This is a genomic window from Streptomyces actinomycinicus, from assembly GCF_016741775.1.
In the GTDB taxonomy this organism is placed as follows: domain Bacteria; phylum Actinomycetota; class Actinomycetes; order Streptomycetales; family Streptomycetaceae; genus Streptomyces; species Streptomyces actinomycinicus.
In genome coordinates, this window is record NZ_JAERRK010000002.1 from 455,207 (window position 1) to 511,987 (window position 56,781).

General features: G+C 71.5%; 51 protein-coding genes, 1 tRNA gene and 1 riboswitch (2 of these 53 only partly in view). Of the genes, 23 read left to right on the forward strand and 29 right to left on the reverse strand.

The genetic code is table 11. The features are described 5' to 3' along the window. From JK359_RS06115 to JK359_RS06130, 4 genes are all read right to left on the reverse strand, one after another. Window positions 1–66, reverse strand: the beginning of a protein-coding gene (locus JK359_RS06115) for a glycoside hydrolase family 3 N-terminal domain-containing protein (protein WP_236677409.1). 1,095 nt of this gene lie to the left of the window's left edge; 66 of the gene's 1,161 nt are visible here — the first part of the coding sequence; it begins with the start codon at window positions 64–66; its stop codon lies beyond the left edge, outside the window. 550 nt (window positions 67–616) lie between these two features. Beyond that, window positions 617–1,714, reverse strand: a complete 1,098-nt coding sequence (locus JK359_RS06120) for a PP2C family protein-serine/threonine phosphatase (protein WP_236677323.1) — start codon at window positions 1,712–1,714, stop codon at window positions 617–619. A 323-nt stretch (window positions 1,715–2,037) separates the two neighbouring features. Continuing rightward, a complete protein-coding gene (locus tag JK359_RS06125; RefSeq protein ID WP_201832368.1) occupies window positions 2,038–2,607 on the reverse strand; it encodes a DUF4232 domain-containing protein in 570 nt (189 codons plus the stop codon). A 344-nt stretch (window positions 2,608–2,951) separates the two neighbouring features. After that, window positions 2,952–3,033 (reverse strand) — tRNA-Tyr (locus tag JK359_RS06130). A 228-nt stretch (window positions 3,034–3,261) separates the two neighbouring features. Here JK359_RS06130 and JK359_RS06135 point away from each other — a divergent pair. Then, window positions 3,262–3,750, forward strand: coding sequence for a YajQ family cyclic di-GMP-binding protein (locus JK359_RS06135; protein WP_024883143.1), 489 nt, complete (start codon window positions 3,262–3,264; stop codon window positions 3,748–3,750). 301 nt (window positions 3,751–4,051) lie between these two features. Here the strand turns inward: JK359_RS06135 and JK359_RS06140 are convergent, their stop codons facing one another. Beyond that, window positions 4,052–4,318, reverse strand: a complete 267-nt coding sequence (locus JK359_RS06140) for a GlsB/YeaQ/YmgE family stress response membrane protein (RefSeq protein WP_201832369.1) — start codon at window positions 4,316–4,318, stop codon at window positions 4,052–4,054. Between the two features lie 155 nt (window positions 4,319–4,473). On the opposite strand from JK359_RS06140, the gene JK359_RS06145 reads away from it, so the two are divergent. Beyond that, window positions 4,474–5,730: an APC family permease gene (locus JK359_RS06145; RefSeq protein ID WP_201832370.1), complete on the forward strand. Its 1,257-nt coding sequence runs from the start codon at window positions 4,474–4,476 to the stop codon at window positions 5,728–5,730. A gap of 151 nt (window positions 5,731–5,881) precedes the next feature. Further along, complete coding sequence (locus tag JK359_RS06150; RefSeq protein ID WP_201832371.1) at window positions 5,882–6,283, forward strand: YccF domain-containing protein; 402 nt, start codon at window positions 5,882–5,884, stop codon at window positions 6,281–6,283. A 180-nt stretch (window positions 6,284–6,463) separates the two neighbouring features. Here the strand turns inward: JK359_RS06150 and htpX are convergent, their stop codons facing one another. From htpX to JK359_RS06205, 11 genes are all read right to left on the reverse strand, one after another. Further along, window positions 6,464–7,324: a zinc metalloprotease HtpX gene (gene htpX / locus JK359_RS06155; RefSeq protein WP_201832372.1), complete on the reverse strand. Its 861-nt coding sequence runs from the start codon at window positions 7,322–7,324 to the stop codon at window positions 6,464–6,466. Between the two features lie 191 nt (window positions 7,325–7,515). Further along, window positions 7,516–9,039, reverse strand: coding sequence for an NADH-quinone oxidoreductase subunit N (locus JK359_RS06160; protein ID WP_201832374.1), 1,524 nt, complete (start codon window positions 9,037–9,039; stop codon window positions 7,516–7,518). Beyond that, window positions 9,036–10,610, reverse strand: a complete 1,575-nt coding sequence (locus JK359_RS06165) for an NADH-quinone oxidoreductase subunit M (protein ID WP_201832375.1) — start codon at window positions 10,608–10,610, stop codon at window positions 9,036–9,038. Before JK359_RS06165 ends, JK359_RS06160 begins: the two co-directional genes overlap by 4 nt. A 6-nt stretch (window positions 10,611–10,616) precedes the next feature. Beyond that, window positions 10,617–12,611: an NADH-quinone oxidoreductase subunit 5 family protein gene (locus JK359_RS06170; protein WP_201832376.1), complete on the reverse strand. Its 1,995-nt coding sequence runs from the start codon at window positions 12,609–12,611 to the stop codon at window positions 10,617–10,619. Beyond that, window positions 12,608–12,997: an NADH-quinone oxidoreductase subunit NuoK gene (nuoK, locus tag JK359_RS06175; protein WP_201832377.1), complete on the reverse strand. Its 390-nt coding sequence runs from the start codon at window positions 12,995–12,997 to the stop codon at window positions 12,608–12,610. Before nuoK ends, JK359_RS06170 begins: the two co-directional genes overlap by 4 nt. Continuing rightward, window positions 12,997–13,635: an NADH-quinone oxidoreductase subunit J family protein gene (locus tag JK359_RS06180; RefSeq protein WP_201832378.1), complete on the reverse strand. Its 639-nt coding sequence runs from the start codon at window positions 13,633–13,635 to the stop codon at window positions 12,997–12,999. Before JK359_RS06180 ends, nuoK begins: the two co-directional genes overlap by 1 nt. Beyond that, window positions 13,632–14,162, reverse strand: coding sequence for a 4Fe-4S binding protein (locus JK359_RS06185; RefSeq protein WP_201832805.1), 531 nt, complete (start codon window positions 14,160–14,162; stop codon window positions 13,632–13,634). Before JK359_RS06185 ends, JK359_RS06180 begins: the two co-directional genes overlap by 4 nt. A 113-nt stretch (window positions 14,163–14,275) precedes the next feature. Beyond that, a complete protein-coding gene (locus JK359_RS06190; RefSeq protein ID WP_201832379.1) occupies window positions 14,276–15,244 on the reverse strand; it encodes a complex I subunit 1/NuoH family protein in 969 nt (322 codons plus the stop codon). Next, complete coding sequence (locus JK359_RS06195; RefSeq protein ID WP_201832380.1) at window positions 15,241–16,761, reverse strand: NADH-quinone oxidoreductase subunit C; 1,521 nt, start codon at window positions 16,759–16,761, stop codon at window positions 15,241–15,243. The genes JK359_RS06190 and JK359_RS06195 overlap by 4 nt, the downstream gene beginning before the upstream one ends. Continuing rightward, the gene (locus JK359_RS06200; protein WP_201832382.1) at window positions 16,758–17,384 is read right to left on the reverse strand and encodes an NADH-quinone oxidoreductase subunit B; all 627 of its coding nucleotides are present in this window, start codon (window positions 17,382–17,384) and stop codon (window positions 16,758–16,760) included. Before JK359_RS06200 ends, JK359_RS06195 begins: the two co-directional genes overlap by 4 nt. Beyond that, entirely contained in the window at window positions 17,375–17,794 is a 420-nt protein-coding gene (locus tag JK359_RS06205; RefSeq protein WP_201832385.1) for an NADH-quinone oxidoreductase subunit A, read from the reverse strand. Before JK359_RS06205 ends, JK359_RS06200 begins: the two co-directional genes overlap by 10 nt. 222 nt (window positions 17,795–18,016) lie before the next feature. On the opposite strand from JK359_RS06205, the gene JK359_RS06210 reads away from it, so the two are divergent. From JK359_RS06210 to JK359_RS06230, 6 genes are all read left to right on the forward strand, one after another. Continuing rightward, window positions 18,017–19,378 (forward strand): sensor histidine kinase, encoded by a 1,362-nt coding sequence (locus JK359_RS06210; RefSeq protein ID WP_236677324.1) that lies wholly within the window; start codon window positions 18,017–18,019, stop codon window positions 19,376–19,378. Window positions 19,379–19,403: 25 nt separating this feature from the next. After that, on the forward strand, window positions 19,404–19,538 hold the full coding sequence (locus JK359_RS39780) for a hypothetical protein (RefSeq protein WP_269138962.1): 135 nt from the start codon (window positions 19,404–19,406) through the stop codon (window positions 19,536–19,538). Window positions 19,539–19,747: 209 nt separating this feature from the next. Continuing rightward, window positions 19,748–21,067, forward strand: coding sequence for a sensor histidine kinase (locus tag JK359_RS06215; protein ID WP_201832387.1), 1,320 nt, complete (start codon window positions 19,748–19,750; stop codon window positions 21,065–21,067). Between the two features lie 358 nt (window positions 21,068–21,425). Next, a complete protein-coding gene (locus JK359_RS06220; RefSeq protein ID WP_504739949.1) occupies window positions 21,426–22,085 on the forward strand; it encodes a LuxR C-terminal-related transcriptional regulator in 660 nt (219 codons plus the stop codon). A gap of 348 nt (window positions 22,086–22,433) precedes the next feature. After that, window positions 22,434–24,362 carry a 2-oxoacid:acceptor oxidoreductase subunit alpha gene (locus JK359_RS06225; RefSeq protein WP_201832391.1) on the forward strand — a complete coding sequence of 643 codons (1,929 nt, stop codon included), beginning with the start codon at window positions 22,434–22,436 and terminating at the stop codon, window positions 24,360–24,362. Then, complete coding sequence (locus JK359_RS06230) at window positions 24,355–25,416, forward strand: 2-oxoacid:ferredoxin oxidoreductase subunit beta (RefSeq protein WP_201832393.1); 1,062 nt, start codon at window positions 24,355–24,357, stop codon at window positions 25,414–25,416. Before JK359_RS06225 ends, JK359_RS06230 begins: the two co-directional genes overlap by 8 nt. 33 nt (window positions 25,417–25,449) lie before the next feature. On the opposite strand, the gene JK359_RS06235 is transcribed toward JK359_RS06230, so the two are convergent. Beyond that, window positions 25,450–25,857, reverse strand: a complete 408-nt coding sequence (locus JK359_RS06235; RefSeq protein WP_201832395.1) for a winged helix-turn-helix transcriptional regulator — start codon at window positions 25,855–25,857, stop codon at window positions 25,450–25,452. A 91-nt stretch (window positions 25,858–25,948) separates the two neighbouring features. Between JK359_RS06235 and JK359_RS06240 the strand changes: the two genes are divergently transcribed. The 3 genes from JK359_RS06240 to JK359_RS06250 all read left to right on the forward strand — a co-directional run bounded on the left by JK359_RS06240 (window position 25,949) and on the right by JK359_RS06250 (window position 28,448). After that, window positions 25,949–26,803 carry an SDR family oxidoreductase gene (locus tag JK359_RS06240; RefSeq protein ID WP_201832397.1) on the forward strand — a complete coding sequence of 285 codons (855 nt, stop codon included), beginning with the start codon at window positions 25,949–25,951 and terminating at the stop codon, window positions 26,801–26,803. 124 nt (window positions 26,804–26,927) lie between these two features. After that, window positions 26,928–27,929 (forward strand): EamA family transporter RarD, encoded by a 1,002-nt coding sequence (gene rarD, locus JK359_RS06245; RefSeq protein ID WP_201832405.1) that lies wholly within the window; start codon window positions 26,928–26,930, stop codon window positions 27,927–27,929. Window positions 27,930–27,980: 51 nt separating this feature from the next. Further along, window positions 27,981–28,448, forward strand: coding sequence for a VOC family protein (locus JK359_RS06250; protein WP_201832407.1), 468 nt, complete (start codon window positions 27,981–27,983; stop codon window positions 28,446–28,448). 109 nt (window positions 28,449–28,557) lie between these two features. Here JK359_RS06250 and JK359_RS06255 read toward each other — a convergent pair whose 3' ends face one another. Next, window positions 28,558–29,712 (reverse strand): hypothetical protein, encoded by a 1,155-nt coding sequence (locus tag JK359_RS06255; RefSeq protein ID WP_201832408.1) that lies wholly within the window; start codon window positions 29,710–29,712, stop codon window positions 28,558–28,560. Window positions 29,713–29,906: 194 nt separating this feature from the next. Here JK359_RS06255 and JK359_RS06260 point away from each other — a divergent pair, with 194 nt between their 5' ends. Beyond that, window positions 29,907–30,503, forward strand: a complete 597-nt coding sequence (locus tag JK359_RS06260) for a flavodoxin family protein (protein WP_201832411.1) — start codon at window positions 29,907–29,909, stop codon at window positions 30,501–30,503. Between the two features lie 3 nt (window positions 30,504–30,506). On the opposite strand, the gene JK359_RS06265 is transcribed toward JK359_RS06260, so the two are convergent. The 4 genes from JK359_RS06265 to JK359_RS06280 form a co-directional block, all read right to left on the reverse strand. Then, window positions 30,507–31,391 carry an ABC transporter permease gene (locus JK359_RS06265; RefSeq protein ID WP_201832413.1) on the reverse strand — a complete coding sequence of 295 codons (885 nt, stop codon included), beginning with the start codon at window positions 31,389–31,391 and terminating at the stop codon, window positions 30,507–30,509. Beyond that, window positions 31,378–32,343 carry an ABC transporter ATP-binding protein gene (locus tag JK359_RS06270; RefSeq protein ID WP_201832414.1) on the reverse strand — a complete coding sequence of 322 codons (966 nt, stop codon included), beginning with the start codon at window positions 32,341–32,343 and terminating at the stop codon, window positions 31,378–31,380. The genes JK359_RS06265 and JK359_RS06270 overlap by 14 nt, the downstream gene beginning before the upstream one ends. 55 nt (window positions 32,344–32,398) lie before the next feature. After that, window positions 32,399–33,595 (reverse strand): LolA family protein, encoded by a 1,197-nt coding sequence (locus JK359_RS06275; protein WP_201832416.1) that lies wholly within the window; start codon window positions 33,593–33,595, stop codon window positions 32,399–32,401. A gap of 246 nt (window positions 33,596–33,841) precedes the next feature. Then, on the reverse strand, window positions 33,842–34,852 hold the full coding sequence (locus JK359_RS06280) for a polyprenyl synthetase family protein (protein WP_201832418.1): 1,011 nt from the start codon (window positions 34,850–34,852) through the stop codon (window positions 33,842–33,844). A 586-nt stretch (window positions 34,853–35,438) separates the two neighbouring features. Further along, a riboswitch (cyclic di-AMP (ydaO/yuaA leader) is annotated at window positions 35,439–35,617 on the forward strand. 4 nt (window positions 35,618–35,621) lie between these two features. Between JK359_RS06280 and JK359_RS06285 the strand changes: the two genes are divergently transcribed. Continuing rightward, complete coding sequence (locus tag JK359_RS06285; RefSeq protein ID WP_201832421.1) at window positions 35,622–36,101, forward strand: transglycosylase SLT domain-containing protein; 480 nt, start codon at window positions 35,622–35,624, stop codon at window positions 36,099–36,101. A 33-nt stretch (window positions 36,102–36,134) separates the two neighbouring features. On the opposite strand, the gene JK359_RS06290 is transcribed toward JK359_RS06285, so the two are convergent. The 3 genes from JK359_RS06290 to JK359_RS06300 form a co-directional block, all read right to left on the reverse strand. Continuing rightward, window positions 36,135–36,947: an HAD family hydrolase gene (locus JK359_RS06290; RefSeq protein ID WP_201832424.1), complete on the reverse strand. Its 813-nt coding sequence runs from the start codon at window positions 36,945–36,947 to the stop codon at window positions 36,135–36,137. 192 nt (window positions 36,948–37,139) lie between these two features. Next, window positions 37,140–38,342 carry an FAD-dependent oxidoreductase gene (locus JK359_RS06295; RefSeq protein ID WP_201832425.1) on the reverse strand — a complete coding sequence of 401 codons (1,203 nt, stop codon included), beginning with the start codon at window positions 38,340–38,342 and terminating at the stop codon, window positions 37,140–37,142. Window positions 38,343–38,386: 44 nt separating this feature from the next. After that, on the reverse strand, window positions 38,387–39,631 hold the full coding sequence (locus JK359_RS06300) for a carboxylate--amine ligase (RefSeq protein ID WP_201832427.1): 1,245 nt from the start codon (window positions 39,629–39,631) through the stop codon (window positions 38,387–38,389). Between the two features lie 269 nt (window positions 39,632–39,900). Between JK359_RS06300 and fahA the strand changes: the two genes are divergently transcribed. The 8 genes from fahA (at window position 39,901) to JK359_RS06340 (ending at window position 49,558) form a co-directional block, all read left to right on the forward strand. Continuing rightward, on the forward strand, window positions 39,901–41,118 hold the full coding sequence (gene fahA, locus JK359_RS06305; protein WP_201832428.1) for a fumarylacetoacetase: 1,218 nt from the start codon (window positions 39,901–39,903) through the stop codon (window positions 41,116–41,118). A 490-nt stretch (window positions 41,119–41,608) separates the two neighbouring features. Further along, window positions 41,609–42,547: a M56 family metallopeptidase gene (locus JK359_RS06310; RefSeq protein WP_201832430.1), complete on the forward strand. Its 939-nt coding sequence runs from the start codon at window positions 41,609–41,611 to the stop codon at window positions 42,545–42,547. 133 nt (window positions 42,548–42,680) lie between these two features. Further along, complete coding sequence (locus tag JK359_RS06315) at window positions 42,681–43,469, forward strand: GntR family transcriptional regulator (RefSeq protein ID WP_201832431.1); 789 nt, start codon at window positions 42,681–42,683, stop codon at window positions 43,467–43,469. A gap of 47 nt (window positions 43,470–43,516) precedes the next feature. Continuing rightward, complete coding sequence (locus JK359_RS06320) at window positions 43,517–43,744, forward strand: 4Fe-4S dicluster domain-containing protein (protein WP_030347217.1); 228 nt, start codon at window positions 43,517–43,519, stop codon at window positions 43,742–43,744. 10 nt (window positions 43,745–43,754) lie between these two features. After that, window positions 43,755–45,098 (forward strand): ABC transporter substrate-binding protein, encoded by a 1,344-nt coding sequence (locus tag JK359_RS06325; protein ID WP_201832437.1) that lies wholly within the window; start codon window positions 43,755–43,757, stop codon window positions 45,096–45,098. After that, on the forward strand, window positions 45,095–46,009 hold the full coding sequence (locus tag JK359_RS06330; RefSeq protein WP_236677325.1) for an ABC transporter permease: 915 nt from the start codon (window positions 45,095–45,097) through the stop codon (window positions 46,007–46,009). The genes JK359_RS06325 and JK359_RS06330 overlap by 4 nt, the downstream gene beginning before the upstream one ends. Continuing rightward, the gene (locus JK359_RS06335; protein ID WP_201832439.1) at window positions 45,993–46,781 is read left to right on the forward strand and encodes an ABC transporter ATP-binding protein; all 789 of its coding nucleotides are present in this window, start codon (window positions 45,993–45,995) and stop codon (window positions 46,779–46,781) included. The genes JK359_RS06330 and JK359_RS06335 overlap by 17 nt, the downstream gene beginning before the upstream one ends. Window positions 46,782–46,792: 11 nt before the next feature. Then, window positions 46,793–49,558, forward strand: coding sequence for a fumarate reductase/succinate dehydrogenase flavoprotein subunit (locus tag JK359_RS06340; RefSeq protein WP_201832441.1), 2,766 nt, complete (start codon window positions 46,793–46,795; stop codon window positions 49,556–49,558). A 43-nt stretch (window positions 49,559–49,601) separates the two neighbouring features. On the opposite strand, the gene recQ is transcribed toward JK359_RS06340, so the two are convergent. After that, window positions 49,602–51,617: a DNA helicase RecQ gene (gene recQ / locus JK359_RS06345; protein WP_201832443.1), complete on the reverse strand. Its 2,016-nt coding sequence runs from the start codon at window positions 51,615–51,617 to the stop codon at window positions 49,602–49,604. Between the two features lie 84 nt (window positions 51,618–51,701). Between recQ and JK359_RS06350 the strand changes: the two genes are divergently transcribed. Continuing rightward, a complete protein-coding gene (locus JK359_RS06350) occupies window positions 51,702–52,004 on the forward strand; it encodes a hypothetical protein (RefSeq protein ID WP_201832809.1) in 303 nt (100 codons plus the stop codon). A 74-nt stretch (window positions 52,005–52,078) separates the two neighbouring features. On the opposite strand, the gene nuoN is transcribed toward JK359_RS06350, so the two are convergent. The 3 genes in view from nuoN to nuoL are tightly spaced (at most 5 nt apart) and all read right to left on the reverse strand, a layout consistent with a single transcriptional unit that may run on beyond the window. After that, entirely contained in the window at window positions 52,079–53,728 is a 1,650-nt protein-coding gene (nuoN, locus tag JK359_RS06355; protein WP_201832445.1) for an NADH-quinone oxidoreductase subunit NuoN, read from the reverse strand. After that, a complete protein-coding gene (locus JK359_RS06360; protein WP_201832447.1) occupies window positions 53,725–55,296 on the reverse strand; it encodes an NADH-quinone oxidoreductase subunit M in 1,572 nt (523 codons plus the stop codon). Before JK359_RS06360 ends, nuoN begins: the two co-directional genes overlap by 4 nt. Before the next feature lie 5 nt (window positions 55,297–55,301). Beyond that, window positions 55,302–56,781, reverse strand: partial view of an NADH-quinone oxidoreductase subunit L gene (nuoL, locus tag JK359_RS06365; RefSeq protein ID WP_201832449.1) — the 3' portion only. Its footprint extends 467 nt past the window's final position; 1,480 of the gene's 1,947 nt are visible here — the last part of the coding sequence; the start codon falls outside the window, past its right edge — the gene reads right to left on this strand; its stop codon occupies window positions 55,302–55,304.

Genomic DNA, 56,781 nt, shown 5'->3' on the forward strand with positions numbered 1-56,781 from the left:
GGGCACGGTGGAGCCGCCGGTCCCGGGTGTCGCCCCGGTACCCGTGGCGCAGCCCGCCAGAAGCATCGCCGCCACGGCGGCACCGGCGCCCAGTCGCCGTGCGGTCGCGCGATGCTCGACGGCGCGAGGTGCGGTCGCGGCCGTGTGGTGTGTGCCCGGTCGGTGCGCGGCCGCGGTCGTGTGGTGTGTGCCCGATCGGTGCGCGGTCGTCGCGGCCGTGTGGTGTGTGCCCGATCGGTGCGCGGTCGCGCTTCCGCGGTGACGGTACGACGGGAGATTCATCGCCTGGTCTCCTTCGGGACGTCGCGACGTGCCCGTCGCGCTGAGAGCCGTAGAAGCCCGGGGTGGGCTCCACGAAGCGTGAGATGCGCTTCCGCCCGCATTTGTTCGAGGCTCCGCCGTGGCCGAAGCTCCGCGGTCGGCGTACCAACAGGATCTCGCGTCCGGGACCCGACCGGAAACGGAGCCGACTCCGACGGCCCCCGGCGGCCGTACGCTCCGCCCCTCACCGCCCACTCTCACGGCCCGGGTCACGCAAAACGTCCCTCTGGCCGAAACGCCCCCTGGCCATTCCGCGCACGCTGGACAAGGCCTGTTTCACGGCCGGCCACGACGGTCATGCCACGTCCGCCCCACCGGGAGGTGGTTCTGGCAGACCTGCGAACCGGTCGGCCAAGATCATCGCGACATCGTCCGGCAGGTCGCTGCCGGCGTGCCGGACCAGCGCCTGGTGCAGTTGCTCCAGGAATTCCGCCGGCGTGGAGCCGACGCCTATCCCCTCCAGGGCCTCCGGCAGGGCGAAGAACTGATTGTCGGGGTTGCGGGCCTCGATCACACCGTCCGTGTACAGCAGCAGGCGGTCGCCGGGGCTGAACGCATAGCTCTCGGGCTTCTCGGGGAGGTCGGCGATGAGGTCTTCGAGGCCGAGAGGCGGCGACGGCAGGCTCGGCATGAGGGGTGCGGCCCTTCCCTGGTGCAGCAGCAGCGGTGGCGGATGTCCCCGGTTGACCAACTGCACCACGGGTTCGTCCGGCACCTGCGCGATGAGCGCCGTGGTGAACCCTTCCAGGAGGACCTCCTGACCGTACGCACCCGGCACGGCGATCTCCCGTCGCAGCGCAGCCCCGCAACGGTTCATGACCTCCACCAGGTCCTCCTCGTAGTGCACGGCCTCGCGGAACGCGCCCAGTGCCACGGCGACGGCCCGCACTGCGGACAGCCCCTTGCCGCGCACGTCCCCGACGATCATCCGGACGCCGTACCGCGTCTGGACGGCCTCGTACAGATCACCGCCCACTCGTGCCCCCGTCCCGGCCGCAAGGCACAGGCTGCCGGCCCGCAGTGGGCCGAGTTGCGCGGGAACGGGCCGCAACACGACCTCCTGGGCCGCCACGGCGATGCGGCGGACCTGGTCGAGTTCCCTCTGCCTGCGCTCCTGCATGGCACGGCTGGCGATGAAACCGGCCACGGAGACCAGGGCAAGGGCCAAGAAGTTGCTGTAGACCTGCAGGGTGCCCCACGCCCCGTTGTAGGTGGCGGTGGTCACACTGATCGCCAGCGCCAGGGCCGCCGCCGCGGTGGTGCCCCTGGGCCCCAACGTCACTGCGGCCAGCGCCGGGACGGCGGTGAGCAAGGGGCCGGTGTAGATGAAATGCGCAGGCGTCAGCTCGATGACCAGCACGGCCAGCGCGATCAGATAGGGCACACACTGCATCAGCGCGAAGAGGACCCGACTGTGACCGCCTGCTCCTGGCACCGGGGATGAGTGCAAGAGCGACCTCATGCACCAAGCCTGCCTCGCCGGAAGCCACGGCTCCACTCAGTTGGCCGCTGGGCAGCGCGGAGATCGACCCGGTGGTGCTCAGCGAGAACGACGGAAGGGTCTGTGATCAGCATTCTGCTGCTCACAGACCCTTCCGGTCGTGTGGCGGCGCCATGCTTCAAACCTGGGAAGGATGAGCCGGCAGATTCACAGCGGGCTGGCTCCGCACTGTCTGAGCTGGCCTCTTTCGCGGGATGCGAGTTTCGACGGTGGGGTCAGGAAGGCTTGGCCGCCGAGACCGGGGTGACGGTCACCTTGTTGTCACACTCGGCCCACACCCCGTCGTCCAGGGCGACCTGGTGCTTCCCGGAGTGCGGTAGCCCGATGACCATCGTCGGGTACGTCACCGGGTCCTTGCCCGACACGCAGTAGCCGTCGGCCTCCCCCTGGACCTGGACGAAGGTCAGCTTCACCCACGCCTTGGCGTGCGGCCGGACCGTCACGGTGGCCGCCCTGCCGGTGGGGGTGACCTTGAGCGGGGTGTTGTGGGCGGGGGAGCCGTTGCCGGCGCCCGCGACCGTCGGATGGCCCTTCAGGACGCACGTCTTCCGGGAGACGTTGGTGAACTGCACGACCGCCGCCCCGGTCCCGGTCCCGACGGGCCGGTGGGCGGCCTGCCAGGCGCTGACCTGAAGGGCGGAGGCCGGGCAGGCGGGCGGCGGGGTGGAGGTGGCGGTGCTCGCCGCCATGGCGGTGCCGGGCAGGATGCCGGTCACCGCCGCCGCGACGGCCGTCACCGCCGTCGTCGCCAGAGCCGCCCTGCGAATGCCATTGCTGTGCCGCATGCTGTCGTTCCCCCTGAGTCGTCTCGTCCGCGGGTTTCGGTCGTCGGGTGTTGCCCCGCGGTACGCGTGGTCGTGGTACGTGAGTGCAGACGGGGCTGGAGAGCGGCAGGGTTCCGTGCGGCGACTACTGTGACGGAACGGTGACGACAGGCTGCATCCGTGCAGATGGCCGTGAGGGCAGACAGAAGCACCTCCAGCGCGCCACCGGACGGAGACGGACTGGACGAGGGACGACGACGGAGCCGCAGGCGTACGCGCCTGCTGACTGAGACGAATGCACGCCTGTGAACACCGAAAGGGTCCGCGATCAGCATTGCTGCTGGTCACGGACCCTTTCGGACGTGTGGCGGCGCCAGGATTCGAACCTGGGAAGGCTGAGCCGGCAGATTTACAGTCTGCTCCCTTTGGCCGCTCGGGCACACCGCCAAGTAGTGCTGCCGATTCGAACCCCGCTTGCGGCGGTGCTCGCTGGCAACGACGTAAACAATACCCGATGCGCAGGGGTGCTTCGCCACCCGGTTGATCTCCACCTGTGAGGTCCCGGGGTGGCTAGGCTGGTGCGGATGCGGCCCGGTGCTCAACCGGGCCCGGCGGTCGCCGCCGCGCACGCCGGTACGCACCCGATTCGCACCCCGATACAAGGAGCCACAGGACATGGCCGACTCCAGTTTCGACATCGTCTCGAAGGTCGAGCGGCAGGAGGTCGACAACGCCCTCAACCAGACCGCCAAGGAGATCTCGCAGCGCTACGACTTCAAGGGCGTGGGCGCCTCGATCTCGTGGTCCGGTGAGAAGATCCTCATGGAGGCGAACTCCGAGGACCGGGTGAAGGCCGTCCTCGACGTCTTCCAGTCCAAGCTGATCAAGCGCGGGATCTCGCTGAAGGCCCTGGACGCGGGTGAGCCGCAGCTCTCGGGCAAGGAGTACAAGATCTTCGCGTCGATCGAGGAGGGCATCTCCCAGGACAACGCGAAGAAGGTGGCGAAGATCATCCGTGACGAGGGCCCCAAGGGCGTGAAGGCCCAGGTCCAGGGTGACGAGCTGCGCGTCAGCTCCAAGAGCCGCGACGACCTGCAGGCCGTGATCGCCCTGCTGAAGGGCAAGGACTTCGACTTCGCGCTGCAGTTCGTGAACTACCGGTAAGCCGGAGCCGCGGAAGAAGCGCAAGGAGCGGAAGAAGCAGCACCAGCAGCAGGGAAGGGCGGGCATCGCCGGATGCCCGCCCTTCCCTGCTGCCGTCCCGGACCACGCTGCCGTCCCGGACCACGCTGCCGTCCCAGCCCACGCTGCCACTCGCCCTCCGCCCTGCCGCTCCTACTCCGTCCTGCCGCTCGCGCTCCACCCTGCCGCTCAGGTTGGGCCCTGCCGCTCGGGTTGGGCCTGCCGCTCGCGGCCCGCGTTGCCGGTCGTACGCCGTGCTCCGTGCTCCGTGCGCCGCACGCGGTCAGTCGCGTGAGTTGCCGAACAGGAGGCGGTAGACGATCAGCAGCACCAGGGAGCCGCCGATGGCCGCGGCCCACGTGGCGCCGTCGTAGAAGTTCTTGGTGATGGGGTGGTCCAGCCAGCGGGCCGAGATCCAGCCGCCGATGAACGCGCCCGCGACGCCGATGAGGGTCGTGCCGATGAAGCCGCCGGGGTCACGTCCCGGCAGAAGGAACTTGGCGATGGCTCCGGCCAGCAGCCCCAGGATGATCCAACCGATGATGCCCATGCCGTGAACCTGCCCTCCCGCGCTGTGTCCGCACTGTCCGGGCCCTGAATTCTCGGTGAGGACCCGCTGTCCGTCGCGCGCGTGTTCGTGCCGTGTCGATGGAGAGGACGTCGCGGATCCGTCCGGCGGTTGCCGCGCTCAGTAGGGTGCGGCGCATGACACCTACCGGTACCGGTCTGCGCCGCACACTGGGTGTGCGGGACGCCGTGGTCGTGGGCCTCGGCTCGATGGTCGGCGCCGGTGTCTTCTCGGCCCTGGGTCCGGCCGCGCGTGCGGCCGGGCCCGGCCTGCCGGCCGGGCTGGCCCTCGCCGCCCTGGTGGCCTACTGCAACGCCATGTCCTCGGCCCGGCTCGCCGCGCGCTATCCGGCTTCCGGTGGCACGTACGTCTACGGCAGGGAGCGGCTGGGTGCCTTCTGGGGCTATCTCGCCGGCTGGGCGTTCGTGGTCGGCAAGACGGCCTCCTGCGCGGCCATGGCGCTCACGGTGGGCGCGTACGTCTGGCCGGGGCAGGCGCACGCGGTGGCGGTCGCGGCCGTGGTGACGCTGACGGCCGTCAACTACGGGGGGATCCAGAAGTCGGCGTGGCTGACCCGGGTGATCGTGGCCGTCGTACTGGCCGTTCTCGCTGCCGTGGTCGTGGTGTGCCTCGCCTCCGGGCGGACCGACGCGGGCCGGCTGGACGTCGGCCTGTCGTCGGGTGCCGGCGGGGTGCTCCAGGCGGCCGGGCTGCTGTTCTTCGCCTTCGCCGGGTACGCACGGATCGCCACCCTCGGGGAGGAGGTGCGCGATCCGGCGCGCACGATCCCGCGGGCCGTGCCGGTGGCTCTGGGCATCGCTCTGGTGGTGTACGCGTGCGTGGCCGTCGCGGTGCTCGCCGTCCTCGGCGCGGACCGGCTCGGGCAGTCGGTGGCACCGCTGGCCGACGCGGTGCGGGTGGCCGGGGTGCCGGGGCTCGTGCCCGTGGTGCGGGCCGGGGCCGCGGTGGCCGCGCTGGGATCTCTGCTGGCGTTGATCCTCGGTGTGTCCCGCACGACGCTCGCCATGGCGCGTGACGGGCACCTGCCGGGCGCGCTGGCGGCCGTGCACCCGCGGTTCCGGGTGCCGCACCGGGCGGAACTGGCCGTGGGCGCTGCGGTCGCCGTCCTGGCGGCAACGGTGGACGTGCGTGGGGCGATCGGCTTCTCGTCCTTCGGCGTGCTGGCCTACTACGGCGTCGCCAACGCCTCTGCCTGGACCCTGAGTGCGGCCCCGCTGTCCCGCGTGGTGCCCGCGGTGGGCCTGCTGGGCTGCGCCACGCTGGCCTTCGCGCTGCCGGCGCTCTCGGTGGCCGTGGGCGCGGGGGTGCTCGTGGCGGGCGTGGCGGCCTACGCCGTACGACGGTGGTGGACCCGCGGGGCACACGCCGCCTGACTACACCGGCAAGCGCGGTGGACCCCGGCGGGATCGTCTCGGTACGTTCCCGATCACGCCACAGGGTCGCTGCGGTTCCCCCGGGTTGCATGATCGGCTGATACTTGTGGCAGCAGGCATGCCGGCGGTGCGACCTGGAAAGGTGCCGATCATGAAGGTGTTCAACCTGCTGCTCAACATCGTGTGGCTCGTCTTCTGCGGCCTCTGGATGGCGATCGCCTATCTGATCGCGGCGGTGATCTGTTTCGTCCTCATCGTGACCATCCCGTTCGGCATCGCGTCGCTGCGCATCGCCGGATTCGTGCTGTGGCCGTTCGGGCGGACCACGGTGGAGCGGCCGGGGGCGGGGGCCGGGTCGTTCATCGGCAACGTGATCTGGGTGATCTTCGCGGGGTGGTGGCTGGCCCTGGCGCACCTGATCACGAGCATCCCGCTCTTCCTGTCGATCATCGGTATCCCCTTCGGCTGGGCGAACCTCAAGCTCATCCCGATCTCGCTCATGCCGCTCGGACGCGAGGTGGTGCAGTCCGACGAGGGATTCGCCGGACGCTGATCGACCGCCGCCGCAACGGCGGGCGTGAGAGGGGGGCGACGGAGCCGGCGGGCAGGGGTGCCGGTCAGCGCGAGTCGGCCGGAAGTCGGGGCAGCGCGAGGCGGCCGGGAGCCGGGGCAGCGTGAGCCGGCTGGGAGCCAGGGGGCGCTGGTCAGGGGGCCGGTCGGGGGGAGGCGGTCGTCACGGGCGGCCGGCCATCTGCTCGAGGCGGGCGATCCGCTCCGCCATCGGCGGGTGCGTGGAGAACATCTTGGACAGTCCCTGGCCCGGGCGGAACGGGTTGGCGATCATCATGTGGCTCGCCGTCTCGATCCGGGGCTCGGGGGGCAGCGGCAGCTGCTTGGTGCCCGTCTCCAGCTTGCGCAGGGCGCTGGCGAGGGCGATCGGGTCGCCGGTGAGCTGGGCTCCGGAGGCGTCCGCCTCGTATTCCCGGGAGCGGCTGATGGCCAGCTGGATCAGGGTGGCGGCGATCGGGCCGAGGATCATGATCAGCAGCATGCCCAGCAGGCCGGGGCCGTCGTCGTCGTCCGAGCGGCCGACCGGGATCAGCCAGGCGAAGTTGACCAAGAACATGATCACGGAGGCGAGTGCGCCGGCGACCGAGGAGATGAGGATGTCCCGGTTGTAGACGTGGCTCAGCTCGTGGCCGATGACGCCGCGCAGCTCGCGCTCGTCGAGGAGGCGCAGGATGCCCTCGGTGCAGCACACGGCCGCGTTGCGCGGGTTGCGGCCCGTGGCGAAGGCGTTGGGGGCCTCCGTGGGCGAGATGTAGAGCCGGGGCATGGGCTGGCGGGCCTGCGTGGACAGCTCACGCACCATTCGGTATAGCGCGGGGGCCTCGAACTCGCTGACCGGGCGGGCACGCATCGCGCGCAGTGCCAGCTTGTCGCTGTTCCAGTACGCGTACGCGTTCGTGCCCAGGGCGATCAGGACCGCGACGATCAGTCCGGTGCGGCCGAAGAAGCTGCCGATGACGATGATGAGTGCGGACAGGCCCCCGAGGAGTACGGCTGTCCTGAGCCCGTTGTGCCGGCGGTGCACGGTGCGCCCTCCAAATCGTGCAGCTTGGGGAACACTCTGATCCAGTGGACCCTCCCGCTGGGGACAACGCCAGGCGGCGGCCACGAGTTCCCCGGTGCCTGCGGCGGTGCGCATCGGCCGTACGGGTGACGTGCTGGTTCGGCCCTGCGCGCGCGGGACGGAACGGGTGCCCCACGCGCGCGTGGCCACTCCTAGAAGAGTCCGGTGCCCGCGAAGCGGAGGACCAGCTGGGGCGCTCCGGACAGGGCGACGCCGATGACCCCGGCGAGGGCGACGGCGGCCGTGAGGGGGGCCGGGACGCGGTGCCGGGCGGGCTCGCCCTCGGGGGCGCGGAACAGCAGGGCCGTCCACTGCAGGTAGTAGAAGAGGGCGATCACGACGTTGACGGCCATGACGACGGCGAGCCAGCCGAGGCCCGCGTCGACGGCCGCCGAGAAGACGGTGACCTTGGCGAACAGGCCGATGACGCCCGGCGGCAGTCCGGCCAGGCACAGCAGGAAGAAGGCCAGCAACAGGGCGGTGACCGGGTGGGCGGCGTACAGGCCCCGGTAGTCGCTGATCCGGTTCAGCGCCCGGCCGCGGCCGACCACGGCGGCCACCGCGAAGGCACCGAGGTTCACGGCGGCGTACATCAGGGCGTACGCGACCGTGGAGCCGATCGCCTTCTCGGCGTCCTTGGTGTAACCGGCGGCGGCGATCGGCACCAGCAGGTACCCGGCCTGGCCGACGGAGGACCAGGCGAGCAGCCGTACGGCGCTGTACGCGCGCGTGGCCTGCTGGCGCAGCGCGGCGACGTTGCCGACGGTCATGGTCAGGGCGGCCAGGGCGGCGAGCGCGGGCCCCCAGACGTCGGCGTACGACGGGAACGCGACGACGGTGACGAGGATCAGGCCGGAGAAGCCGACGGCCTTGCCGACGACCGACAGGTAGGCGGCGACCGGCAGGGGCGCGCCCACATAGGTGTCGGGCACCCAGAAGTGGAACGGCACGGCGGCCGTCTTGAAGGCGAAGCCGACCAGGGTGAGGACGACACCGGTCTGGGCGAGGGTGTGCAGCTGCCCGTCGACGTGCGGCAGGCGCTGGGCGACCTGGGTGAGGTAGAGGGTGCCGGTGGAGGCGTAGACGAAGCTGATGCCCATCAGGCTGACCGCGGTGGCGGTCACCGAGGACAGGAAGAACTTCAGGGCGGCCTCGGAGGACCGCTTGTCGCCGTGCCGGATGCCGACGAGGGCGAACGCGGGCAGGGAGGCGACCTCCAGGGCGACGATCAGGGTGGCCAGGTCGCGGGAGGCGGGCAGCAGGGCGGCGCCGGCCGCGGAGGACAGCAGCAGGAACCAGAACTCGCCCGCCGGTACGCGGCGCCGGTCGTCGTCCAGGTGGGTGACGGACAGCAGGGCCGCGAGCAGGGCGCCGCCGAGGACCAGGAACTGGATGACGAGGGTGAACCGGTCGACGGTGTAGCTGCACGCGCGCGTGCTGCCGTTCAGGCAGAAGGTGCTGCGGTCGCCGTCCAGGAGGGGCAGGAGCAGCAGGGCCGAGGCGGTGAGTCCCGCGACCGAGACCCAGCCCAGGACGGCCTTCCTGGGCTCGGGCACGAACAGGTCGGCGACGAGGACGACGAGCGCCACCACGGCGGCGAGTGTGGGCGGGGCGATCGCGAGCCAGTCGACGGACTGGACCGCCGGCTGGGCGAGCGGCTGGGCCAGGGCGCTCATCGGGTGCCTCCTGCGAGGAGCTGCTGCACGGCCGGGTCGGTCAGCCCGAGCAGGGCCTTCGGCCACAGTCCGGCCAGGACGGTGAGGGTGACGAGCGGTGTCCAGGCGGCGAACTCGTAGCCGTGCACGTCGGCGAGTTTCGGGACTTCGTGCTCCGCGCCGCCCATGCAGACCCGGCGGACCACGATCAGCATGTACGCGGCGGTCAGCAGGGTGCCGAAGGCGCCGATGGCCATGAAGGTGAGGAACGCGGGCCGGCTGAGGCCGGCGGCGGGCTCGAAGGAGCCGAACAGGGCGAGCATCTCGCCCCAGAACCCGGCGAGTCCCGGCAGGCCGAGGGAGGCGACGGCACCGAAGGCGAGCAGGCCGCCGAGGCGCGGGGCCTTGCCGTACAGGGCGGCGCCGGTTCCCTCGGCGAGGGTGTCGAGGTCGGTGGTGCCGGTGCGGTCCTTCAGCGCGCCGACCAGGAAGAACAGCAGGCCGGTGATGAGGCCGTGGGCGATGTTGGCGAACAGGGCGCCGTTCACGCCGGTCGGGGTCATGGTGGCGATGCCGAGCAGGACGAAGCCCATGTGGCCGACGGAGGAGTAGGCGATCAGTCGCTTGAGGTCGCCCTTCGCGCCCCGCTTGGCGAGGGCCAGGCAGGCCAGGGACCCGTAGATGATCCCGACGACGGCGAACGCGGCGAGGTATGGCGCGAAGGTGTGGAAGCCGTGCGGCGCCACCGGCAGCAGGATCCGGACGAAACCGTACGTACCCATCTTCAGCAGGACACCGGCCAGCAGCACCGAGCCGACGGTGGGGGCCGCCGTGTGGGCGTCGGGCAGCCAGCTGTGCAAGGGCCACATCGGCGTCTTCACGGCGAGCCCGAGCCCGATCGTCAGAACGGCGATGACCTGCACGGAAGCGGTCAGTGACCGGCCGTTGTCAGTGGCGAGTGCCACCATGTCGAACGTGCCCGCCTTGATTCCGATCAGGAGCAGGCCGAGCAGCATGACCACGGAACCGAGCAGGGTGAACAGGATGAACTTCCACGCGGCCCGGGTCCGGCCCTCGCCGCCCCAGCGGGCGATGAGGAAGTACATCGGGATGAGCACCGTCTCGAACGCGAGGAAGAACAGCAGCAGGTCGAGGACGGCGAAGGTCGCGAGGGTGCCGGACTCGAGCAGGAGCAGCAGCGCGACGAACGCCTTCGGGGACCCGCCGGCGGGCGGGTTGAAGTAGGAGTACAGCGCGCAGAGGAAGGTCAGCAGCGCGGTCAGGACCAGGAGGGGGAGCGAGATGCCGTCGATGCCGAGGTGGATCCGCACGTCGAGCGCGGGGATCCAGCTGATGTCGGTCGTGGCCTGCATCTTCGACGGGTGGTTGTGGTCGAAGCCGAGCGCGAGGACGATCGCGGCGGCGAGGATCACGCCGGTCACGGTCACGCCGTGCCGGAGCACGGCCTGCTCGGGCGACTTCCCCTTCAGCCCGGGCGGGGCCGGGAGGAGAGCGGCGGCGGCACCGAGGAGCGGGCCGACGACGACGAATGCCAGAAGGAACTGCATCACGGACTCGTTGATATCGATCACGCCTGCTCACGCTCCCGTGGCGACGAGGAGGACGGCGACCGCCAGGACGACGGTGCCGGCGAGCAGCGCGCTCACATAGGTCTGCACATTGCCGGTCTGGGCGCGCCGGACGGCGGCCCCGAGCAGCCGGGGCAGGGCGGCGGCGGCACCGACGTAGGTCTCGACGACCTCGCGGTCGAGGAACCGGACGAGCCGCGCGCCGGCCTGGACCGGACGGACGAACAGGGCCGTGTACACGGCGTCCAGGTGGAAGCCCGAGGCCGCCGCCCGGTGCAGCGGGCCGAGCAGCAGCCTGCCGGGGTCGGCTGGGTCGGGGGCGTAGGCGATGTCGCCGTAGGCCGGCTCGTGGGTGGCGATGGCCTCGGCCTCGACCAGGCCCGCGTCGCCCTCGGGGTGGGCGGCGACGGCGCCGATCGGGGTACGTGCGGCGAGCGCCGTGGTGCGCTGCCAGGCACCGTAGGTGAGCAGTCCGCCGACCAGGGCGAGGCCCGTGCCGAGGATGGAGGTGAGGAGGGTCGGAGCCAGGTCGCGGCCGTCGAACCAGCCGGGCAGTGAGCGGTAGGCGAGCCCGCCGAAGGCCAGGGACGGGACGGCGAGGACCCACAGCACGACGGTCATCGTCAGGGGCTGGCGGCCGTGATCGGGGGCCTCGGCGCCCTTGCCGCGGAACGCCAGCAGCCACAGCCGGGTGGCGTAGGCGGCGGTGAGCAGGGCGGTGACCATGCCCGCGACGAGCACGATCCAGCCGGCGGCGCCGGGCACGTGCGCGGTGTGGCCGCCGGTGGCGTGCTCGGCGGTGCCGAGGACGGACTCCTTGGAGAAGAAGCCGCTGAACGGGGGGATCGCGGCGAGCGCGAGCAGCGCCACGGTCATCGTCCAGTAGGCGTCCGGGATGCGGTCGCGCAGGCCGTGCATGCGGGACATGGCGGCCAGCGAGTTGGTGCCGGCGGCGTGGATGATCACGCCGGCCGCGAGGAACAGCAGCGCCTTGAAGGCGCCGTGCGACAGGAGGTGGAAGACGGCGGCGCCGCGGTCGCCGACGGCGAGGGCGCCTGTCATGTAGCCGAGCTGGCCGATCGTCGAGTAGGCGAGGACACGCTTGATGTCGTCCTGGGCGAGCGCGGCGAGTCCGGAGCCGGCCATCGTCACGGCGGCCATGACGGCGAGGACCAGCATCGCGGCAGAGGAGGCCTCGAACACCGGGAGGAGACGGGCGATGAAGTAGACACCGGCGGCGACCATCGTCGCGGCGTGGATCAGTGCCGAGACGGGTGTGGGGCCCGCCATCGCGTCAGGGAGCCAGGTGTGCAGCGGGAACTGCGCCGACTTGCCCGCGACGCCCGCGAGCAGCAGCAGTGCGACCACGGTGGGGTGGTGCAGGTTGCCGCCCGCGACGGCGCCGAGGACGCGTGTGATCCGGAACGAGCCGGCGTCGGTGGCCAGGGCGAACAGGCCGATGAGGAACGGCACGTCGCCGAGCTTGGTGACCAGGAAGGCCTTCAGGGAGGCGGCGCGGGCCTCGGGGGTCTCCCAGTAGTGGCCGACCAGGAAGTAGGAGCAGATGCCCATGACTTCCCAGCCGACCAGCAGCACGATCAGGTCGCCGGAGTAGACGACCAGGAGCATCGCGGAGGTGAAGAGGGAGACGAGCGCGGCGTACGAGGGGTAGCGCGGGTCGTCGCGCAGGTAGCCGGTGGAGTAGATCTGCACGCAGGCCGCGACGAACGCGACCAGGACGGCGACGAGCGCGGCGAAGCCGTCGATGTGCAGGGCCAGCTCGATCGGGACGGATCCGGTGGGCGTCAGCTCGGTGTGGGCGTCCACGGCCTGGCCGCCGCCCTGGCGGACGGCGACCAGCGCGGCCAGTACGAGCGAGCCCAGCGGCGGCAGCACGGCGAGCGGGCGGACGAACCCGGGGGCGGTGCGGCCGGACAGCAGGCCGGCGACGGCGCCCAGGAACGGCAGGAGGGGGACGAGGACGGCGAGGGTGGTCGTGGTCACGCGGTGGCCTCAGCCTTCTCGGCCGCGGAGGAGCCCGGGCCCTCGGTGTCCGGGCCTTCGGACTCGGGGCGCTCGGCGGTGTCGCGGAGCTTGTCGATGTCGGAGGTGCCGCGGTTGCGGTGGACGGCGAGCACGATCGCCAGGCCGATGCCGATCTCGGCGGCGGCGATGGCGATGGTGAACAGGGTCAGCGCCTGGCCGGAGTGCAGGGTCTCGCGGACGGTCCGGCTGAGCCAGACGTCGAAGGCGACCAGGTTGAGGTTGACGGCGTTGAGCATCAGCTCGACCGACATCAGGACCAGGATCGCGTTGCGGCGGGCGAGGACGCCGTACAGGCCGGTGCAGAAGAGGAGGGCGGAGAGTACGGCGGGGTAGGCGAGGTGCATCAGCGGGCGCCTTCCTTCTCGCCGGGGCCGGCCGCGGGGAGGTCCGCGGCGGTGGTCCTGCCCGGGCCGGCCGCGTCCGGCGTGGCCTTGCGGGACAGGACGATCGCGCCGACCAGGGCCGCGAGGAGCAGGACGGACAGGGCTTCGAAGGGCAGCACCCAGTACCGGAACAGGCTCGCGCCGGTGACGCGGGTGGTGCCGGCGGCCGGGCCGTCCAGGTCGATCCAGGTGGTGCGGAAGGCGTCCACGACCACCCAGACCAGGGCGACGGCCGCGGCGACCGCGACGGTCAGGGCGGCCCAGCGGTTGCCGGAGTCGGCGTCCGGGGAGCGCCCGATGGGGGCCCTGGTGAGCATCAGCCCGAACAGGAGGAGGACGACGACGGAGCCGACGTAGATCAGGACCTGCACCCAGGCGATGAATTCGGCCGTGAGCAGCAGGTACTCCACGGCGAGGCCGCCGAGTGCGACCACCAGCCACAGGGCGGCGTGCACCAGCTGCCGGGTGGTGACGGTGACGAGCGCGGCGCCGAGGGTGACCAGGCCGACCAGGAGGAACGCGATCTCGACGCCGGTCGGGGACAGGAAGCCGTGCGAATCGGCGGCGGCCACGGTGGCCGTTGCTGCGGTGAGGCTCACGACTCACCCTCCTGCGGTTCCTGCGGTTCCTGCGGTGCGGCCTGTGCGGCCTGTGCGGCCTGTGCGGCGGCCAGCTTCTCGGCCGTCTTGCGGGCCGCGGCGATCTCCTTGGGCTCCTCGGCGCTGGGGTCCAGGGCGGGCGGGGCCGGTACGGTCCACATCCACTCGCGGAGCTTGTCCCGTTCGTGGGTGAGTTCGCGGATGTCGGTCTCGGCGTACTCGAACTCCGGGGACCAGAACAGTGCGTCGAAGGGGCACACCTCGATGCAGATACCGCAGTACATGCACAGGGAGAAGTCGATCGCGAACCGGTCGAGGACGTTCCGGCTGCGCTCACGGCCACCGGGGGCGGCCGGCGGGACCGTCTCCTTGTGGGAGTCGATGTAGATGCACCAGTCCGGGCACTCGCGGGCGCAGAGCATGCAGACCGTGCAGTTCTCCTCGAACAGGCCGATCACTCCGCGGGTGCGGGGCGGCAGCTCGGGCAGGGCGTCCGGGTACTGCTCGGTGACGGACTTCCGCGTCATCGTGCGCAGGGTGACGGCCAGGCCCTTGGCCAGGCCACTACCGGGAATCGACAGGCGGGGCCGCCCGGAGGGCTTCGTTGCGGGGTGGTGGTCGGGTGACGGGCGGGACATGGTTACTGGATCACCACCTTGACGATGCCGGTGAGGGCGATCTGGGCGAGGGAGAGGGGCACGAGCAGGGTCCAGGAGAGCTTCTGGAGCTGGTCCTCGCGCAGCCTGGGGTAGGTGACGCGGAGCCAGATGACGACGAACGCGAGGATCGCGGTCTTCAGCAGGGTCCACAGCCAGCCCAGGCCGTCCGTGCCCCACGGGCCGTGCCAGCCGCCCAGGAAGAGGACGGTGGTCAGGCCGCACAGGACCACGATGCCGGCGTACTCGGCGAGCAGGAACAGGGCGAAGCGCAGACCGGTGTACTCGGTGTACGCGCCGAAGATGATCTCCGAGTCGGCGACCGGCATGTCGAAGGGCGGGCGCTGGAGTTCGGCGAGTCCGGCGACGAAGAAGACGACCGCGCCGACGAGCTGCCAGGGCACCCACCACCAGTGGAAGCCGTGCAGGATGCCGGGAAGGGAGACGGTGCCCGCCGCCATGGCGACGGAGGCCGCCGCCAGCAGCATGGGGAGTTCGTAGGCGAGCAGCTGGGCGGCCGTGCGCAGACCGCCGAGCAGGGAGAACTTGTTCGCGCTGGCCCAGCCGGCCATCAGCGAGCCGAGCACGCCGACGCCCATCACGGCGAGCACGAAGAAGACGCCCGCGTCGAGGACCTGGCCGACGGCGCCCGCGCTCGGGCCGATCGGGATGGCGAGCAGTACGAGGAGGTACGGCAGCAGGGCCACGGCGGGGGCGAGCTGGAAGACGCGGCGGTCGGCGCCGGCCGGGACCACGTCCTCCTTCTGCGCGAACTTCACGCCGTCGGCGATGAGCTGGGCCCAGCCGTGGAAACCGCCCGCGTACATGGGGCCGAGGCGGCCCTGCATGTGGGCCATCACCTTGTGCTCGGTCTGGCCGATGATCAGCGGGAAGGTGAGGAAGACGACGAAGACGACCAGGAGTCGCAGGGCGACGTCCAGCGCGTCGTTCACTGCGGGCCTCCTGCGGGGTCTTCGGGGGTGTTCGGATCTGCGCTCGGGCCTGCGTTCGGATCTGCGCTCGGGCTCGCGTTCGGATCTGCGCTCGGGCTCGCGTTCGGATCTGCGCTCGGGCTCGCGTTCGGATCTGCGCTCGGGCTCGCGCTCGGATCTGCGCTCGGGCTCGCGCTCGGATCTGCGCTCGGGCTCGCGCTCGGATCTGCGCTCGGGCTCGTGCTCGGATCTGCGCTCGGGCTCGTGCTCGGGTCGGTGTCCGCGCCTTCGGCGGCTTCGGGGTCCTCGGTTCGGCGGGGCCCGGGGGCACCCGTCCGCTCGGACTCGGGTGTGCCCGCCTCCTCGGCGAAGGCCGGGCGGGCGTGGTGCCACGGGGCGTCCGAGCTGCGCGGGGCCGTGCTGCGGCGGGCGGGGCGGGCCGTGCCGTCCGGCTCCGCCGGTTGCGAACCCCCGGTGGGTTCAGCCGGGGCCCGGGACGGGGCCGGTTCCGGGGCTTGGGCCCGCTGGGAGGCCGAGCCCCCGGAGGCGCTGCGCGCGCGCCGCGGCCGGGCGGGCGCACCAGCGGCGGAACCAGCACCGGTGCCGGCCTCGGCGGCAGTGCCAGTGCCCGTACCAGCGTCGGGGGCAGGGCCCGTACCAGCCTCGGGGGCAGTGCCCGTACCAGCGTCGGGGGCAGGGCCTGTACCGGTGTCGGAGGGCGGGCCGGCTTGCTCCCCCGTCAGAGGCTGCGGGGCAGCCGGGCCGGTCTGTGCGGCCGGGGCCGCCTGGCTGGCCGAGCCCTCCGATGCCGAGCGGGTGCGCCGTACCGGGCGGTCGCCGGCAGCGCGGGCCGGGCGGTCGCCGGTAGCGCGGGCCGGGCGCTCGCCGGTAGCGCGGGCCGGGCGCTCGCCCGCCGTACGTCCTGCCGCTCGGGCCGGGCGGGCGGGGGCAGGGGGGAGCTGGCCCTTCAGGGGGCCCCACTCGTTGGGGTCGGGGACGCCCGGGGGCAGCATCTGGCGGCGCTTGGGACCGCCGTGCGCCGCGCCCGCCGCGGGCTCGCCCGGCTCCTTCGCGCCCGGCCAGGCCTTGGCGACGCGGGCGGCCAGGACGAAGTCCTTGCGCAGGGGATGGCCCTCGAAGTTCTCGGGGAGGAGGAGGTGGTCCAGCCCCGGGTGGCCCTCGAAGACGACGCCGAACATCTCGTGGGTCTCGCGCTCGTGCCAGGCGGCGCCCGCGTACACGCCGACGGCGCTGGGCAGGGCCGGCGCGTCGTGCGGAACCGTCGTACGGACCAGGAGCCGGCGGACCGGGTTCAGGGCGACGACGTGCGCGGAGACGCGGAAGCCGGCGCCGGGTTCGTCGACCGCGCTGAGCCAGTCGAAGTAGGTGCAGGACAGCGTCGTACGGGCGGTCTCCAGGGCGGTGAGCCAGGAGGACGGCGGTACGTCCACGGTCAGGAGGTCGTACGACTCCTCGGCCGTGGCGTCCGGGCCGAAGAGTTCCCCGGCGGGAGCGGGCAGCCAGCCGGCCGTGGTCATCGCGTCTCCTCCTCGGCGGCCGGCAGCGTCTCCCCCTCGGCGGCCGGCAGCGGGGGCCGGACCAGGTCGCTCTGCAGGGCGGCGGCCGACGGACGGTCGGGCCCGTTGCCGTACCGCTCCCCCAGGGACTCGCGAGCGATCTTCTCCTGGAGCTTGAGGATGCCCTGGAGCAGCGCCTCCGGCCGGGGCGGGCAGCCGGGGACGTAGACGTCCACCGGGATGATCTGGTCGACGCCCTTGGTGACGGAGTAGGAGTCCCAGTACGGGCCGCCGCAGTTGGAGCAGGCGCCGAAGGAGATGACGTACTTCGGCTCGGGCATCTGCTCGTACAGGCGCTTGACGGCCGGGGCCATCTTGTCCGTGACCGTGCCCGACACGACCATCAGGTCGGCCTGGCGGGGGCCGGGCGCGAAGGGGATGACGCCGAGGCGGATGAAGTCGTGGCGGGCCATCGAGGCGGCGATGAACTCGATCGCGCAGCAGGCGAGGCCGAAGTTGAAGACCCAGAGCGAGTAGCGCCGGCCCCAGTTCAGGACCACCTTCATCGGCTCGGGAGCCAGGCGGGCCAGGGCGCCCAGCCGCTTCGGCTCCGGCAGGTAGACGGGATCGGGGTTCACGTCCATGCCAGGACGCCCTTCTTGTATGCGTACAGCAGGCCCACGGCGAGGAAGCCGAGGAAGATGAACATCTCCACCAGCGTCGTCGCGCCGTAACCGGGGGCGGCGAAGACCGTCGCCCAGGGGAACAGGAAGATCGAGTCGACCGCGAAGATCACGTACAGGAAGGCGTAGACGTAGTAGCGGACCTGGGTGTGGGCCCAGCCCTCGCCGACGGGGTCGACGCCGCACTCGTAGGTCAGGAGTTTCTCGGGGGTCGGCACGACCGGGCGCAGCAGGCGGCCGGCGCCGAAGGCGACCGCGACGAACAGCACGCCGATCAGGGCGAGCAGCCCGACCACCGAGTAGGACTGGAAGTAGCCGGCCGCGACGGCGTTCGCCGCGGTGACCGACGAGTCCCCCAACGTCTCCCGCACCGTCGTCCCTCGCTCCCTGGCCTCGTGACCTTAGTGAACCCTGTCGTGCAACGTGATTCGAGGATCTGTACGCACCGGAGTCTAGGCCCTGATAAAGAGACGGTAAGCAGCCCGTCACACCATGAGACGGCAGGGGCCGGTGAGGGGTGGGGTTTTCCCCAGGCGGCGGAGGGCGGCGTACCGCATGGCGTCAGGGGTGCCGCGCACGGCAGGCTGATCAGTATGACCGCTTCCAGCTCCGCCGCCGACCGGACCCAGGGCACCGACGGGACCCAGGGCACCGACCGGACTGATCAGGCCCACGGCTCCGACCGGACTGATCGGGCCCACGGCTCCGACCGGACCGACGGTACCCATCGGACCGAGGGCGCCGACCCGACCCGTCGGGCCGGAGGGCATGACAGGGTCGCCGGCACCGGCGGAAACCACGGCACGCCCGGCGACGACCGGCTGCCTCGGCCCCGGCCGGCCTACGACGCGCACACCCGGAAGGAGATCGCGCATCTCCTGCTGAACCTGCCGGCGGCGCTGCTCGGGTTCACCTACGCGATCACCTCCCTCGCGACCGGTGGCGCCCTCACCGTCACCGTGATCGGTCTGCCACTGCTCGCGGTGTGTCTGCTGGGCGCCCGGCAGCTGGGGAAGCTGGAGCGGGCCCGGGCCCGAAAACTGCTCGGGGTGCGCGTGGAGGAGCCGTCGCCGCTGCCGATCGCCAGGGGCGGCGGGCCGGTGCAGCGGCTGTGGATGGCGCTGAAGGACCCGGTCGGCTGGCGGACGCTGCTGTACGAGGCCATCCGCCTGCCCTGGGGCGTCCTCACCTTCTGCACGGTGCTGATCTCGCTGTTCGTGCTGTGGCCTGTGCTGCCGTACCTCGCCCGGGGCATGACGAACGTGGACCGTGCGATGGTCCGCGGGCTGCTGTCGCCCTCGGACGAGCTGGAGCGCCGTATCACCGAGCTCGAGTCGGACCGCGGGATCGTGGTCGACACGGCCGCGGCGGACCTGCGCCGGATCGAGCGGGACCTGCACGACGGAGCCCAGGCACGGCTGGTCAATCTGGCCATGGGGCTCGGCCTGGCCAAGGAGAAGCTGCTGGAGGACCCCGACACGGCGGCGGAGATGGTGGCGGAGGCGCACGGCGAGGTGAAGCTGGCGCTCCAGGAGCTGCGCGACCTCGCCCGGGGCATCCACCCGGCCGTGCTCACCGACCGGGGCCTGGACGCGGCCTTGTCCTCGGTCGCCTCCCGCTGCACGGTGCCGGTGAAGGTGACCGTGGACCTGCCGTCCCGGCCGGCGGCGGCCATCGAGGGCATCGCCTACTTCACCGTCTCCGAGCTGCTGCAGAACATCAGCAAGCACAGCCGGGCCCGGACCGCGTCCGTCGACGTGTGGCGCACCGAGGACCGGCTGCTGGTCCAGGTGCAGGACGACGGCCGCGGCGGCGCCCGGCTGGACGGCGGCACCGGTATGCGCGGGCTCGCGGACCGGCTGGGCGCGGTCGACGGGCTGTTCGGGGTCGACTCCCCCGCCGGGGGGCCGACGGTGGTCACCGCGGAACTGCCGTGGCGGGACCGGCAGGAGTAGCCGGACAGCGCCCACGCACGCGCGCGTGGAGCGCATCCAGCGACCGTCGACCAGCGACTCGCGAGCGACGACCGGCAACGGCAACGACGACAACGACGGCTGGCAGTCGACAGCCGACGATCGGCAGTGGCAGCCGACGACCAGCATGAGCAACCCGTGATCGGCCCCCCGCAGCCCACGCCAACAGCCGCATCGTTCCGCCGCCACGGACCGGCAGCGCCCCGCGGCTTCCTGCCGACCGCCGTGCGAGGGTGGGGAAAACCCCCCGTTCAAGACGCCGACGGACTCCATGGTCCGAAGGCCGTGCGCGGACGACTCTGGAGACACGGCTGAACCGCCGTAGGGACGAAGAGAACGGGACGACATTCGATGGCCATGGAGTACGGACACGGGTACGCGACCGGAACCGGTCACCGGCTGCCCGCCGGCCTGCGGGCGCCGTTCGAGGCGCGCAGCTGGCGCGAGTTCGGCTACGTCCTGCTGAGCCTGCCGCTCTCCGTGCTGCTGTTCACCTGGACGGTGACCATGGTCTCGCTCGGCGCGGGCCTGCTGGTGACCTTCCTCGGCATCCCGGTGCTGGCCGCGGGCCTCGCCGGTTGCCGGGGCTTCGCCGCGCTGGAGCGGGCGCGGGCCCGCGCGCTGCTCGGCCTGGACGTGCCCGGCCCGGAGCCGCTGCGGCTGCGCAAGCCGGGCGCGGCGGCCTGGATGGGCGCGGTCCTCAAGAACGGCGCCAGCTGGCGGAACGCGCTGTACGCGCTGGTGCAGTTCCCGTGGGCGGTGTTCTCGTTCTCGACGGCGGTGACCTTCTGGACCTGCGGCTGGGGGCTGCTGACCTATCCGCTGTGGTTCTGGACGTTCCCGGCGTACGCCGGCCAGGACGGGATCCAGCTGTACGGCGACGCCCACCACAGCGTCTACCTCGACAACCCGTTCGAGATCAGCGTGACCGCGCTGGTCGGGCTGGTGTTCACGCTGGCGACGCCGTGGCTCGTACGGGCCCTGACGACCGTGGACGGGCTGCTCGTGCGAGGGCTGCTCGGGCCGTCCCTGCTGTCCGCGCGGGTAGTGGAGCTGGAGTCGGACCGGGGGGTCGTGGTCGACACCGCCGCCGCCGACCTGCGGCGCATCGAGCGGGACCTGCACGACGGGGCGCAGGCCCGGCTGGTCAGCCTCGCCATGGACCTGGGGCTGGCGAAGGAGAAGCTGAAGGAGGACCCGCAGAGCGCGGCGCGCATGGTGGAGGACGCGCACGGCGAGGTGAAGACGGCGCTGCAGGAGCTGCGCGACCTCGCCCGGGGCATCCACCCGGCCGTGCTCACCGACCGGGGCCTGGACGCGGCGCTGTCGGCCGTCGCCTCCCGCTGCACGGTGCCGGTGCAGGTCGAGGTCGACCTGCCGTCCCGGCCGGCTCCGGCCATCGAGGGCATCGCCTACTTCACCGTCTCCGAGCTGCTGCAGAACATCAGCAAGCACAGCCGGGCCCGGACCGCGTCGGTCGACGTGTGGCGCGCCGAGGACCGGCTGATGCTGCAGGTGATCGACGACGGTGTGGGCGGCGCCGACGCCGCCGGGGGCTCCGGGCTGGCCGGACTCGCCGGGCGCCTGGACGCGGTGGACGGCGTCCTCGTGGTGCAGTCCCCGCCCGGCGGCCCCACCAAGGTGATCGCGGAGCTGCCCTGGCGCCCCTGACGGCGCCCGCCCCCCACCCCGCCCCCGGCAATCCGCCGCGCTGCGGTAGTCCCCCTGGCAATCCTCCGCCCTGCGGTAGTCGCCCTGGCAATCCTCCGCCCTCCGGTGATCCCCCCGGCGATCTCCCGGCAGGGCGGCGGTCCGGCACGATTCCTGGAATGCTGGGCCACCGAAGGACGTCACGGGCGCACGCCACGGACGGCACACGCCCCGTACGACGGACAGCACGTCCCGTACGGCGGACGGGGTGTGCCGCCGCCGGCGTGGTCACGGACGACGGGGAAACGCGGACGCGCGCCATGGGCGGGCGGGGCCGCGGTATCGGGCTGTGGGGGGCCGGGAGATCGTGGAGGACAAGGTGCGCGTGGTCATCGCCGAGGATTCAGTGCTGCTCAGGGAGGGCCTGACCCGGCTGCTGACCGACCGCGGGCACGACGTCGTGGCCGGCGTAGGCGACGCGGACGCGCTGGTGAAGACCATCTCCGACCTGAACGAGCAGGGCGAGTTGCCCGATGTGGTCGTGGCCGACGTACGGATGCCGCCGACACACACCGACGAGGGCGTCCGCGCGGCCGTGCTGCTGCGCGGACTGCACCCGGGGCTCGGGGTCCTGGTGCTGTCGCAGTACGTGGAGGAGCGCTACGCCACCGAACTGCTGGCCGGTTCCAGCCGGGGCGTGGGCTATCTGCTCAAGGACCGGGTCGCCGACGTGCGGGAGTTCGTCGACGCGGTGGTGCGGGTCGCCGAGGGCGGTACGGCGCTGGACCCCGAGGTGGTCGCCCAGCTGCTCGGCCGCAGCCGCAAGCAGGACGTGCTGACGGGACTCACCCCGCGGGAGCGCGAGGTGCTGGGGCTGATGGCGGAGGGCCGTACGAACTCGGCGATCGCCCGGCAGCTGGTGGTCAGCGACGGTGCCGTGGAGAAGCACGTCAGCAACATCTTCCTGAAGCTCGGCCTGGCCCCCAGCGAGGGGGACCACCGTCGGGTTCTGGCCGTCCTCACCTACCTGAACTCCTAGGCTCGGCTGCCTGAACTCCTGGGCACCGCCCGCTGCCGGCGCCCGGCCCGCCTCGGCGACGCGGCCGGGCGTGTCGATGGAGGGCCGGGGAGGGAACCGGCCGGGCCCGGCGCGGTGCCGGCCGGCCCGTGGGAGCCGGGGAGGGAACCTGGAAGGCGGCGGGAGCGCCTCGACCGGCTCTCAGGCGATGCGGGACATCATGTGAACCCAGCGCCACAGGCCGTCTCGAAATGTCGTCCCAATCCATGGATGACCTCGGGAAGGCGACCCTAACCGACGTAGGGTTGATCCTGGGATGGTCCTGGGACGACCGGCCCCGGACAGCCGCCTCGAAGGAGGTCCAGTTCAGTGACCAGCCAGGTCAGCAGCCCAGCGGAGCAGACCGACGGAACCGTCGTGGGAGAGCAGCGCAAACCGGGCGGCGCCAAGGACGTACGGCGCCTGGACCGGGTGATCATCCGGTTCGCGGGGGACTCGGGTGACGGTATGCAGCTCACCGGTGACCGGTTCACCTCGGAGACCGCTTCCTTCGGCAACGACCTCTCCACTCTCCCCAACTTCCCCGCCGAGATCCGCGCCCCCGCCGGCACCCTGCCCGGGGTCTCTTCCTTCCAGCTCCACTTCGCCGACCACGACATCCTCACCCCCGGGGACGCGCCGAACGTCCTGGTCGCGATGAACCCCGCCGCCCTGAAGGCGAACATCGGCGACCTGCCGCGCGGCGCCGAGATCATCGTCAACACCGACGAGTTCACCAAGCGCGCGCTGCAGAAGGTCGGCTACGACGCCTCCCCGCTGGAGGACGGCTCGCTCGACGGCTACAACCTCCACCCGGTGCCGCTGACCACCCTCACGGTCGAGGCGCTGAAGGAGTTCTCGCTCTCCCGCAAGGAGGCCGAGCGCAGCAAGAACATGTTCGCCCTGGGCCTGCTGTCCTGGATGTACCACCGGCCCACCGAGGGCACCGAGAAGTTCCTGAAGTCGAAGTTCGCGAAGAAGCCGGACATCGCGGAAGCCAACATCGCGGCGTTCCGTGCGGGCTGGAACTTCGGTGAGACGACGGAGGACTTCGCGGTCTCCTACGAGGTCGCGCCGGCCGCCAAGGCCTTCCCCGTGGGCACCTACCGGAACATCTCCGGCAACCTGGCCCTGGCCTACGGCCTGGTCACCGCGTCCCGGCAGGCGGACCTGCCGCTGTTCCTCGGGTCGTACCCGATCACGCCGGCCTCGGACATCCTGCACGAGCTGAGCAAGCACAAGAACTTCGGCGTCCGCACCTTCCAGGCCGAGGACGAGATCGCCGGCATCGGCGCGGCGCTCGGCGCGGCCTTCGGCGGCTCGCTCGCGGTGACGACGACGTCCGGTCCGGGCGTGGCCCTGAAGTCGGAGACGATCGGTCTCGCGGTCTCGCTGGAGCTTCCGCTGCTGGTCGTGGACATCCAGCGCGGCGGCCCGTCGACCGGTCTGCCGACCAAGACCGAGCAGGCGGACCTGCTGCAGGCGATGTACGGCCGCAACGGCGAGGCGCCGGTGGCGGTCGTCGCGCCGATGACCCCGGCGGACTGCTTCGACGCCGCCCTGGAGGCGGCCCGGATCGCGCTGACCTACCGCACGCCGGTGATGCTGCTCTCGGACGGGTACCTGGCCAACGGCTCCGAACCCTGGCGCATCCCCGACCTGGACGAGCTGCCCGACCTGCGGGTGCAGTTCGCCACCGGGCCTAACCACACGCTCGCGGACGGCACCGAGGTCTTCTGGCCCTACAAGCGGGATCCGCAGACCCTGGCGCGGCCCTGGGCCATCCCGGGCACGCCGGGCCTGGAGCACCGCATCGGCGGCATCGAGAAGCAGGACGGCACGGGCAACATCTCCTACGACCCGGCCAACCACGACTTCATGGTCCGCACCCGCCAGGCCAAGATCGACGGCATCGACGTCCCCGACGTGGAGGTCGACGACCCGCACGGCGCGCGCACCCTGGTCCTGGGCTGGGGTTCCACCTACGGGCCGATCACGGCGGCGGTACGGCGGCTGCGCGCGGCCGGCGAGTCGATCGCCCAGGTCCACCTGCGCCACCTCAACCCCTTCCCGCGCAATCTCGGCGCGGTCCTGAAGGGCTACGACAAGGTGGTCATCCCCGAGATGAACCTCGGGCAGCTCGCCACCCTGATCCGGGCGAAGTACCTGGTCGACGCCCACTCCTACAACCAGGTCAACGGCATGCCGTTCAAGGCGGAACAGCTCGCCGCGGCGCTGAAGGAGGCCATCGATGAGTGACGTCCGCAACGCGCTGCTGCAACTGGTCCCCAAGGCGGAGGCCAAGCAGTCGATGAAGGAATTCAAGTCGGACCAGGAGGTGCGCTGGTGCCCCGGCTGCGGTGACTACGCGATCCTCGCGGCCGTCCAGGGCTTCATGCCGGAGCTGGGCCTGGCCCGGGAGAACATCGTCTTCGTCTCCGGTATCGGCTGCTCATCCCGCTTCCCGTACTACATGAACACCTACGGGATGCACTCGATCCACGGCCGTGCCCCGGCCATCGCGACGGGCCTGGCCGCCTCCCGCCGTGACCTGAGCGTGTGGGTGGTCACCGGTGACGGCGACGCCCTGTCCATCGGCGGCAACCACCTCATCCACGCCCTGCGCCGCAACGTCAACCTGAAGATCCTGCTCTTCAACAACCGGATCTACGGTCTGACGAAGGGGCAGTACTCGCCGACCTCCGAGGTCGGCAAGATCACCAAGTCGACGCCGATGGGCTCCCTGGACGCGCCCTTCAACCCGGTGTCGCTGGCGATCGGCGCGGAGGCGTCCTTCGTGGCACGCACGATCGACTCCGACCGCAAGCACCTGACCGAGGTGCTGCGCGCGGCGGCCGACCACCCGGGCACGGCCCTGGTCGAGATCTACCAGAACTGCAACATCTTCAACGACGGCGCCTTCGACGCCCTGAAGGACAAGCAGCAGGCAGAGGAAGCGGTGATCCGGCTGGAGCACGGGCAGCCGATCCGCTTCGGCGCCGACGGGGCGAGAGGGGTCGTACGCGACGGTCGGACCGGCGACCTGAAGGTGGTCACGGTGACACCGGAGAACGAGGCGGACATCCTGGTGCACGACGCGCACTCGGCGTCCCCCACCACCGCCTTCGCCCTGTCCCGGCTCGCCGACCCGGACACCCTGCACCACACGCCGGTCGGCGTGTTCCGCTCCGTCGAGCGCCCGGTCTACGACACCCAGATGTCCGACCAGCTCGACACGGCCATCGAGCAGCACGGCAAGGGCGACCTCGCCGCCCTGCTCGCCGGCGGCGACACCTGGACGGTCGTCGGCTGATCCTTCTGCTCGATCGCTGATCCTTCTGCTCGATCACGAGGCCCGGGACTGGATTTCCCGGGCCTCGTCGTATGCCCGGCGGGCCCGCTCCACCTCGGCCATGCGGTCGTCCGTCCACTGGGCGAGGGCCCGGACCTGCTCCGCCGCCTCGCGGCCGAGCACGGTGAGCGAGTAGTCGACGCGGGGCGGGATGACCGGCTTGGCGTCCCGGTGGACCATGCCGTCGCGCTCCAGGGTCTGGAGGGTCTGGGTGAGCATCTTCTCGCTGACGCCACGGCCGCCGCCGAAACCGCTGACCGCCCGGCGCAACTCGCTGAACCGGTAGGGCCGCTCCAGCAGCGCGATGAGGACGAGGACGCCCCAGCGGCTGGTGACGTGCTCCAGTACGAGGCGGTGCGGGCACATCGCCTCGCCGTCCGCCCCCTTTCCACTTACCAGCATGCCAGTACCTTACTTCAAAGTGGGTACTTTCGTTTGGACAGTGCCACTCCTACGGTGAGTGTCATCAAGGCATCCCAAAGGAGTTCCCTTCATGAGCATCGTCGTCACCGGAGCCACCGGACACCTCGGCCGCCACGTGGTGGAGCAGCTGCTGGAGAAGGTTCCGGCGGAGCAGATCACCGCCGTCGTACGGGACGAGGCGAAGGCCGCCGGCTTCGCCGCCCGCGGCGTGCGACTGGCCGTGGCCGACTACAACGAGCCCGAGACCTTCGACGGCCTGTTCGCCGCCGGCGACAAGGTCCTGCTGATCTCCGGCAACGAGTTCGACAAGGGCCGGGTGCGGCAGCACAAGGCCGTCATCGACGCGGCGCAGGCGGCCGGCGTGGCACTGCTCGCCTACACCAGCGCCCCGGGCAGCCTGACGGCCGCGCTCGGGGACGACCACCGGGCCACCGAGGAGGTGCTGCTCGCCTCCGGTCTGCCCTACAGCCTGCTGCGCAACGGCTGGTACCACGAGAACTACACCGAGAACCTGGCCCCGGTGCTGGAGCACAACGCGGTCGTGAGCGCCGCCGGCGACGGCCGGGTCTCCTCGGCCTCCCGTGCGGACTACGCCGCCGCCGCGGTCGCGGTACTGACCGGCGAGGGCCACGAGAACACGACCTACGAGCTGGGCGGCGACCAGGCGTGGGGCTTCGCCGAGTACGCGGCCGAGCTGAGCCGGCAGACCGGCCAGGAGATCACCTACAAGCCGGTCTCCGCCGACGTCCTCACCGGCATCCTGGCCGGCGCGGGGCTGCCGGAGCCGCTCGCCGCGATCCTGGCCGGGGTGGACACCTCGATCGAGAAGGGCGAGCTGGTCATCACCTCCGGTGACCTGTCCCGCCTGACCGGCCGTCCGACCACCCCGCTGGCCGCGGCCGTCTCCGCCGCGCTCAAGGGCTGACCCGGCCGGGCAGCACCAAGGCTGTCATGACCGTATGGCGATACGGCCATGACAGCCGGGGGTGTCCGGCGCTACCTTCGTTCTCACGCGTCCACGCCGGACGCGCGCGCGAGAAGGAGGGGCCGTGGCCGGGACGTCCAAGGGTGAACACCGCACAGGCCTGCTGAACGGCGTCGCCGCCTACGGCATGTGGGGGCTGGTCCCCCTGTACTGGCCCCTGCTCAAGCCCGCCGGCGCCGTCGAGATCCTGGCCCACCGCATGGTGTGGTCCCTGGTGTTCGTCGCCGGCACGCTGCTGTTCGTACGCCGCTGGGGCTGGGCGGCAGAGCTGCTGCGCCAGCCCCGGCGGCTCGGTCTCGTCGCCCTCGCCGCCACCGTCATCACCGTCAACTGGGGCGTCTACATCTGGGCCGTGAACTCCGGCCACGTCGTCGAGGCCTCGCTCGGATACTTCGTCAACCCGCTGGTCACCATCGCGATGGGCGTGCTGCTCCTCAAGGAACGGCTGCGGTCCGTGCAGTGGGCGGCGGTGGGTACCGGCTTCACGGCCGTCGTCGTCCTGACCATCGGCTACGGCCGCCCGCCGTGGATCTCCCTGTGCCTCGCCCTCTCCTTCGCCACCTACGGGCTGGTCAAGAAGAAGGTGGCCCTCGGCGGTGTGGAGTCGCTGGCCGCCGAGACCGCCATCCAGTTCCTGCCGGCGCTCGGCTATCTGCTGTGGCTGACCGCGCACGGGGACGCCAGCTTCGTCAACGGCAGCACCGGGCATGCCGCGCTGCTCGCCTCCACCGGAATCGTCACCGCCCTCCCCCTGGTCTGCTTCGGAGCGGCGGCGATACGGGTGCCCCTGTCCACGCTGGGCCTGCTCCAGTACCTGACTCCGCTCCTGCAGTTCGTGCTCGGCGTCTTCTACTTCCACGAGGCCATGCCGCCCGAGCGGTGGGCCGGGTTCGCGCTGGTCTGGCTGGCCCTGGTCCTGCTCACCGGCGACGCGCTGCGCTTCGCGCGGCGCCCCCGGCGGATCACCGTGCCGACGGCCCGCGCCAAGTCCCCCGCGATGTCCGGCGCAGAGGCCCCCGCCGAGTCCCGCGCAGAGGCCTCCGCCGCGACCCCGTCGGACGCCTGACCGTCACGGAACACCGCCCTCCGCCGATGCTTCCGGCTATAAGTGGAACCCATGACCACGCAGGAGCCCACCCCGCTGCACTGGAAGCTGGTCGTCGACGCGGCCGACCCGCACGGCCAGGCCGACTTCTGGGCCGCCGCGCTGCACTACACGGCCGAGGACAACAGCGCCCTCGTCGAACGGCTGCTGTCCTTCGGTGCGCTGCCCGGCGAGGCCACCGTCGAGTACCACGGGCGCCCGGCCTTCCGTGACCTGATCGCCGTACGCCATCCCGACGACCCGTACGACCCCGAGACCGGCACCGGCCTCGGACGGCGGCTGCTGTTCCAGCGCGTACCGGAGCCGAAGACCGTCAAGAACCGGCTCCACCTCGACCTCCACCCCGGCCCGGACCGGCGCGCGGACGAGGTGGCCCGCCTCCAGGCGCTGGGCGCGCAGGTGGTGCGGGAGGTGAAGGAGCCGTCGGGGCAGTGGGTACTGATGACGGACCCGGAGGGCAACGAGTTCTGCGTGCACTAGGGGACGTGCCGTGCGGGTCGCGGGTCATGCCGTGCGGGTCATGCCGTGCGGGTCATGCCGTGCGGGTCATGCCGTGCGGGTCCTCCCGTGCAGGGGCGCGTTCGTGGGGCTACGGCCGGGCGGCGCGGGCCGCGCGGTCGGTCAGGCGGAGCATGCGGGCGCGGGCCGACTCCAGGGGGCGCGGGTCGTCGGCGGCGGGCCCCGGCTCGGCGGTGAGGTCGGTCCACAGGTCGATCAGGTCGCGGCCCAGGCGCAGTCCCTCCTCGGGGTCGCGCACCGCCCGCCAGGCGGTCGCCGCACTCTGTACGTTGCCGTAGGCGGCCTCCCCGTCCTGCGCCTGGCGGCGCAGCCGGGCGAGGTCGAGGGACAGGTGGAAGGCGCGGACCGGGTCACCCGCCAAGTAGGCGATGTAGGCCGACAGTTCGCGCAGGTGCAGCACCTCGGCGTGGCGCGGGCCGAGTACGGCGGACGCCTCGGTGAGCGTACGGTCGGCCAGTTCCGTCGCCGCGTCGATACGGCCCGCCCGCACGGCCTCGTTGATACGGGTCATTGGCTCGGTGAGCAGCTCCGCCCCCTCGGCGGTCTCCGTCAGCGGCCCGTCCCCGAGGACCTCCTCGGCGACCGCGTCGAACCCGCGGGCCGGCGTGTGGGTGGCAGTGGACGGTTCCGAAGGGAAGGCTCCTACGGGAGCCGGCGCACCGGCAACGGGCTCGTCCGCAACGGGCTCGTCCACCAGTGGACCGTTCGCCGCATCCGCGCCCGTCACGGGCACGTCCGTCACCGGCACGTCCGTCACCGGCACGTCCAGCACCGAGGCGTCCTGCGCGGGTGCGTCCATCACCGGCGCCGGCCCGAACTGCCCGGTCGGGGCCTGCACGGTACCCGGCGCCACGGCCACGGCCACCTGCGACTCCGACTGCGGCTGCGGCTCCGACTGCGGCTGCGGCTGCGGCTGCGGCGTGGTCAGCCGGACCGGTTGGCCCGTCACCCGGCTGGAGCCGTCCGCCGAGATCTCCAGCGGAACCACGCAGCCCGCGCGGTCGTCGCGGATCGTGGCGCGTATGGGGGCGCCGACGCTGATGGCCAGGCGCTGGAGGTGGTTCAGTACGGCCTGCTGGATCTCCTCGCCCGGCGCCGCGACGACCGACGCCCCGCCTACCGACGCGGTGCCCGTACCGAACACGCGGACCTGCACCACCGCCGGATGCGCCACGGGCGCCACGGGCTGCTGCACGCGCCTCTTCTCGAAGCTCAGTCGAGCCATCGGTGTCCCTCACTCCCCCGGCGTCGCGATCCGGTCGTACGCGTCCTGCACACCAGTCTGTCGGTTCCCTTCGGTTTCCGCGTCACCGCGACGTCACAGCCTCGCACCAGCCACACCCTGGCCAAAGTTGATTGCGCGTGCATATAATGCATGCGCCTTTATTGGTGTACGACACGACCGCATCTGGGGGATCCATGAGCCGCCGCTTCCTCTTCGTCCTGGGCAGCGCCCGCGCCGAGGGCAACACCGAGTCGCTGGCCCGCAGGGCCGCCGAACAGCTGCCCGGTGACGTCGAACAGCGCTGGATCCGCCTCGCCGACCATCCCCTGCCCGACTTCGCCGATCTGCGGCACGACAGCGCGTACGAGCGGCCGTCGCCGGACACCCCCGCCGGCCTGCTGCTGGACGCCACGCTCGCGGCGACGGACCTGGTGATCGCCTCGCCGCTGTACTGGTACTCGGTGTCCAGCCTCACCAAGCGCTACCTGGACCACTGGTCGGCCTGGCTGCGCATGCCGGGCGTCGACTTCAAGTCGACGATGGCCGGCCGTACGCTCTGGGGCGTCGCCGCACTGGCGGACACCGAGCCGTCGGTCGCCGACCCCTACGCCGGCACGCTCAACAACTCGGCCGCCTATCTGGGCATGCGCTTCGGCGGGGTCCTGCTCGGCAACGGCAGCGCACCGGGTGACGTACTGAAGGACACCGAGGCACTGACGCGCGCCAAGACGTTCTTCGCGCAGGACACGCCCCTCGCGCGCTTCCCGTACGAGACGGCCGGCGACGCCTAGGCCCTACACGCTGATGTCCTTCGCCGTGAACCGTGCCCAGGCCGCCGAGCCGAACACGGCCGCGTACACCCCCTGGAGGCCCAGGTTCCGCACCAGGTCGTCCCAGTAGACCGGCTCGCGCATCAGGTCGGCGAAGGACAGCCAGTAGTGCGGGAACAAGTACGGCTGCAGCGCCTGCAACTGGGGTATCTGGTCGACGATCTGCACGGTGATCAGCAGGCCGACCGTGGTCGCCATCGCCGCGATGCCGCTGTTGGTGAGGGTCGACACGAAGAGGCCGAGCGCCGCCATGCCGACCAGTGAGGCCGCGACGACCAGCGCGATCAGCAGGGCCCTGCCGAGCCCTTCGGCGAAGCTGATCCTGGTGCCGGAGATCGTCGTCAGCTCGCCCGTCGGGAAGAGCAGCGCGCCGACGGCCAGTGCGGACACGGCGACGACCAGGGTGGCCAGCAGGCAGAAGGCCATCACGGTCGCGTACTTGATGAGCAGCAGCCGGGTACGGCCGGCCGGGGCGACCAGCAGATAGCGCAGGGTACCGGCGCCCGCCTCCCCGGCGATGGCGTCGCCCGCGACGACGCCGACCGCCATCGGCAGGAAGACCGGCAGGGTCGCCGCCAGGGCCGTGAACACCAGGAACAGCCCGTTGTTGGTGATCTGCGTGATGAACGCCGGCCCCTCGCCGTGCCCGCCGCCCACCGGCCCGCCGTCCCGGGTCTCGATCTTCACCGCGATCCCGACCAGCACCGGCACCGCGGCCAGCACGCCGAGCAGGGCGAGGGTGCGCCAGCGGCGGACGGTCGTGACCAGCTCGCTGCGCAGCAGCCCGAACGTCCACAGGGCACTGGGCCGGCGCACGGCGTCCGCCCGGACCGCGTCAACCCGCGACATCGAAGCCCTCCCCGGTCAGCGCCACGAACGCATCCTCCAGGGAGGCGCGTTCCACGGTGAGGCCCCGGACGCGGACACCCGCGGTGACCAGGGCCTCGGTCACCTCGGCGAGGTCCCGCTCGGGCGGCTCGCCGCTCACCCGGTCACCGTCGGCGGTCACGTCCGCGACGCCCTGTTCCTTCAGCACCCGGGCCGCCTCGGCCGCGTCCGGGGTGGTCACCACCAGCCGGCCGCGTGCCCCGGCCGCCAGGTCGGCCACCGCGCCCTGGGTGACGAGCCGGCCCTGGGCCATGACCGCCGCATGGGTGCACACCTGCTCGATCTCGTCGAGGAGGTGGGAGGAGAGGAAGACCGTCGTGCCGTCCGCGGCCAGCTCCCTGATCAGGGCGCGGATCTCCCGCATGCCCTGGGGGTCGAGGCCGTTGGTGGGCTCGTCCAGGACGAGCAGCCGGCGCGGCTGGAGCAGCGCGGCAGCCAGGCCCAGGCGCTGTTTCATACCGAGCGAGTACGCCTTCGCCTTCTTGCCCGCGGCGGCCTCGAGACCGACCCGGTCCAGTGCGGCCGCGACGCGGACGTGCCGGGTGCGCGGGTCGGCGGTGGGGTCGGCGGCGTCGTAGCGCAGCAGGTTGTCCCGGCCGGACAGGAAGCCGTACAGCGCGGGACCTTCGATGAGCGCGCCGACCTGTGGAAGGACCGTACGGGCCGCCCTGGGCATGGGGCGGCCCAGCACCCGGACGGTGCCCGCGGTCGGTTCGATCAGGCCCATCAGCATGCGGATGGTGGTGGTCTTGCCGGAGCCGTTGGGACCGAGGAAGCCGAAGACGCTGCCCGCCGGGACGGTCAGGTCGAGACCGTCCACGGCGAGCTGCCCGCCGCGGTAGCGCTTGGTGAGACCGCGCGTGGCGATGACGCTCGCCTGCACAGCGGCCGGACCGGCGGGCGGTTCGTCCATCGGCTCTCCCTCGATTCGTCCTCGGTCCGTCCTCGATTCGTCGCGCCCGGAAGGGTTACTTCCCCGCGTCGGCCGCCTTCACCAGGGCGTCCTTGGTCACCGCACCGGCGTAGACCTTGCCGTCGTCGGTTATGAGGGCGTTGACCAGACGGGTGGAGAAGACCGTGCCCTTGCCGAACTTCCCGGAGACCTGGTCGCCGAGCGAGCCGAGGAAGCCGCCGAGGTCACCGCCCTCGGAGCCGGTCGGCAGGCCGCCCTCGGAGCCGGTGTCGAAGGTGGCGACGGACGTCCAGCCCTCGCCGAGGACGTTCAGCCCCTGCAGTCCCCCGGCGAAGTCCTCGCCGTGCTTCGGGGCGTGCTCGCGGGCCTCGGCCCCGTCCTTCTCCTCGGTGACCTTCGCACCCTTGGGCGGCGTGAAGTCGAAAGTGGAGCCGGCCGGCCGGGCGAAGGAGACCTGGGTGAAGCCCGCGTCGACCACGGCGGCACCGCCGCTCTTCGGGGTCAGCGTGAACTTCAGCGGCATGCCGGTCCTGGCGTCCACGGCGATGCTGATCGCGCCGACCGTGGTGCCGGACTGCCTGGGCTGGATCAGCAGCCTGTAGGCGTCGCGCCCGGCGACCTGGGCGGTGCCGTCGACGGTGACGGACGTGGTGTCGTCGACCGACTTCAGGACCTCGTCGGCGAAGTCCTTGGGGGTGGCCGGCGGCTTCGTCCGGTGCTCCTTGCCGGAGTCGTCCGCGGTGCCGTGGTAGACCTCGTTGCTCTTGCTGTCGTAACCCCAGACGTCCTTGCCGTTGTGGATCAGGCTGTACTCCGCGCCGCTCTCCAGCAGCGACAGTTTCTGCCGCTCGGGGCCGTCGGTGGCGACGCGCAGGGTGTGGGTGCCGGAGACCAGTTCGGTGAGCTTGGACGTCGGGTCCGCCGAGGAGCCGTCGCCGCCCTGGGCCGCCCCGGACGCCAGGCTGTTCTCCAGGCCGCCGAGGTCCGGCAGGCCGAGGTCGGTGCTGATCTTCACGGTGCCGGACACCTGCTGCACGTCCGACTTGGCGATCTTCTCGATGAGCTGCTGTGCGCTGATCCTGGGCAGGTCGGGGTCACCCGAGTCGGCGAGCGCCGGGACCAGTCCGATCGTGGCCGCCGCCACCCCCACCACCGCGACCGGTACCGCGTACCGGGCGGCCGTGCGCCGGCCGGAGCGGGAGGCAGCGTCCCGCGTGGCGTCCACTGCGTCGTCGGATTCGTACGGTGCCATGTGTGCCTTACCTCCGTCGTCGGCGGCGGCTGTCCTCACGCTGGTCCACCTGAGCCGCCATTCTCACCCGAATCGGTGAGGAGTGGTGATTTCCGTGGTTCCCATCTCACCAAATCGGCCGTGAGGAAGCGTCAGACCTCGGAGCCAACTGCATGTCCACCTGCGGTATGACACACGAAGGCGGCGTCTCCCCCGACCCGTAGGGGTCGTACCGGGGAGCGCCGCCCGTACGGGTGAACGGCCTGCTCAGCCGGCCCGGTGCACCACCGCGTCGCACAGCTCCATCAGCGCCGCCTTGGCATCGCACTCCCGCAGCGGGGCCAGCGCCGCCCGCGCCTCCTCGGCGTAGCGCACGGTGTCCCGCCGGGCCTGTTCCAGGGCGGGGTGGGCACGCAGCGCGGTCAGTGCCTCGGAGTGCCGGGCGTCGTCGCTGAGGTCGGAGTCCAGCAGCTCGCACAGCGCGATGTCGTCGGGCAGCCCGAACCGGGCGGCCTGCTCGCGCAGCCGGAGCACGGGAAGGGTGGGGATGCCCTCGCGCAGGTCGGTGCCCGGGGTCTTGCCGGACTCGTGGGAGTCGGAGGCGATGTCCAGGACGTCGTCGGCGAGCTGGAAGGCGACCCCGAGCCGCTCCCCGTACTGGGTGAGTACGTCGATGACCGTCTCGTCGGCGCCGGACATCATCGCGCCGAACCGGCAGGACACCGCCACCAGGGAGCCCGTCTTGCCGCCGAGCACGTCCAGGTAGTGCTCGACCGGGTCGCGGCCGTCCGAGGGGCCCGCAGTCTCCAGGATCTGGCCGGTGACCAGCCGTTCGAAGGCGAGGGCCTGCACCCGGACCGCCTCGGGGCCGAGGTCGGCAAGGATCTGGGAGGCGCGAGCGAAGAGGAAGTCGCCGGTGAGGACCGCGACGGAGTTGCCCCAGCGCGTGTTGGCGCTGTCCACCCCGCGCCGCACGGCGGCCTCGTCCATGACGTCGTCGTGGTACAGCGTGGCCAGATGCGTCAGCTCCACGACCACGGCCGACGGCACGATGCCCGGCGCGTACGGGTCGCCGAACTGCGCCGCGAGCATCACGAGCAGCGGGCGGAACCGCTTCCCGCCGGCCCGTACGAGGTGCTGCGCGGCCTCCGTGATGAACGGGACCTCGCTCTTGGTGGCCTCGAGCAAGCCTTCCTCGACAGCCGTCAATCCGGCCTGGACATCGGCTTCCAGAGCCTGGTCCCGCACGCTCAGCCCGAACGGCCCGACGACGGTCACGAGGGGTCTCCTGTCTGCTGGTGTCTGCTGGCGATTACACGGTTTGTCGATAGGTCGCTGCCCTCACTCAAGTCAGCGTATCCGGTCCTCTTTCGATCACCGATAGCGCCCACCGGTCCAGCCTGGGCGGTATCAGATCATGACCCGCATCGTTGCGATCAGATGGTAAGAACGGACATTTATCGACTTAACAGTAATTTCGGAGCAATGTAGCGACCCGGAAGTACCTCCGGACACCCCCTTTCGGCCATCCGTCAGTGCGACAACGAGATGCATTGCATTCGAGGTTCCACCACCAGTCGGACTTCAGGCCCGAATCCCCTGAATCCCTCATGTCTGATTTGAAGTATTTTGCTATTTCGTGAGTTGGGTCACGCGACCCCTCGGACCGCCGTACCCGCCCGAGCACCGTCGAGCCCTTGCCGCACAGGCGAGTTGAGGATTGGCAACCGCAAAGGATCAAGTACCGCAAACGGCATAGATCAAGGTCAAATGGCACGTTGTGTGAATCCAGTACTTGTTCCCGACATGTGCTCTCGCATACGTTCCGGGCCGTCGGGCGGACGCCGAATCCTGCCGCCGCCCGCGTAACCCATCGACGAACTCATTCGTACGGCAGGAGCGGGGGACCCAGGTAAGCCGCCGACCCGAACGGCACACGCCGAGCGGAACGGCCAGGGGTGAAGTCGTGCCTTCCCCAGGGCACGGCCGGGCACCTCCCCGCCCGAACCCGACAGCTCACCTCGTAGGCGCCGGAGAGGAACACCCCATGCCTGCTGCCGCTCAGCCCCGACGCACCCGCAACAGCCGCCTCGTCCGCACCCTCGTCGCGCTCGGCACCGGTGCCGCCGTACTCGCTCTGCCGGTCGTCGGTGCGACCAGCGCCTCCGCGGAGGACACCTCGGGCTCCACCACCCTCGCCGGCTACCCGAACAACCTCGACGGCTGGATCCGCGAGTCCCTCGCCATCATGGCCGAGAAGAAGATCCCGGGCACCTACAACGGCATCCACCGCAACATCATCCGGGAGTCCTCGGGCAACCCGGCGGCCATCAACCTGTGGGACTCCAACGCCGCCAAGGGCATCCCCTCCAAGGGCCTGCTCCAGGTCATCGACCCGACGTTCAACGCCTACCACGTGGCCGGTACGTCCTTCGACATCTACGACCCGGTCGCGAACATCACCGCCGCCTGCAACTACGCGGCCGACCGGTACGGCTCGATCGACAACGTGTTCGGCGCCTACTGACCGGACCCGCGGCAGGCACTACCGATGACCCGGTCAGTCGGTCGGGAACAGTCTTTCGAGGACGACGGCGACGCCGTCGTCCTCGTTCGACAAGGTGACCTCGTCGGCGACCGCCTTCAGTTCGACGTGCCCGTTGGCCATGGCGACCCCGCGTCCGGCCCAGTCGAACATGGGGATGTCGTTGGGCATGTCCCCGAAGGCCAGGGCCCGTTCCGGGCGGATCCCCAGTCGCTCGGCGGCCAGCGCCAGGCCCGTCGCCTTGGTCACCCCGCTCGGCTGCAGCTCCACGGTCCCCGGACCCGACATGGTGACCGTCGCCAGCGAGCCCACCACCGAGCGCGCCACGGCCGCCAACTCGTCGTCCGAGAGGGTGGCGTGCCGCAGCAGCACCTTGCTGATGGGCTCGCACCACAGGTCGCCCCGCCGGCCGACCCGCAGCGCGGGCAGCGTCGGATGGGGCATCCGGTAGCCCGGCTCGATCAAGGTGAGCCCGTCCACGCCGTCCTGGTCGACCGCCGCGCAGACCTGCCCCACCTCCGCCTCGATCTTGCCGAGCGCGGTCGCGGCCAGCTCCCGGTCCAGCCGCACCGACCACAGCAGCCGGTCGGCCCCGGCGTCGTAGACCTGCGCCCCCTGCCCGCACACCGCGACCCCCGTGCAGCCGAGGTCCGCGAGCAGCGGCCGGACCCGCGGGGCCGGCCGGCCCGTGACCACCAGGTGCCGGGCACCGGCCCGCACCGCCCGCGCGAGGGCGGCGACCGAGCGGTCCGAGACCGTGTCGTCGTCGCGCAGCAGCGTCCCGTCCAGGTCGGTGGCGATCAGGGCATATGCGGGGGTGGGTGCCATGATCAGAGAATACGGACACCGTGCCCCGCCGACTCACCGCTCGTTGCACGCACTTACGTGCTGACCGGCCCCAACTGGCCCGTCATGAGCGGCCAGTTCCGGACGGACGGACGAAGCCGGGCCGCAGACGATCAGTCCCAGGTGGTACCGGCGGTCTCCTCGGTGGCAGTGCGGGACGGCCCCGTCCAGGGCTCAGCCGTGCGCCGAGGCCAGGTGCTTCGCCAGCCGCGGGGAGGCGAACTCCGTACCGCACACGAAGCGCATCACCGGCCCGTACGAGGACGCCGCGGGCAGGCCGGTGAAGTACAGGCCGGGCACCGAGGAGACGTAGCCGGGGCCCAGCCTCGGCGTGCCACGGCTCACCGCGAGCCGGGTGCGCAGCTCGTGACCGAGGAAGTCCATCGCCGCGATGTCCACGCGGTACCCGGTGGCGGCGATGACGTGGTCGGCGGCCAGCTCCTCGATCCGGCCGGCGTGGGTGCGGACGGTCAGCACGGGGCTGCCGTCGGGGGCCGCGGCACCCACCACCCGCTCGACGTCCTGCACCTGCACTCCGCTCTCGAAGCGCTCGCGCAGCCACCAGGCGCCCAGCGGGCCGAGGACCCGGCGGACCAGGTAGTGGCGGGTGGCCTCGGGCAGGTACCGGTACGGGTGCGGGTAGTAGCTGAGCGCCCACAGCGACCAGGCCCGGCCGAACGGGGACTGCGGGCGGTACTTGGGCTGGTGCCAGGGCGGTGCGCCGAAGGCGACCCGGCCGCGCCCGCGCGCGACCACGCGCACGCGTGCACCCGCCTCGGCCGCGAGCGCCGCCGTCTCCAGCGCGGACTGACCGGCACCGACCACGATCAGCTCCTTGCCGGTGAACCGGCCCAGGTCGTGGTGCTGGGAGCTGTGCGAGACCGGGCCGGTCGGCGCCGGTCCGTCGGCCGCCGCCCCCGCCAGCTCCGCCGGAAGGTGGGCGAGCCCCGACAGGCCGGTGGCGACGACGACCGCGCGCGCGGTGAACAGCTCTCCCGAGTCCAGCTTGAGTTCGAATCCACCGCCGGCGACCCGGTCGACCGAGACCACCCGCACCTGCTCCAGGTCGGGGACCAGCTTCTGCTGGAACCACTCCCCGTAGGCGATGAAGGTGTCCACCGGGATGATGTCCTCGTCGGTCACCAGGCGGCGGATGCCGGCCGCGTCGCAGTAGTCGGCGAGGGTGTGGCCGGGCTGCGGGCAGTCGAGGTTCGAGGCGGCGGGCGTCGACTTCAGGAGCATGCCCTCGGGCATGTGGTCACGCCAGCTGACCATGGGGTCGCCGAAGACACGGACGGGGATGCCGCGCGCCCGCAGATGGGCGGCGGTGGACAGGCCGAACGGGCCCGCCCCGATGACTGCAACCGGTCGAATCACGAAGTCCCTCCCCAGGACGCGATGGGCCACCCTCGTGGCTTTGCCTACTTCGTGGAGGTGCTGCCGCCGCGGCGGTTGGTCCGCCACAGCTGGTAGAGGTGCTTCGCGCCCGGGCGCACGAAGCGGGCGAGCATCGTGAGGAACGGCAGCGGGTCGTCACCCGCCAGCCAGGCCAGCTCCGTCCCGCTCGCCCTCGCCGGCGCGTGCGGTGTCGTGTAACCGCTGCGGCGGTAGGCGAGGAGGGCCGGGAGGTCGATGTTCTCCACGATGTAACGGTGGCCGGCGCGCTGTTCCCCCTCCGGTACAGGGCGGCCGGTCAGGTGCAGGTGCATCGCACGGACGACGTCCACGCCCGACTCGTTCTCGAAGAGCCGGAACTGGGCGCCCATGCGCGGGTTGAAGTCGAGGAGCTTGTACTGTCCGTCGCGCCGGTCGAAGCGCAGGTCGAGGTCGATGATGCCGCTGAAGCCGATCTGCTTGATGAAACGTGCGGCGAGGTCGGCGAGTTCCGGGTTGTCGACGACGTACGCGTTCGCCGTCATGCCGGCGTGCGGCGGCCAGGAGCGGACCTTGACTCCGGTGAACAGGGCGAGCGGGCTGGAGTCCTGGTCGAAGCAGGCGTGCACGATCCAGTCCTCGGCCTGCTCGCGCGGCAGGTACTCCTGGAGGATCACACCGGGGTCCTCGCCCCAGTCGCGGGCCAGGGTCAGCAGCCCCGCGCGCGTGCCGATCCTCGTGGTGCCGTTCACGGCGGGCCTGCTGCGCCGGACGAACGCCTCGCGGTTCTTGGCCACCACCGGGAAGCGGGCACTGTCGGCGAAGGCGACGACGTCGTCGTAGGACTGCGGGAACGCGGCCGTGGGACTGGCGACGCCGTACTCCGCACACAGTTCGTGCAGCCCCTGCTTGCTGGCCAGCCGGCGGGGCAGTGCGGGATCCACGCGCGGGAAGAGGAATGATCCGGCCAGGGCGCCCTGATGCTCGGCGATCAGGACGGCGGCCTCCTCGTCCGTGGGGATCAGGACGGCCGGGCGGCCGATCCGGCGGCCGATGCGCAACAGTCCCTCGACCAGGTGGTCCGGGTCCTCCGCGCCGGTCGTCGGCCACACGAACGCCTTCTCCAGATAGCGGGAGGAGGCCGCCGGTGTGTAGGGGTCCTCCGTGATGGCGTACATGGGCACGCCCAGGCGGCCCAGGCTGCGGATCGCGCCGACACCTCCGTGGTGCAGCGGGTAGTCGCCGAACTTGACGATCAGTCCCGGCACGTCCCGATCGGCTTCCACAGGCACGCTGACGGCGCTTCCGGCCACGGGTCCCCCCACGTGTCCCCCAAAGTGGAACGGACCCACCCCGTCCGTGTCCCCAAAGGACGCTAAGCCGGAATTGCCGCCTCCCACAAGGCTTATCCGGACATTGCGAACTCTTTAGACACTGTGCGAGCAACCTTTCGAGCACTTCTCCAGGTGCTGCCCAAGACACGCAAGTCGGCCGTAACGTGTGGCCCGACCACATGGAACGCATCGCCATGCATGGCCCGATGAGAGTGAGGCAGCACCCCATGCCCCCCTTCGACGTCCCCGAGGGCGACCCCTTCGGTCCGCACAACCTCCCCTATGGCGTGTTCTCGCCCTCCGGCAGCACGGAACGCAGGGTCGGCGTCCGCCTCGGTGAGCACGTCCTCGACGCGGGCGCCGCAGCCGCCGCCCTCGGCTCCCCCCACCAGGCCCTGCTCGCCCGGCCCACGCTCAACCCGCTCATGGCCGCCGGCCGCGCCACCTGGTCGGCCGTACGCCGCGACATCACCTCGTGGGTCACGGACCCCGCGCACCGCGCGGCCGTCGAGCCGCTGTTCCACCCCCTGGCCGAGGTGACCCTGCACCTGCCCTTCGAGGTCGCGGACTACGTCGACTTCTACGCCTCCGAGCACCACGCCCGCAACGCCGGCCGGATCTTCCGCCCGAACGCCGAGGACTCCCTCACGCCGAACTGGAAGCACCTCCCGATCGGGTATCACGGCCGCGCCGGCACGGTGATCGTCTCGGGCACGGACGTCGTACGGCCGTCCGGGCAACGCAAGGGCCCGAACGACCCGGCGCCCGTCTTCGGCCCGTCGATCCGGCTGGACATCGAGGCCGAGGTCGGCTTCGTCGTCGGAACGCCCTCCGAGCTGGGCCGTCCGGTCCCCCTCGCTGACTTCCGGGAGCACGTCTTCGGGCTGTGCCTGCTCAACGACTGGTCCGCGCGTGACCTCCAGGCCTGGGAGTACGTCCCCCTCGGCCCCTTCCTGGCCAAGTCGTTCGCCACCTCGGTGTCGGCGTGGATCACCCCGCTGGAAGCACTGGAGCACGCGCGCGTGGCGCCGCCGGAGCGCACCCACCCCCTCCACCCCTACCTGGACGACTCGACGCCCGGCCTCGAACCCGCCGGCTACGACCTCCACATCTCCGTCGCGCTCAACGGCCACGTGGTCTCCGAGCCGCCGTTCTCCACCATGTACTGGACCGCGGCCCAGCAGCTCGCCCACATGACCGTCAACGGCGCCTCGCTGCGCACCGGAGACCTCTACGGCTCGGGGACGGTCAGCGGCCCCGCCGAGCACCAGCGCGGCTCGCTGCTGGAACTCAGCTGGAACGGCCGCGACCCCCTCGAACTCCCGGACGGCAAGCGGACCTTCCTGGAGGACGGGGACGTGGTCACCCTGACCGCGTGGGCGCCCGGCGCGGACGGACGCCGGGTGGGACTCGGTGAGGTCAGCGGACGGGTCCTGGCGGGCTGAGCGGCGGCGGAGCCGGAACCGGATCCGGTCGGTGCGCGGCCGGTCCGCGGGGACGTGCGCGTGGCGCTCGCGCGGACCGGCCTCCCGCCGGACTCACGACGGGCGCCGCGGCCGTCCCAGTCCTTCGGTGGGCCTGCTCCGAAGGACCGTCCTGCGAAGTGACCGACGAGGAGGCACCCAGGGGCGGTGGCGAAGCGGGTGGTGCCGGGCGGCGTCGGGACGGTGTACGCGCGCGTGCCGCGGGACGGCCGGGACGGCCGGGCGAGGCGCCGGTCAGGGGCCGGGAAATCCATGGACCCCGGACTGACCGGGTTCTTGCCGTCGGACAGGGTCTCCGCGTCGCCGACACCCTGACTCGCACCGCCTGTCTTCGTCATACTGGCAGGGACACGCACCACTCGTGACAGGCAGGACGCGCAGCCGTGGGCCGCGTGCCCGGCACCACGCACCACCCCACCCGCACTCTCCGACCAGGAACCGGAGCCCCGGCATGATTATTTGCCTGCTCCTGCTGAGCGTCGTAGCCCTGACGGCAGCCGTACCGGCGCCGCGTGCGCTGACCCGGGCCACCTGGCCCGAGCGGGACCCGGTGGTCGGGCTGTGGGTGTGGCAGTGCCTGGTCGCCACCGTCCTGCTGTGCTGCCTCACCGCACTGGTCCTGGGCACGGCGGCCGTCTTCCACACCGTCCGCGACCGGGTGTTCGCGCCCGCGCCGCCCGCCGTCACCGCCGCCTACGACCTGTCCGCCGCGCCGATGTGGGCCGCCGCGCTCACCGTGCTCCTGGCGTGCGGTGCCGCGTGGACGACGGCGATGCTGGCCCGGGAACTGGTCGAGGTCCGCCGCAGCCGGGGCCAGGCACGGGCGCACCTGCGCGAGCGCGCTCCGGAACTGCCGGCCGGGCTGCCGGCGGCGCGCGGGCCGATGCTGGTGCTGGAGGACGAATACCCGGACGCATGGTGGATGCCGGGGCACCCGCCCCAGCTGGTCGTCACCACGGGGGCGCTGCAGCGCCTCACCGACCACCAGCTGGACGCCGTCCTCACCCACGAGCGCGGGCACGCCCGCGCCCACCACGACTGGCTGCTGCACCTGTCCACGGCACTCGCCACGGGCTTCCCGCACGTGCCGCTCTTCGCCCACTTCTGCGACCAGACGCACCGCCTGGTCGAGCTGGCCGCCGACGACACGGCGTCCCGACGCTGCGGACACCTCACCACGGCCCTCGCGCTGATCGAACTGAACCAGCACCGGGGCGTCCTGTCCTGCGACTCCAGCCGCCGGCTGCTCGGTGAACGCGTGGACCGCCTGCTGGAGCCGCCGCCGCGGCTGCTGCGCCGGCACCGGGCCCTGACGACCACGGTGGCCGCGCTGGTGCCGTTGCTACCGCTGTTGATCACCTTCGCCCCGGGGCTGACGGCACTGTCCTGACCGGCCCGCCTAGTGGCAGATCTTGCCCGTTCGGCGGGAAAATCCGCAGCTCAGAGGGCTGATGCGGGACCGCCCTCCTGGCGCAACACTGCGGCAACACCTTCTTCCCTACCTGTTGGGTATGGTTCCGGCCATGCCAGCCACCGACCGCCTCCGAGACCACGCCGGGCAGGGCGCCGCGACCACCGTCGCCGCCCACCGCGCGCGGCGCCGGCTGCGTGCGGACCGGGCCCGGCAGCTCGCCGACCTGCTGCGCCGGCAGATCCTCACCGGCGCTTTCCCGAACGGCCCCCTTCCCCACGAATCGTCCCTCGCCACCGATTACCGGGCCTCCCGCAACACCGTCCGCCAAGCCCTGGACCTGCTCCGGTCCGAAGGCCTGGTGGACCGGCTGCCCGGAGTCGGCACCGTCGTCGTCGCCCGTAAGTACCCGCACGGGCTCGACCGTCTAATGGGCCTCGCGGAAACCCTTCGCGAACACGGCCGCGTCACCAACGAGGTCCGCACCATGGGCCCCGCCCCCGCACCCGTCCCCGTGGCCGAACGCCTCCGCGTCCCCGCCGGCGCCGACGTCCTCTGCATCGAACGCCTGCGCCGCCTCAACGGCCTCCCGCTCTCCCTCGACCTCACCTACATCCCGCTCGACATCGGCACCGCCCTGCTCGACGCCGACCTGGAGAACACCGATGTCTTCCGGCTCCTGGAAGCCATCACCGGCCGGCCCCTCGGCCACGCCGAGATCACCCTGGAAGCGTTGAACGCGGACGCCCACTCCGCCGCCGTGCTCCAGGCCCCGCGCGGCTCCGCCGTGCTGATGCTGGAACGCCTCACGCACCTCGCCGACGGCCGCCCGGTCGACCTGGAGTTCATCCGCTTCCGCGGCGACCGCATCACCATGAGCGGCCTGCTCCACCGGTCGTAGTACACCCGCCGCATACATCCCTGCCTGCACGTTTCCTGGAGACAGCCATGCCCTTGGCGCCCCAGCGGGCCGACGTGCCCGTGACCATCGACGAGTCGAAGTGCATCGACGGCTGCACCCTCTGTGTGGACATGTGCCCGCTGGACTCCCTCGCCATCGACGAGAGCAGCGGCAAGGCGTACATGCACGTCGACGAGTGCTGGTACTGCGGCCCGTGCGCTGCGCGCTGCCCCACCGGGGCCGTCACGGTCAACATGCCCTACCTGCTGCGGTGAGAGGTACACCATGAAACGCACGGCAGTCGCCCTGTCCGCCGCCACGCTCCTGCTCCCCCTGTCCGGCTGCGGCGGCAGCGCCGAGGCGGGCAGCGGCTCCACGGTCACCGTGACCGTCGGCTATCAGTCCAAGACCATCAACACCGTCACCGCGGGAACCCTGCTGCGCTCCCTCGGATACTTCGAGAAGCAGCTCGATTCCCTGCACGACGGCCACACCTACAAGGTCGACTGGCAGGACTACGCCACCGGCGCCCCGATCACCGCCCAGATGACCGCCGGGAAGATCGACATCGGATCGATGGGCGACTTCCCGCTGCTCCTCAACGCGGCCCGCGGCAGACAACTCGGGCGCCCCACCCATCTGGTGTCGGTCACCGGCTACAACCTGCGCGGCGGCCTGAACACCGTCGTCACCGCACCGGACTCCCGGCTCACCTCCCTGAAGGACCTGAAGGGCAAGAAGGTCTCCACGAGCGTCGGCTCAGCCGCCGACGGCACCCTCGTACGCGCCCTGCAACGCGCCGGCATCGACCCGGACAAGGGGATCGCCAAGCTCAACCAGCAGCCGGCGGTGGGAGCGTCCGCCCTGTCCGCCGGCAGCGTGGACGCGCTGTCGCAGTTCGTGGCGTGGCCAGGCCTGCTCGCCTACCAGGGCAAGGCGAAGGCCCTGTACGACGGTGCCCAGCTGAACCTGCCCACATTCCACGGTGTCACCGCCCGCGAGGACTTCGCCCGGCAGCACCCGGCCGTCCTCGAAGCGTTCCTGAAGGCCCAGGCCCAGGCGACGGATTACCTCGACGCACAGCCCGTCCACGCGGCCGAGAAGGTCGCCGAGGCCACCGGCCTGCCGGCGGAGGTCGTCTACCTCTACAACGGCGCCCACGGCATCGCCACCTTCAACCCGGCCATCACCCCCCGGCTCGTCTCCGCACTGAAGCAGGACGTGTCCGTGCTCAAGGCCGCCAAGCTGACCGGTGACGTGGACGTGGACTCCTTCGTCGACGACCGGTACGTGAAGAAGGCCCTGGGCACGTCGTACACCCGGCGGCTCAACGCGCCGCCGCGACCGGCCGCGAGCGAGGTGTGGGCCAAGGGCAGTGACAAGGCCGTCCCGTACAAGACGCCGAAGGAGTTGCTGGCCCACCTGGCCGCACACCGGGACGGCATCCGCGCCGCCTACGTACCCGACACCACCACCGGCACCCTCTGGTTCGCCGACAAGGCGGTCTGGGTGGCCGACGGCGCCCGGCTGCTGCCCTTCGTCGCACCGGCGACCGCGCAGGCCTACGTCTCCGCCCACAGCGGTGCCCGTACGGTCTCGTACCGTGAGGCTCTGGAGCGCGCCTCATGACCCGACGGCCCCTGTCCCGGTATGCGCTGCGGATCGCTTCGCCGGCCGCCGCCCTCGGGCTGTGGCAACTGCTGACCAGCCTGGACATCGACCTGTGGCTGCGCTTCTCGCAGTTCCCGACGGTCACCGACGTCGCCCATGCCTTCGCGAACCGCGTCTCCGGCGACGACTACTGGACCGACCTCACCGACAGCCTCACCCGCATCCTGACCGGCTTCCTGCTGGCGGCCGTGCTCGGCGTGGCGACGGGCGTGCTCGTGGCCCGCTCCCGCCTGGCCGAGGACCTGCTCGGCCCACTGCTCGAAGTCGTCCGGCCGATCCCGGCCATCGCCCTCGTCCCGGTCGCGATCCTGCTGTTCCCCTCGAACGAGCAGGGCATCGTCTTCATCACCTGCACCGCCGCCTTCTTCCCGGTGCTGGTGTCCACCCGGCACGCGGTCCGCGCGCTGACGCCGGTGTGGGAGGAAGCGGTGCGCACCATGGGCGGCGGCCGGCTCCGGATCCTGCGCTCGGTCGTACTGCCGGGCGCGCTGCCCGGCATCTTCGGCGGACTGTCCGTCGGCATCGGCGTGTCGTGGATCTGTGTGATCTCCGCCGAGATGATCTCCGGCCAGTACGGGGTCGGCTACCGCACCTGGCAGGACTACACGGTGCTCGACTACCCGGGTGTCTTCGTCGGCATGGTCACGATCGGCGTGCTCGGCTGGATCACCTCGACGGCCGTGGAACTCCTCGGCCGCCGGCTGACCCGCTGGCTGCCCCGCACCTCGTACGTTCCCGGGGGGCGCCCCCGCGTGCCCCGGCCGGTCACCGCCCCCACTCGCCCCGACGACGACACCGAGCACCAGCCCGAGCCCGAACAGCAGGGCCAGGAGCACGCCGAGGAGGCCCGCGATGAGCACCTCGTCTGAGACCGTCACCGCTTCCGCGGCGGCGGCACCGCAGACCCTGCGCGGCACTCGGCTCGCCTTCCGCGGCACCGTGCTCGGCCGCCCGGACGCCCCGGTCCTCGACGGCGTCGACCTGGAGGTGGCCCCCGGCGAGATCCTGACCGTCGTCGGACCCTCGGGCTGCGGCAAGTCCACGCTGCTGCGCACGCTCGCGGGGCTGCTGCCGCCGCTGGGCGGCACGGTCGAGGCGGACGGCAGCCCGCTGACCGGGCCGTCGGCCGATCGTGCGCTCGTCTTCCAGGAGGACGCGCTGCTGCCCTGGCGCACCTTGCGTGGGAACGTCGAACTCCCGCTGGCCATCAGGGGTGTACCCCGCGCCGAACGGCGGTCCCGGGCCGAATCGTGGCTCGCGCGGGTGGGGCTCAGCGAGCATGCGGGGCAGCTGCCGCACCGGGTGTCCGGCGGGCAGCGCCAGCGCGCCCAGTTGGCCCGCGCCCTGGCGGACAGTCCGCGCGCCGTCCTGATGGACGAGCCCTTCGGCGCCCTCGACGCCCAGACCCGCTCCGGCATGCAGGACCTGCTGGTGGAGGTGTTGCGGGGCACGGGCGCGACCGTCGTGTTCGTCACGCACGACGTCGACGAGGCCCTCTTCCTCGGCGACCGCGTGGCCCTGCTCGGCTCGGGCCGCGTCACCGCCGTACGCGGGGTGCCGCGTCCCCGGGACCGTGCTGCCCTCGACGATCCGGCCCGCGCGGCACTGCGCCGCGACATCCTCTCCTCGCTCGGCTCCTGAAAGGCACCCCGGTGACCACCCCCGCGCCCACCCCCCTGGAGATTCCCGCCCTCACCGACGCCGAGGAGCTGACCTGCGACGTCCTCGTCATCGGCGGCGGCACCGCCGGGACCATGGCCGCGCTGACCGCCGCCGAGCGCGGCGCGAACGTGCTGCTGCTGGAGAAGGCCCACGTCCGGCACTCCGGTGCGCTCGCCATGGGCATGGACGGCGTCAACAACGCGGTCATCCCCGGTCGTGCCGAACCCGACGACTACGTGGCCGAGATCACCCGCGCCAACGACGGCATCGTCGACCAGTCCACCGTCCGCCAGACGGCCACCCGCGGTTTCGCCATGGTGCAGCGGCTGGAGTCGTACGGGGTCAAGTTCGAGAAGGACGAGCACGGTGAGTACGCGGTCCGCCAGGTCCACCGCTCCGGCTCGTACGTACTGCCGATGCCAGAGGGCAAGGACGTCAAAAAGGTCCTGTACCGGCAGTTGCGGCGGCGCGAGATGCGGGAGCGGATCAGGATCGAGAACCGGTTGATGCCGGTCCGGGTCCTCACCGTCGGCGGGCAGGCCGTGGGCGCCGTGGGGTTCCACACGCGTACCGGCGCCTTCGTCACCGTCCGCGCGGGCGCGGTGATCCTCGCGACCGGCGCCTGCGGCAGGCTCGGCCTGCCCGCCTCCGGTTACCTCTACGGCACCTACGAGAACCCCACCAACGCCGGTGACGGGTACGCCATGGCCTACCACGCGGGCGCCGAACTGACCGGGATCGAGTGCTTCCAGATCAACCCGTTGATCAAGGACTACAACGGTCCGGCCTGCGCCTACGTCGCCAACCCCTTCGGCGGCTACCAGGTGAACCGGCACGGCGAGCGGTTCGTCGACTCCGACTACTGGTCGGGGCAGATGATGGCCGAGTTCGCCGCCGAGGTCGCCGGCGACCGCGGCCCGGTCTACCTGAAGCTCAGTCATCTGCCCGAGGAGTCGGTCTCCGCCCTCGAGTCCATCCTGCACTCCACCGAACGGCCCACCCGCGGCACCTTCCACGCCGGCCGGGGGCACGACTACCGCACCCACGACATCGAGATGCACATCTCCGAGATCGGCCTGTGCGGCGGCCACTCCGCCTCCGGTGTCCGTGTCGACGAACGGGCCCGTACCACCGTGCCCCGCCTGTACGCGGCCGGTGACCTCGCCTGCGTCCCGCACAACTACATGATCGGCGCCTTCGTCTTCGGTGACCTCGCGGGTGCGGACGCCGCCCGGTACAGGGCGTACGACGGTGAGCTTCCCGCGGACCAGGTGCGTGAGGCGCACGAGTTGATCTACCGTCCGCTGCGCAACCCGGACGGCCCGCCGCAGCCCCAGGTCGAGTACAAGCTGCGCCGCTTCGTGAACGACTACGTGGCACCGCCGAAGTCCGGCACGCGGCTGTCCCTCGCCCTGGAGGCCTTCGAGCGGATGCGTGCCGACGTCGCCGCGATGGGTGCCCGCACCCCGCACGAGCTGATGCGCTGCGCCGAGGTCACCTTCATCCGCGACTGCGCGGAGATGGCCGCCCGTGCCTCCCTGGCCCGTACCGAGTCCCGCTGGGGTCTCTACCACGACCGTCTCGATCACCCCGGGCGTGACGACGTCTCCTGGTTCCACCATCTCGATCTGCACAAGTCCCCCTCTGGTGCGATGGAGTTCACGGCTCGTCCCGTGGCTCCCTATCTGGTGCCGATGGAGGAGTTCACGCCTGTCGGCGGCCCCTCCCGGCGGTTGGGCGAGGTTCTTCCCGAACATGTGGCCACGGCAGGGCCGCGCGAGGTGGCGCCGGTGGCCGCGGGGCCGGCGTCCGCGCGTGCCACCGCTCCCGGTGAGCGGGCCGGCGCCCCCAAAACCGCTTCTCCCCGGCTCCTGGAGCTGCTGGAGCTGGCCGAGGCGGAACCCGAACTGGCCGAGCTGGGCCCCTACTTGGCCGACCCGGATCCCGCTGTCCGCCGTACGGCCGTCTCGGTGCTCACCGAGACCGTGCCGTCCGGCACGGGGCAGGTCCTGGCCGGTGCGCTCGCCGACTCCGACGCCGAGGTCCGGGCGACGGCCGCGGCATCACTGCGTGAACTCGTCGAGACGCTGCCGCCCGACCCGGCCCTGGGCGCGGCCCTCACCGATGCGCTCGCCGTGGCGGATCCCGTGGTCCGGGCCGCCGCTCTGGACGTGCTGCGGGCGCTGCGGCTGGGCGAGGCCGCGGTGTTCGCGGCGGCGCTGGACGACGCCGACATCGCCGTCCGCACCGAGGCCGTACGGGCGCTCGTCTCGGTCGACGCGGTCCGGCCGCTGGCGGGTGCCGCGGACGATCCCTCCCGGGAGGTCCGGGTCACCGTGGCCAAGGCCCTGGCCGTCGTCGCCCCGGCGCCCCTGGCCACGGCCGACCGGGCCCTGCTCGACGCCGCCCTGGACCGGCTCGCCGGGGACGGCGACCCGCTGGTGCGCGGGGCCGCGCTCGGGGCACTGGCCGTCACCGGCTGCCCGGAGCCGCTCGCCGCCCGTGCCGTGGCCGCTCTGTCCGAACCGGCTTGGCAGGTACGGGCCGGTGCCGCCACCGCGCTGTCGGTCGCACCCGCCGGCACGGCCGTACCCGCCCTGGCCAAGGCCCTCGCCGATCCGAACGCCGACGTGCGCAAGGCGGCCGTGCTGGCGCTGACGCGACACCGTGCGTCGGCGGAGGCCCGTGCCGCCCTCGCCACGGCCACGGCCGACTCGGACGCTGATGTCAGGGCCTACGCGGCGCGCGGCCTGTGACGCTCCCCGCAGCGTTTCCGGCAGGACCGCTGTGCCCCGTCGGCTATATCCAGTCGTCCGGCTCCGGTTCCTCGTGCGGCTCCGGCCAGTCGGTGTCCGGCACGTCGGCAGCGGGGGCCGGAATGGTGGCCGGGGCCGGGGTGGCCGTCGGGGCCGGGCTGTCGAGGGAAGCCAGCGCTTCCAGGACCCCTTCCCCGTAGGTGGCCAGTTTCTTCTCGCCGACGCCGCTGATCGTGCCCAGCTCGCGCACCGAACCGGGCCACTGGGTGACGATCTCCCGCAGGGTGGCGTCGTGGAAGATGACGTACGCGGGAACCCCTTGTTCCCGGGCCTGGTCGGCGCGCCAGGCGCGCAGGGCCTCGAAGGCGGGGAGCAGTGCGTCGGGCAGCTCGGCCGCGGCGGCCTTGGCCTTGCGCTCGCCCCCGGAGGCGCCCGCCGACCTCGACCGGGACACGGCCGGCTTCTTCGGCTCCTTGCGCAGCGGCACCTCGCGCTCGCTGCGCAGTACCGAGCCGCTCGTCTCGGTGAGCACGAGGGTGCCGTACTCGCCCTCGACCGCGAGCAGTCCCTGGGCCAGCAGCTGCCGGATGACGCCCCGCCATTCGGCCTCGGTGAGGTCGGCTCCGATACCGAAGACGGACAGCTGGTCGTGGTCGAACTGGATGACCTTGCCGGTGCGCTTGCCGAGCAGGATGTCGACGATCTGCACCGCGCCGAACTTCTGTCCGCGTTCCCGCTGCAGCCGGACCACCGTCGACAGCACCTTCTGTGCGGCGATCGTGCCGTCCCAGGTCTCCGGCGGGGTGAGGCAGGTGTCGCAGTTGCCGCAGCCCGCCGGCTCGGGGTCCTGCCCGAAGTAGGCGAGCAGCTGACCGCGGCGGCACCGGGCGGTCTCGCACAGCGCGAGCATGGCGTCGAGGTGGGCGGCGGCCCGGCGGCGGAACGCCTCGTCGCCCTCACCGGACTGGATCAGCTTGCGCTGCTGTATGACGTCGTTCAGGCCGTACGCCATCCAGGCCGTGGACGGCAGGCCGTCGCGGCCGGCGCGGCCGGTCTCCTGGTAGTAGCCCTCGATCGACTTGGGCAGGTCGAGGTGGGCGACGAAGCGGACGTCTGGCTTGTCGATGCCCATGCCGAAGGCGATGGTCGCGACCACGACCAGGCCGTCCTCGCGCAGGAACCGGGACTGGTGCGCGGCGCGGATGCCCGCGTCCAGGCCCGCGTGGTAGGGCACCGCCTCGATGCCGTTGGCGGTCAGGAACTCCGCCGTGCGCTCGACCGAATTGCGGGAGAGGCAGTACACGATGCCGGCGTCACCCGTGTGCTCCTCCCGGAGGAAGGCGAGCAGCTGCTTCCGGGGGTCGGCCTTGGGCACGATCCGGTACTGGATGTTGGGCCGGTCGAAGCTGGCGACGAAGTGGCGGGCCGTCGGCAGGTTCAGCCGCTGGGTGATCTCCTGGTGGGTGGCGCGGGTGGCCGTGGCGGTGAGGGCGATCCGCGGGACGTCCGGCCAGCGCTCGCCGAGCAGGGACAGGGTGAGGTAGTCGGGGCGGAAGTCGTGCCCCCACTGGGCGACGCAGTGCGCCTCGTCGATCGCGAAGACGGAGATCTTGCCACGGGAGAGCAGGTCCAGCGTGGTGTCCAGGCGCAGCCGCTCCGGCGCCAGGTACAGCAGGTCCAGTTCGCCGGCCAGGAACTCGGCCTCGACGACGCGCCGCTCGTCGAAGTCCTGCGTGGAGTTGACGAAGCCGGCGCGGACGCCGAGGGCGCGCAGGGCGTCGACCTGGTCCTGCATGAGGGCGATCAGCGGTGAGACCACCACGCCGGTGCCGGGCCGGACCAGGGCCGGGATCTGGTAGCACAGCGACTTGCCGCCGCCGGTCGGCATGAGGACGAGGGCGTCACCGCCCGCGACCACGTGCTCGATGATCGCCTGCTGCTCGCCCCGGAAGGCGTCGTATCCGAAGACCCGGTGCAGCGTGGCCAGCGCCTCGCTGTCGGCCGCGCCCGGCCCCTCGGTCACCTGTGGCATCTCGCTGATCCCGCCCGTCGCGCCCATCGTCCTGTCCCCCGCCGGTCCCCCGTGTGTCGTCTCTCGACCGCTGCCTCCACCATAGGGGCCAGGACCGACAGCCTCGCAGTTATCCACAGGCTGACCCCGCCGGAAGGCGGCTGGACCGGCGACGACCTGGACCGCCTCCCGAATCTTCCTCCGCACCCGGAATTGATCGACGGGATCCTGGTCTTCGCGAGTCCGCAGACGATGTTTCGCGTGCGTGCTGTGAGCTTCTTCGAGTGGGGCTCCAGTCGCTGGCGCCGGAGGAATACGACGACCGGCACCTTCACCGGCACCGGCATCTACCGCGACCGGATGAAGCTGGACGTCCCGTTTCCGCTGGACCTCGACCTCACGCAGATCAAGCCACGCCGCGACAGGTATCAGTGAGCCATGGAGAACACACCGCTGCCCGGCACCCTTCCGAACGCGGGTGCCGGGCAGCGGCATGAGGACGGTGACCGTCAGCGCACGAAAACGCCCGCCTGTCCGGCCAGGTCCAGGAAGTACTGCGGTGCCACACCGAGGACCAGCGTCACCGCGACACCCATGCCGATCGCGATCATGGTCAGCGGGGACGGGACGGCGACGGTCGGGCCTTCCGGCTTCGGCTCGCTGAAGAACATCAGCACGATCACGCGGATGTAGAAGAACGCCGCGATCGCCGAGGAGATCACACCGACCACGACCAGCGGGACCGCGCCGCCGTCCGCCGCCGCCTTGAAGACGGCGAACTTTCCGGCGAAGCCGGAGGTCAGCGGGATGCCCGCGAATGCCAGCAGGAAGATCGCGAAGACCGCCGCCACCAGGGGCGAGCGGCGGCCGAGTCCGGCCCACTTGGACAGGTGGGTCGCCTCGCCGCCCGCGTCCCGTACCAGCGTGACCACGGCGAACGCGCCGATCGTCACGAAGGAGTAGCCCGCCAGGTAGAAGAGGACGGAGGACACGCCGTCCTTCGACGTGGCGATGACACCCGCGAGGATGAATCCCGCGTGCGCGATGGACGAGTAGGCCAGCAGCCGCTTGATGTCGGTCTGTGTGATGGCGACGATCGCACCGCCCAGCATGGTGATGATCGCGACGGCCCACATGACCGGCCGCCAGTCCCAGCGCAGCCCGGGCAGGACGACGTACAGCAGGCGCAGCAGCGCGCCGAACGCGGCCACCTTGGTCGCCGCCGCCATGAAGCCGGTCACGGGGGTGGGCGCGCCTTGGTAGACGTCGGGCGTCCACATGTGGAACGGGACCGCGCCCACCTTGAACAGCAGGCCCATGACGAGCATGGCGCCGCCGATCAGGAGCAGTGCGTCGTTGCCCATGGTGTTGGCGAGGGCGGGGTCGACGTCGGTGACGGTGCCGTCGACGACCTGCGCGATGCGGGCGTAGGACACCGAGCCCGCGTAGCCGTAGAGCAGCGCGATGCCGAACAGGGTGAACGCGGAGGCGAACGCACCGAGCAGGAAGTACTTGACGGCGGCTTCCTGTGACATCAGCCGCTTGCGGCGGGCGAGCGCGCACAACAGGTACAGGGGGAGGGAGAAGACCTCCAGGGCCACGAACAGGGTCAGCAGGTCGTTGGCCGACGGGAAGATCAGCATGCCGCCGATCGCGAAGAGGAGAAGCGGGAAGACCTCCGTGGTGGTGAAGCCGGCCTTCACCGCGGCCTGTTCGGAGTCGCTGCCCGGTACGGCGGCGGCCTGCGCGGCGAAGGAGTCGACGCGGTTGCCGTGCGCGGCCGGGTCCAGGCGCCGCTCGGCGAAGGTGAACAGGCCGACCAGGCCGGCCAGCACGATCGTGCCCTGCAGGAAGAGGGACGGGCCGTCGACCGCGATGGCTCCCATGGCGGCGACGTGCGCCTTCGTGGTGCCGTAGCCGCCGGCCGCGAGTGCGACGACCGCGGCGAACGCGGCACAGAGTGCGACGACGGAGACGAACACCTGCGCGTAGTACCGGGACTTGCGCGGCACGAACGCCTCGATGAGCACCCCGACCAGCGCTGCGCCGACAACGATCAGGGTCGGCGACAATTGTCCGTATTCGATCTTCGGCGCGTCGATCTTCGAGATCGGTTCGGCCGCGGTTGTCCACAGGCTGTGGACGGCTGCTGCGCTCACTTGGCCGCCTCCACCTCGGGCTTGGGGTCGCTCTTGTGTACGTCGGACATCGTCTGTTTGACCGCCGGGTTGACGATGTCCGTGACCGGCTTCGGGTAGACGCCCAGGAAGATCAGCAACACGATCAGCGGGGCGACGACGACCAGCTCGCGCGCGCGGAGGTCGGGCATCGCCGACACCTCGGGCTTCACCGGGCCCGTCATCGTCCGCTGGTAGAGGACGAGGACGTAGAGCGCGGCGAGGACGATGCCGAAGGTGGCGATGACGCCGATCGCCGGGTAGCGCGTGAAGGTGCCGACCAGGACCAGGAACTCGCTGACGAACGGCGCGAGGCCGGGCAGGGAGAGGGTGGCGAGGCCGCCGATCAGGAAGGTGCCGGCGAGCACCGGGGCGACCTTCTGCACACCGCCGTAGTCGCCGATGAGCCGGGAACCGCGCCGGGAGATCAGGAAACCGGCGACCAGCATCAGCGCGGCCGTGGAGATGCCGTGGTTGACCATGTAGAGCGTGGCGCCGGACTGGCCCTGGCTGGTCATCGCGAAGATGCCCATGATGATGAAGCCGAAGTGCGAGATCGACGCGTACGCCACCAGGCGCTTGATGTCCCGCTGGCCGACGGCGAGCAGCGCACCGTAGACGATGCTGATCAGGGCCAGGACGAGGATCACGGGCGTCGCCCACTTGCTGGCCTCCGGGAAGAGCTGGAGGCAGAAGCGGAGCATCGCGAACGTGCCCACCTTGTCGACGACCGCGGTGATCAGAACGGCGACCGGGGCGGTGGACTCCTGCATGGCATTGGGCAGCCAGGTGTGCAGCGGCCACAGCGGCGCCTTCACCGCGAAGGCGAAGAAGAAGCCGAGGAACAGCCAGCGTTCGGTGCTGGTGGCCATGTGCAGTGAGCCGTTGGTGCGGGCCTGCGCGATCTCCTGGAGGCTGAAGTTCCCGGCCACCACGTAGAGGCCGATCACCGCGGCCAGCATGATCAGGCCGCCGACCAGGTTGTAGAGCAGGAACTTCACCGCTGCGTACGACCGCTGCGTGGCGGCCGCCTCTTCACCGTGCTCGTGGGCACGGTCCCCGAAGCCGCCGATGAGGAAGTACATCGGGATGAGCATGGCTTCGAAGAAGATGTAGAAGAGGAAGACGTCGGTGGCCTCGAAGGAGATGACCACCATCGCCTCGACCGCCAGGATCAGTGCGAAGAACCCCTGGGTGGGGCGCCAGCGGCGGCTGCCGGTCTCGAGCGGGTCGGCGTCGTGCCAGCCGGCGAGGATGATGAAGGGGATCAGTACGGCGGTCAGCGCGATCAGTGCCACCGCGATGCCGTCGACGCCCAGCTCGTACCTGACCCCGAAGTCCTTGATCCAGGCGTGGGATTCGGTGAGCTGGTAGCGGGTGCCGTCCGGGTCGAAGCGGACCAGGACGGTGATCGCCAGGGCGAGTGTGGCGAGCGAGACGAGCAGCGCCAGCCATTTGGCGGCGCTGCGCCGCGCGGCCGGGACGGCGGCCGTGGCGACGGCCCCGATGGCCGGGAGCGCCGCCGTCGCTGTCAGCAGAGGAAAGGACATCGGTATCAGACCGCCCTCATCAGGAGGGTTGCGGCGACCAGGAGTGCCGCACCGCCGAACATCGAGACCGCATAGGAGCGGGCGAAGCCGTTCTGGAGTCGGCGCAGGCGTCCGGACAGGCCGCCGAAGCCGGCCGCCGTGCCGTTGACGACGCCGTCGACCAGGGTGTGGTCGACGTACACCAGGGAGCGTGTGAGGTGTTCGCCGCCGCGGACCAGGACCACGTGGTTGAAGTCGTCCTGGAGCAGGTCGCGGCGGGCCGCGCGGGTGAGCAGCGAGCCGCGCGGGGCGACGACCGGGACGGGTTTGCGGCCGTACTGGGCCCAGGCGATGGCGACGCCGATGACCAGGCAGACCATCGTCGCGCCGGTGACCGCCGCCGCGCTGAGCGGGGAGTCGCCCTCGCTGTGGCCCGTGACCGGCTCCAGCCAGTGCAGGAAGCGGTCGCCGATGCTGAAGAACGCCCCGCCGAAGACGGAGCCGACGGCCAGCACGATCATGGGGATCGTCATGACCTTCGGGGACTCGTGCGGGTGCGGTTCCGCGTGCTCGCCGCGGTGCTCGGCCGCGGGTTCCGCGCTGGGGGCCTGTGGGGAGCGCGTGGGCTGGTTCCTCCAACGCTCCTCTCCGAAGAAGGTCATCAGCATCACGCGCGTCATGTAGAAGGCGGTGATGGCCGCGCCGAGCAGGGCCGCGCCGCCGAGGATCCAGCCCTCGGTGCCGCCCTTGGCGAACGCCGCCTCGATGATCTTGTCCTTCGAGAAGAAGCCGGACAGGCCCGGGAAGCCGATGATGGCGAGGTAGCCGAGGCCGAAGGTGATGAAGGTGACCGGCATGTACTTGCGCAGGCCGCCGTAGCGGCGCATGTCGACCTCGTCGTTCATGCCGTGCATGACGGAACCCGCGCCGAGGAACAGTCCGGCCTTGAAGAAGCCGTGCGTCACCAGGTGCATGATCGCGAAGACGTAGCCGATGGGGCCGAGGCCCGCGGCCAGCACCATGTAGCCGATCTGCGACATGGTCGAGCCGGCCAGTGCCTTCTTGATGTCGTCCTTGGCGCAACCGACGATCGCACCGAAGAGGAGCGTGACCGCACCGACGACCGTGACGGCCAGTTGGGCGTCGGGGGCGGCGTTGAAGACGGCGCCGGAGCGGACGATCAGGTAGACGCCCGCGGTCACCATCGTCGCCGCGTGGATCAGGGCCGAGACCGGGGTCGGGCCTTCCATGGCGTCCCCGAGCCAGGACTGCAGCGGCACCTGGGCGGACTTGCCGCAGGCGGCGAGCAGCAGCATCAGGCCGATCGCGGTGAGCTTGCCCTCGGAGGTGTCACCGGTGTGGCTGAGCACGGGTCCGAAGGCGAAGCTGCCGAAGGTGGTGAACATCAGCATGATCGCGATCGACAGGCCCATGTCGCCGACGCGGTTGACCAGGAAGGCCTTCTTGGCGGCCGTGGCGGCGCTGGGCTTGTGCTGCCAGAAGCCG

Coding starts and splice junctions, on each gene's coding strand:
- JK359_RS06260 (WP_201832411.1), top strand. CDS start 29,907: ATGAGCCGCCGCTTCCTCTTCGTCCTGGGCAGCGCCCGCGCCGAGGGC.
- JK359_RS06275 (WP_201832416.1), bottom strand. CDS start 33,595: ATGGCACCGTACGAATCCGACGACGCAGTGGACGCCACGCGGGACGCT.
- fahA (WP_201832428.1), top strand. CDS start 39,901: ATGCCCCCCTTCGACGTCCCCGAGGGCGACCCCTTCGGTCCGCACAAC.
- JK359_RS06145 (WP_201832370.1), top strand. CDS start 4,474: ATGACACCTACCGGTACCGGTCTGCGCCGCACACTGGGTGTGCGGGAC.
- JK359_RS06315 (WP_201832431.1), top strand. CDS start 42,681: ATGCCAGCCACCGACCGCCTCCGAGACCACGCCGGGCAGGGCGCCGCG.
- JK359_RS06195 (WP_201832380.1), bottom strand. CDS start 16,761: ATGACCACGGCCGGCTGGCTGCCCGCTCCCGCCGGGGAACTCTTCGGC.
- JK359_RS06120 (WP_236677323.1), bottom strand. CDS start 1,714: ATGCAGTGTGTGCCCTATCTGATCGCGCTGGCCGTGCTGGTCATCGAG.
- JK359_RS06255 (WP_201832408.1), bottom strand. CDS start 29,712: ATGGCTCGACTGAGCTTCGAGAAGAGGCGCGTGCAGCAGCCCGTGGCG.
- JK359_RS06125 (WP_201832368.1), bottom strand. CDS start 2,607: ATGCGGCACAGCAATGGCATTCGCAGGGCGGCTCTGGCGACGACGGCG.
- JK359_RS06335 (WP_201832439.1), top strand. CDS start 45,993: ATGAGCACCTCGTCTGAGACCGTCACCGCTTCCGCGGCGGCGGCACCG.
- nuoK (WP_201832377.1), bottom strand. CDS start 12,997: ATGCACCTCGCCTACCCCGCCGTACTCTCCGCCCTCCTCTTCTGCACC.
- JK359_RS06215 (WP_201832387.1), top strand. CDS start 19,748: ATGGCCATGGAGTACGGACACGGGTACGCGACCGGAACCGGTCACCGG.
- JK359_RS06240 (WP_201832397.1), top strand. CDS start 25,949: ATGAGCATCGTCGTCACCGGAGCCACCGGACACCTCGGCCGCCACGTG.
- JK359_RS06330 (WP_236677325.1), top strand. CDS start 45,095: ATGACCCGACGGCCCCTGTCCCGGTATGCGCTGCGGATCGCTTCGCCG.
- JK359_RS06250 (WP_201832407.1), top strand. CDS start 27,981: ATGACCACGCAGGAGCCCACCCCGCTGCACTGGAAGCTGGTCGTCGAC.
- JK359_RS06140 (WP_201832369.1), bottom strand. CDS start 4,318: ATGGGCATCATCGGTTGGATCATCCTGGGGCTGCTGGCCGGAGCCATC.
- JK359_RS06285 (WP_201832421.1), top strand. CDS start 35,622: ATGCCTGCTGCCGCTCAGCCCCGACGCACCCGCAACAGCCGCCTCGTC.
- JK359_RS06325 (WP_201832437.1), top strand. CDS start 43,755: ATGAAACGCACGGCAGTCGCCCTGTCCGCCGCCACGCTCCTGCTCCCC.
- JK359_RS06290 (WP_201832424.1), bottom strand. CDS start 36,947: ATGGCACCCACCCCCGCATATGCCCTGATCGCCACCGACCTGGACGGG.
- JK359_RS06320 (WP_030347217.1), top strand. CDS start 43,517: ATGCCCTTGGCGCCCCAGCGGGCCGACGTGCCCGTGACCATCGACGAG.
- JK359_RS06185 (WP_201832805.1), bottom strand. CDS start 14,162: ATGACGCGGAAGTCCGTCACCGAGCAGTACCCGGACGCCCTGCCCGAG.
- JK359_RS06360 (WP_201832447.1), bottom strand. CDS start 55,296: ATGTCCTTTCCTCTGCTGACAGCGACGGCGGCGCTCCCGGCCATCGGG.
- recQ (WP_201832443.1), bottom strand. CDS start 51,617: ATGGGCGCGACGGGCGGGATCAGCGAGATGCCACAGGTGACCGAGGGG.
- JK359_RS06265 (WP_201832413.1), bottom strand. CDS start 31,391: ATGTCGCGGGTTGACGCGGTCCGGGCGGACGCCGTGCGCCGGCCCAGT.
- JK359_RS06160 (WP_201832374.1), bottom strand. CDS start 9,039: ATGAGCGCCCTGGCCCAGCCGCTCGCCCAGCCGGCGGTCCAGTCCGTC.
- JK359_RS06270 (WP_201832414.1), bottom strand. CDS start 32,343: ATGGACGAACCGCCCGCCGGTCCGGCCGCTGTGCAGGCGAGCGTCATC.
- JK359_RS06235 (WP_201832395.1), bottom strand. CDS start 25,857: ATGCTGGTAAGTGGAAAGGGGGCGGACGGCGAGGCGATGTGCCCGCAC.
- JK359_RS06135 (WP_024883143.1), top strand. CDS start 3,262: ATGGCCGACTCCAGTTTCGACATCGTCTCGAAGGTCGAGCGGCAGGAG.
- JK359_RS06200 (WP_201832382.1), bottom strand. CDS start 17,384: ATGGACGTGAACCCCGATCCCGTCTACCTGCCGGAGCCGAAGCGGCTG.
- JK359_RS06210 (WP_236677324.1), top strand. CDS start 18,017: ATGACCGCTTCCAGCTCCGCCGCCGACCGGACCCAGGGCACCGACGGG.
- JK359_RS06150 (WP_201832371.1), top strand. CDS start 5,882: ATGAAGGTGTTCAACCTGCTGCTCAACATCGTGTGGCTCGTCTTCTGC.
- JK359_RS06230 (WP_201832393.1), top strand. CDS start 24,355: ATGAGTGACGTCCGCAACGCGCTGCTGCAACTGGTCCCCAAGGCGGAG.
- JK359_RS06310 (WP_201832430.1), top strand. CDS start 41,609: ATGATTATTTGCCTGCTCCTGCTGAGCGTCGTAGCCCTGACGGCAGCC.